This is a genomic window from Aequoribacter fuscus (genome assembly GCF_009910365.1).
GTDB classification, from domain to species: domain Bacteria; phylum Pseudomonadota; class Gammaproteobacteria; order Pseudomonadales; family Halieaceae; genus Aequoribacter; species Aequoribacter fuscus.
Window position 1 is genome coordinate 2,014,181 of the sequence record NZ_CP036423.1, and the last position, 57,671, is coordinate 2,071,851.

Annotated in this window: 53 protein-coding genes and 1 tRNA gene (2 of these 54 running past the window's edge); 23 read left to right on the forward strand and 31 right to left on the reverse strand. The window is 52.2% G+C overall.

The features are described from left to right. The 4 genes in view from EYZ66_RS09040 to EYZ66_RS09055 are tightly spaced (at most 13 nt apart) and all read right to left on the reverse strand, a layout consistent with a single transcriptional unit that may run on beyond the window. A protein-coding gene (locus EYZ66_RS09040) for a DUF4381 domain-containing protein (protein ID WP_160195652.1) crosses the window boundary here: on the reverse strand, window positions 1-188 show its start. 298 nt of this gene lie to the left of the window's left edge; 188 of the gene's 486 nt are visible here — the first part of the coding sequence; it begins with the start codon at window positions 186-188; its stop codon lies beyond the left edge, outside the window. Window position 189: 1 nt separating this feature from the next. Further along, window positions 190-1,140, reverse strand: coding sequence for a DUF58 domain-containing protein (locus EYZ66_RS09045; protein ID WP_040815899.1), 951 nt, complete (start codon window positions 1,138-1,140; stop codon window positions 190-192). Beyond that, window positions 1,124-2,107: an AAA family ATPase gene (locus EYZ66_RS09050; protein ID WP_235714621.1), complete on the reverse strand. Its 984-nt coding sequence runs from the start codon at window positions 2,105-2,107 to the stop codon at window positions 1,124-1,126. The genes EYZ66_RS09045 and EYZ66_RS09050 overlap by 17 nt, the downstream gene beginning before the upstream one ends. Before the next feature lie 13 nt (window positions 2,108-2,120). Further along, window positions 2,121-3,662 carry an arylsulfatase gene (locus EYZ66_RS09055; RefSeq protein ID WP_009574643.1) on the reverse strand — a complete coding sequence of 514 codons (1,542 nt, stop codon included), beginning with the start codon at window positions 3,660-3,662 and terminating at the stop codon, window positions 2,121-2,123. Between the two features lie 166 nt (window positions 3,663-3,828). On the opposite strand from EYZ66_RS09055, the gene yghU reads away from it, so the two are divergent. Further along, window positions 3,829-4,668, forward strand: coding sequence for a glutathione-dependent disulfide-bond oxidoreductase (yghU, locus tag EYZ66_RS09060; RefSeq protein ID WP_009574642.1), 840 nt, complete (start codon window positions 3,829-3,831; stop codon window positions 4,666-4,668). 9 nt (window positions 4,669-4,677) lie between these two features. On the opposite strand, the gene dinB is transcribed toward yghU, so the two are convergent. Beyond that, window positions 4,678-5,811 (reverse strand): DNA polymerase IV, encoded by a 1,134-nt coding sequence (dinB, locus tag EYZ66_RS09065; RefSeq protein WP_040815894.1) that lies wholly within the window; start codon window positions 5,809-5,811, stop codon window positions 4,678-4,680. 193 nt (window positions 5,812-6,004) lie between these two features. Between dinB and edd the strand changes: the two genes are divergently transcribed. From edd to pgl, 5 genes are read left to right on the forward strand one after another with little or no spacing between them, the layout of a single operon-like run. After that, a complete protein-coding gene (edd, locus tag EYZ66_RS09070) occupies window positions 6,005-7,849 on the forward strand; it encodes a phosphogluconate dehydratase (RefSeq protein WP_160195653.1) in 1,845 nt (614 codons plus the stop codon). Window positions 7,850-7,857: 8 nt separating this feature from the next. Then, complete coding sequence (gene glk, locus EYZ66_RS09075) at window positions 7,858-8,841, forward strand: glucokinase (RefSeq protein WP_009574639.1); 984 nt, start codon at window positions 7,858-7,860, stop codon at window positions 8,839-8,841. After that, window positions 8,838-9,482, forward strand: coding sequence for a bifunctional 4-hydroxy-2-oxoglutarate aldolase/2-dehydro-3-deoxy-phosphogluconate aldolase (locus EYZ66_RS09080; protein WP_009574638.1), 645 nt, complete (start codon window positions 8,838-8,840; stop codon window positions 9,480-9,482). Before glk ends, EYZ66_RS09080 begins: the two co-directional genes overlap by 4 nt. 19 nt (window positions 9,483-9,501) lie before the next feature. Further along, on the forward strand, window positions 9,502-10,950 hold the full coding sequence (gene zwf, locus EYZ66_RS09085) for a glucose-6-phosphate dehydrogenase (protein WP_009574637.1): 1,449 nt from the start codon (window positions 9,502-9,504) through the stop codon (window positions 10,948-10,950). Further along, window positions 10,943-11,641 carry a 6-phosphogluconolactonase gene (gene pgl, locus EYZ66_RS09090; RefSeq protein ID WP_009574636.1) on the forward strand — a complete coding sequence of 233 codons (699 nt, stop codon included), beginning with the start codon at window positions 10,943-10,945 and terminating at the stop codon, window positions 11,639-11,641. The genes zwf and pgl overlap by 8 nt, the downstream gene beginning before the upstream one ends. Window positions 11,642-12,102: 461 nt before the next feature. Here pgl and gap read toward each other — a convergent pair whose 3' ends face one another. Beyond that, on the reverse strand, window positions 12,103-13,140 hold the full coding sequence (gene gap / locus EYZ66_RS09095; RefSeq protein WP_009576228.1) for a type I glyceraldehyde-3-phosphate dehydrogenase: 1,038 nt from the start codon (window positions 13,138-13,140) through the stop codon (window positions 12,103-12,105). Between the two features lie 223 nt (window positions 13,141-13,363). Here gap and hexR point away from each other — a divergent pair, with 223 nt between their 5' ends. The 5 genes from hexR (at window position 13,364) to EYZ66_RS09120 (ending at window position 19,660) form a co-directional block, all read left to right on the forward strand. Further along, on the forward strand, window positions 13,364-14,212 hold the full coding sequence (hexR, locus tag EYZ66_RS09100) for a transcriptional regulator HexR (protein ID WP_009576229.1): 849 nt from the start codon (window positions 13,364-13,366) through the stop codon (window positions 14,210-14,212). Between the two features lie 16 nt (window positions 14,213-14,228). Continuing rightward, a complete protein-coding gene (gene ppc / locus EYZ66_RS09105; protein ID WP_009576230.1) occupies window positions 14,229-16,850 on the forward strand; it encodes a phosphoenolpyruvate carboxylase in 2,622 nt (873 codons plus the stop codon). Then, a complete protein-coding gene (gene udk, locus EYZ66_RS09110) occupies window positions 16,850-17,470 on the forward strand; it encodes a uridine kinase (RefSeq protein WP_009576231.1) in 621 nt (206 codons plus the stop codon). Before ppc ends, udk begins: the two co-directional genes overlap by 1 nt. Window positions 17,471-17,646: 176 nt before the next feature. Beyond that, complete coding sequence (locus tag EYZ66_RS09115; protein ID WP_009576232.1) at window positions 17,647-18,417, forward strand: crotonase/enoyl-CoA hydratase family protein; 771 nt, start codon at window positions 17,647-17,649, stop codon at window positions 18,415-18,417. Between the two features lie 10 nt (window positions 18,418-18,427). Further along, window positions 18,428-19,660: an acetyl-CoA C-acetyltransferase gene (locus EYZ66_RS09120; protein ID WP_009576233.1), complete on the forward strand. Its 1,233-nt coding sequence runs from the start codon at window positions 18,428-18,430 to the stop codon at window positions 19,658-19,660. A gap of 74 nt (window positions 19,661-19,734) precedes the next feature. Here the strand turns inward: EYZ66_RS09120 and EYZ66_RS09125 are convergent, their stop codons facing one another. From EYZ66_RS09125 to EYZ66_RS09175, 11 genes are all read right to left on the reverse strand, one after another. Continuing rightward, window positions 19,735-20,721 (reverse strand): DUF2889 domain-containing protein, encoded by a 987-nt coding sequence (locus EYZ66_RS09125; RefSeq protein ID WP_040816834.1) that lies wholly within the window; start codon window positions 20,719-20,721, stop codon window positions 19,735-19,737. Next, on the reverse strand, window positions 20,718-21,182 hold the full coding sequence (locus EYZ66_RS09130; protein ID WP_158027009.1) for an acyl-CoA thioesterase: 465 nt from the start codon (window positions 21,180-21,182) through the stop codon (window positions 20,718-20,720). Before EYZ66_RS09130 ends, EYZ66_RS09125 begins: the two co-directional genes overlap by 4 nt. Window position 21,183: 1 nt before the next feature. Beyond that, on the reverse strand, window positions 21,184-21,630 hold the full coding sequence (locus tag EYZ66_RS09135) for a PaaI family thioesterase (protein WP_009576237.1): 447 nt from the start codon (window positions 21,628-21,630) through the stop codon (window positions 21,184-21,186). Window positions 21,631-21,707: 77 nt separating this feature from the next. Continuing rightward, window positions 21,708-23,237 carry an acetyl-CoA acetyltransferase gene (locus tag EYZ66_RS09140; protein WP_009576238.1) on the reverse strand — a complete coding sequence of 510 codons (1,530 nt, stop codon included), beginning with the start codon at window positions 23,235-23,237 and terminating at the stop codon, window positions 21,708-21,710. Window positions 23,238-23,538: 301 nt separating this feature from the next. Then, window positions 23,539-24,495: a 5-oxoprolinase subunit C family protein gene (locus EYZ66_RS09145; RefSeq protein WP_009576240.1), complete on the reverse strand. Its 957-nt coding sequence runs from the start codon at window positions 24,493-24,495 to the stop codon at window positions 23,539-23,541. A 412-nt stretch (window positions 24,496-24,907) separates the two neighbouring features. Further along, the gene (locus tag EYZ66_RS09150) at window positions 24,908-27,496 is read right to left on the reverse strand and encodes a TonB-dependent receptor (protein ID WP_009576241.1); all 2,589 of its coding nucleotides are present in this window, start codon (window positions 27,494-27,496) and stop codon (window positions 24,908-24,910) included. Between the two features lie 117 nt (window positions 27,497-27,613). Then, window positions 27,614-28,267 (reverse strand): 5-oxoprolinase subunit B family protein, encoded by a 654-nt coding sequence (locus tag EYZ66_RS09155; RefSeq protein ID WP_009576242.1) that lies wholly within the window; start codon window positions 28,265-28,267, stop codon window positions 27,614-27,616. Further along, the gene (locus EYZ66_RS09160; RefSeq protein ID WP_083814385.1) at window positions 28,255-29,589 is read right to left on the reverse strand and encodes an ATP-binding protein; all 1,335 of its coding nucleotides are present in this window, start codon (window positions 29,587-29,589) and stop codon (window positions 28,255-28,257) included. The genes EYZ66_RS09155 and EYZ66_RS09160 overlap by 13 nt, the downstream gene beginning before the upstream one ends. Further along, the gene (locus tag EYZ66_RS09165) at window positions 29,586-30,272 is read right to left on the reverse strand and encodes a response regulator transcription factor (protein WP_009576244.1); all 687 of its coding nucleotides are present in this window, start codon (window positions 30,270-30,272) and stop codon (window positions 29,586-29,588) included. Before EYZ66_RS09165 ends, EYZ66_RS09160 begins: the two co-directional genes overlap by 4 nt. Before the next feature lie 3 nt (window positions 30,273-30,275). Next, on the reverse strand, window positions 30,276-30,590 hold the full coding sequence (locus EYZ66_RS09170) for a hypothetical protein (protein ID WP_009576245.1): 315 nt from the start codon (window positions 30,588-30,590) through the stop codon (window positions 30,276-30,278). 34 nt (window positions 30,591-30,624) lie between these two features. Beyond that, window positions 30,625-31,182, reverse strand: coding sequence for a glycine zipper 2TM domain-containing protein (locus tag EYZ66_RS09175; protein WP_009576246.1), 558 nt, complete (start codon window positions 31,180-31,182; stop codon window positions 30,625-30,627). Window positions 31,183-31,337: 155 nt separating this feature from the next. Here EYZ66_RS09175 and EYZ66_RS09180 point away from each other — a divergent pair, with 155 nt between their 5' ends. The 3 genes from EYZ66_RS09180 to EYZ66_RS09190 all read left to right on the forward strand — a co-directional run bounded on the left by EYZ66_RS09180 (window position 31,338) and on the right by EYZ66_RS09190 (window position 34,416). Further along, window positions 31,338-32,114 (forward strand): S1/P1 nuclease, encoded by a 777-nt coding sequence (locus EYZ66_RS09180; protein ID WP_009576247.1) that lies wholly within the window; start codon window positions 31,338-31,340, stop codon window positions 32,112-32,114. Between the two features lie 2 nt (window positions 32,115-32,116). Continuing rightward, window positions 32,117-32,797, forward strand: coding sequence for a M48 family metallopeptidase (locus EYZ66_RS09185; RefSeq protein WP_009576248.1), 681 nt, complete (start codon window positions 32,117-32,119; stop codon window positions 32,795-32,797). A 95-nt stretch (window positions 32,798-32,892) separates the two neighbouring features. Then, window positions 32,893-34,416, forward strand: a complete 1,524-nt coding sequence (locus EYZ66_RS09190; protein WP_009576249.1) for a class I adenylate-forming enzyme family protein — start codon at window positions 32,893-32,895, stop codon at window positions 34,414-34,416. Window positions 34,417-34,849: 433 nt separating this feature from the next. Here EYZ66_RS09190 and EYZ66_RS09195 read toward each other — a convergent pair. Beyond that, a tRNA-Arg gene (locus EYZ66_RS09195) sits at window positions 34,850-34,926 on the reverse strand. Between the two features lie 322 nt (window positions 34,927-35,248). Here EYZ66_RS09195 and speA point away from each other — a divergent pair. The 3 genes from speA to nspC are packed head-to-tail and all read left to right on the forward strand — an operon-like array spanning window position 35,249 to window position 39,579. Further along, on the forward strand, window positions 35,249-37,195 hold the full coding sequence (speA, locus tag EYZ66_RS09200; RefSeq protein WP_040816674.1) for a biosynthetic arginine decarboxylase: 1,947 nt from the start codon (window positions 35,249-35,251) through the stop codon (window positions 37,193-37,195). Between the two features lie 12 nt (window positions 37,196-37,207). Next, window positions 37,208-38,407 carry a saccharopine dehydrogenase family protein gene (locus tag EYZ66_RS09205; protein WP_009575849.1) on the forward strand — a complete coding sequence of 400 codons (1,200 nt, stop codon included), beginning with the start codon at window positions 37,208-37,210 and terminating at the stop codon, window positions 38,405-38,407. Window positions 38,408-38,415: 8 nt separating this feature from the next. After that, window positions 38,416-39,579, forward strand: a complete 1,164-nt coding sequence (gene nspC, locus EYZ66_RS09210) for a carboxynorspermidine decarboxylase (protein ID WP_009575848.1) — start codon at window positions 38,416-38,418, stop codon at window positions 39,577-39,579. A gap of 44 nt (window positions 39,580-39,623) precedes the next feature. Here nspC and EYZ66_RS09215 read toward each other — a convergent pair whose 3' ends face one another. Genes EYZ66_RS09215 through EYZ66_RS09255 form a run of 9 tightly spaced genes read right to left on the reverse strand, consistent with a single transcriptional unit; the run spans window position 39,624 to window position 46,611 of the window. Further along, window positions 39,624-40,031 carry an HIT domain-containing protein gene (locus EYZ66_RS09215; protein WP_009575847.1) on the reverse strand — a complete coding sequence of 136 codons (408 nt, stop codon included), beginning with the start codon at window positions 40,029-40,031 and terminating at the stop codon, window positions 39,624-39,626. Between the two features lie 10 nt (window positions 40,032-40,041). Continuing rightward, window positions 40,042-40,458 carry a SufE family protein gene (locus tag EYZ66_RS09220; protein WP_009575846.1) on the reverse strand — a complete coding sequence of 139 codons (417 nt, stop codon included), beginning with the start codon at window positions 40,456-40,458 and terminating at the stop codon, window positions 40,042-40,044. Window positions 40,459-40,466: 8 nt separating this feature from the next. Further along, the gene (sufT, locus tag EYZ66_RS09225) at window positions 40,467-41,009 is read right to left on the reverse strand and encodes a putative Fe-S cluster assembly protein SufT (RefSeq protein WP_083814373.1); all 543 of its coding nucleotides are present in this window, start codon (window positions 41,007-41,009) and stop codon (window positions 40,467-40,469) included. Then, window positions 41,006-41,377, reverse strand: a complete 372-nt coding sequence (locus EYZ66_RS09230; protein ID WP_009575844.1) for a HesB/IscA family protein — start codon at window positions 41,375-41,377, stop codon at window positions 41,006-41,008. Before EYZ66_RS09230 ends, sufT begins: the two co-directional genes overlap by 4 nt. 8 nt (window positions 41,378-41,385) lie before the next feature. Continuing rightward, entirely contained in the window at window positions 41,386-42,621 is a 1,236-nt protein-coding gene (locus EYZ66_RS09235; RefSeq protein ID WP_040816664.1) for an aminotransferase class V-fold PLP-dependent enzyme, read from the reverse strand. Continuing rightward, window positions 42,608-43,888 carry a Fe-S cluster assembly protein SufD gene (gene sufD, locus EYZ66_RS09240; RefSeq protein WP_009575842.1) on the reverse strand — a complete coding sequence of 427 codons (1,281 nt, stop codon included), beginning with the start codon at window positions 43,886-43,888 and terminating at the stop codon, window positions 42,608-42,610. Before sufD ends, EYZ66_RS09235 begins: the two co-directional genes overlap by 14 nt. After that, window positions 43,885-44,631: a Fe-S cluster assembly ATPase SufC gene (gene sufC / locus EYZ66_RS09245; protein WP_009575841.1), complete on the reverse strand. Its 747-nt coding sequence runs from the start codon at window positions 44,629-44,631 to the stop codon at window positions 43,885-43,887. The genes sufD and sufC overlap by 4 nt, the downstream gene beginning before the upstream one ends. A 38-nt stretch (window positions 44,632-44,669) precedes the next feature. After that, window positions 44,670-46,109: a Fe-S cluster assembly protein SufB gene (gene sufB / locus EYZ66_RS09250; protein WP_009575840.1), complete on the reverse strand. Its 1,440-nt coding sequence runs from the start codon at window positions 46,107-46,109 to the stop codon at window positions 44,670-44,672. Between the two features lie 22 nt (window positions 46,110-46,131). Continuing rightward, window positions 46,132-46,611: a Fe-S cluster assembly transcription factor gene (locus EYZ66_RS09255; RefSeq protein ID WP_040816662.1), complete on the reverse strand. Its 480-nt coding sequence runs from the start codon at window positions 46,609-46,611 to the stop codon at window positions 46,132-46,134. Between the two features lie 182 nt (window positions 46,612-46,793). Between EYZ66_RS09255 and EYZ66_RS09260 the strand changes: the two genes are divergently transcribed. The 4 genes from EYZ66_RS09260 to EYZ66_RS09275 are packed head-to-tail and all read left to right on the forward strand — an operon-like array spanning window position 46,794 to window position 52,398. Next, entirely contained in the window at window positions 46,794-48,362 is a 1,569-nt protein-coding gene (locus EYZ66_RS09260; RefSeq protein WP_009575838.1) for a long-chain-fatty-acid--CoA ligase, read from the forward strand. A 13-nt stretch (window positions 48,363-48,375) separates the two neighbouring features. Further along, window positions 48,376-50,208 (forward strand): DUF885 domain-containing protein, encoded by a 1,833-nt coding sequence (locus EYZ66_RS09265; RefSeq protein WP_009575837.1) that lies wholly within the window; start codon window positions 48,376-48,378, stop codon window positions 50,206-50,208. Between the two features lie 4 nt (window positions 50,209-50,212). Further along, on the forward strand, window positions 50,213-51,571 hold the full coding sequence (locus tag EYZ66_RS09270) for a GGDEF domain-containing protein (RefSeq protein ID WP_009575836.1): 1,359 nt from the start codon (window positions 50,213-50,215) through the stop codon (window positions 51,569-51,571). Window positions 51,572-51,576: 5 nt separating this feature from the next. Then, window positions 51,577-52,398, forward strand: coding sequence for an HAD-IIB family hydrolase (locus EYZ66_RS09275; protein WP_009575835.1), 822 nt, complete (start codon window positions 51,577-51,579; stop codon window positions 52,396-52,398). Between the two features lie 9 nt (window positions 52,399-52,407). Here EYZ66_RS09275 and EYZ66_RS09280 read toward each other — a convergent pair whose 3' ends face one another. The 4 genes from EYZ66_RS09280 to EYZ66_RS09295 form a co-directional block, all read right to left on the reverse strand. Then, window positions 52,408-53,028: a hypothetical protein gene (locus EYZ66_RS09280; RefSeq protein ID WP_040816660.1), complete on the reverse strand. Its 621-nt coding sequence runs from the start codon at window positions 53,026-53,028 to the stop codon at window positions 52,408-52,410. A 7-nt stretch (window positions 53,029-53,035) separates the two neighbouring features. Next, on the reverse strand, window positions 53,036-53,467 hold the full coding sequence (locus tag EYZ66_RS09285; protein ID WP_158027004.1) for a bactofilin family protein: 432 nt from the start codon (window positions 53,465-53,467) through the stop codon (window positions 53,036-53,038). A gap of 135 nt (window positions 53,468-53,602) precedes the next feature. After that, a complete protein-coding gene (locus EYZ66_RS09290) occupies window positions 53,603-55,696 on the reverse strand; it encodes a penicillin acylase family protein (protein ID WP_009575832.1) in 2,094 nt (697 codons plus the stop codon). 28 nt (window positions 55,697-55,724) lie between these two features. Continuing rightward, a complete protein-coding gene (locus EYZ66_RS09295) occupies window positions 55,725-56,618 on the reverse strand; it encodes a hydrogen peroxide-inducible genes activator (RefSeq protein WP_009575831.1) in 894 nt (297 codons plus the stop codon). A 201-nt stretch (window positions 56,619-56,819) separates the two neighbouring features. On the opposite strand from EYZ66_RS09295, the gene ahpC reads away from it, so the two are divergent. Beyond that, window positions 56,820-57,383, forward strand: coding sequence for an alkyl hydroperoxide reductase subunit C (ahpC, locus tag EYZ66_RS09300; RefSeq protein WP_009575829.1), 564 nt, complete (start codon window positions 56,820-56,822; stop codon window positions 57,381-57,383). A gap of 48 nt (window positions 57,384-57,431) precedes the next feature. Next, window positions 57,432-57,671, forward strand: partial view of an alkyl hydroperoxide reductase subunit F gene (ahpF, locus tag EYZ66_RS09305; protein WP_009575828.1) — the 5' portion only. Its footprint extends 1,347 nt past the window's final position; only the first 240 of its 1,587 coding nucleotides appear in the window; its start codon is at window positions 57,432-57,434; its stop codon lies off the right edge, out of view.

Below are 57,671 nucleotides of genomic sequence, written 5' to 3' on the forward strand. Positions count from 1 at the left end.
CGTCGCAACGCCTCACGTCGATATCGATTACGCCACCAACGTTTTAGGTGGGTTCGAAGTTTGGCCAAACTCCAAATCACCGCGGCAGCTAACAGACCATACCAGCCCCAACTTTGCGGCCAGTGACTAATGGTGAGAATGATCTCTGGTTCATTAAATGGCGCCAACGCGCTGTTAGGCTGGAACATGCTAGGCCTCGAAGCGCCCGAAGCCGCGATGCGAGTGATACTGAAGCCGAATATCGTGGCAGTTATCTGCTTGATACACCACGACACCCATACTCTTAATCTCTCTGATCAGAGCTTGTATATCACTCATTAAGCGCTGGCCTGCAACAGCTAAATCAGCGTGAGTCCGCAGACTTGTCTGTAAACAGTGCCCAGCGCGTCCGAGCATATCAAGTCCTTTCATACGACCGATGTCGGTATCCAAAGGATCGTCAACGAGTACCAAGTTAACGTCGTGCAGACGCCCCAGCATTGCGAGCGCTTTTGCCGAGGATGAATACCATTGAGTTGATGAGCTAAACCAATAAATGTCCTGCCTTTGAGTCTGACGAGCTAACTCATCAATCACCACTTTCTCGTCATCTCTGGGCGAACCCTGCCCAAAGGCCCGAAGCGCTTGGTTATGATCTGCAAGAACACGAAAACAGGCGCTCAGTTCTGCGGTATTGGTGGCGATTCCCGCTAACTCTAAGCCCTGCTCCGTCTGTAACAACAAACGAATGGTATATCCCAGGGCAAGGTGATCCCAACAACACACAGCCGCCAATTCCGCCGCCACCAATGCCTTGGTGAATACCCTTGAGCCAAACAGTAAGTTACTCGTCTGATCAACAATGCAGGTCAGGATCTTGTGCTGATCAGACTCAAACACTCGCACCCAAGGCGTACCCGTTCGCGCTGTGGCTCGCCAATCGATGTGACGGGTATCATCACCAGGTTGATAAGCCTTGAGCTCGGCAAATTCAACACCTCGCCCCAAGCTCTGACTCCGGCTTATACCCGCTTGCGGTCTAGCAGATTGAACGGCCCTGCACCCCGCGGCATGCAAACCTGCGGTGTGCAGATTGATTAAGCGACGGTAAGAGGTATAGACGCGGGGCTCAATTAGGTCTGAATCAGCGTGCGACAACATGCTCGCTCAAGGCCTCGATCAGGTCTCGGGTGGTCACAGAGTTCGCCAAGGCTTCGTAGCTTAAACTTAGACGATGGGATAAACACGGTGCCAGATATTCTTTGACGTCTTCGGGCACCACGTAGTCACGCCCCTTTAACCAAGCGCTGGCTCTAGCCACACGATGCAAAGAGAGTATCGCTCGAGCACCGACACCATGCCTTAACCACGCGGCCAACTGCTCAGAATATTGCTCGGGATGCCGAGTCGCCTGAACCACATCAACGATGTATTGCTCGATCGCATCTGACACTCTGACTTGGCTGATTTGCTCACGCGCCTTGGTCACTTGATCCAGGTCAACCAGAGCTTCGCGGGATAGTCCGCGTTGCTCTTCGGCCTGTTGTAGCTTCAAGATGCTCAAGTCTGCTTCCCGCGAGGGGTAATCCACCGTTAGCTTCATTAAAAATCTATCAAGTTGTGCCTCAGGCAGAGGATAAGTCCCCTCTTGATCCAAGCTATTTTGTGTTGCCATCACCAAAAATGGTTGCGGCAGGGCGTAGGTGTGCGTCCCAACCGTGACCTGTTTTTCTTCCATTGCCTCGAGCAGAGCAGATTGAACGCGCGCAGGCGCGCGATTGATTTCATCCGCTAGGATCAAATGGTTAAATAAGGGGCCTTGCTGAAACACGAGTTCGCGATTTGCAGTGTAGACATCCGACCCCGTAAGGTCCGCGGGTAGCAGATCTGGGGTGAACTGTATACGCCCAAAGCCAGCTGCTAGATGTCGCGCCATGGTTTTTACTGCGCGCGTTTTACCGGTTCCCGGCGGCCCTTCAACTAATACATGTCCGTCGCACAACAACGCCAACACGAGTCCGCGTATAACCTCACTCTGCCCTACGACCTCCGTCGAAAGTCGCTCGATAAGATCGCAAAAGGCGGATGCAATATCCGCCTGTGCTGTTGCTGCCATCGGATCCGTCATAGTCAGCCCGTGTTTACTGTCGAGTTTCGCTAAACAGCTTTTCGAGTATCTGATCCACCGTGAATGACGCTGGTCGCTGACGCTGAGGAAACTCTTGGAAGGTCATCAGGAACTTCGTTAGCTCCACCCTCGCGATAGACAATTGCGGCCCTGCGCGGCGGTTCCACCAATCGTTGTAGTTGTTACTATCGACGTCGGCGCGCTCAAAAGGATCGCGTCTCAAGTGATACAACTTTGGAATGCGCAGATGCACAAAGGGTTCGCGCCAAACATCGAACTGTGCGGCGCGCTGCTCGGCGAACAAAGCTTTCCAGTCGCCCACGCGCATGGCCATCAAGTCACCATCGTCGCTCCAGTAGAAGAAGGTTTTGCGCGCCCCTCTCTCACTTTTACCGGTGAGGTGATCGGTGAAATCAAAACCATCGAGATGCACCTTGTAGGGTTTGCCCGTGACACGATTACCCTGACGCAGTTCTTGGACAACATCGGGACGACCCGCTGCATTAGCCAATGTTGGAAACCAATCCAAGTGGGACATCACTTCATTGCTGATGGTGCCGGGTTGAATTTTACCGGGCCAGCGAATCATCGCAGGAACACGAAAACCACCCTCCCAGTTAGTGTTTTTCTCGCCACGGAAAGGCGTGATCGCGGCGTCTGGCCACATGTTATAGTGCGGACCGTTATCCGTGGTGTAGATCACGATCGTATTATCGGCGATACCAAGCTCGTCCAGCTTGTTCAAAAGCTGCCCGACCAACATGTCGTGACCCACCATGGCGTCGTTGTAGAAGCCCTGCCCCGACAACCCCAGCTCTTTTTCGGCGGTGTGGGTGTAGTAATGCATGCGCGTGGAGTTAAACCAGACAAAGAAAGGCTTCTCTTGCTCATGCGCGCGATCAATGAAATTTAGAGACGCATCCAAGAATTCCTCGTCAACAGTCTCCATCCGCTTTTTGGTCAGCGGTCCAGAATCTTCTACTCGGCCATCGGCAAAGCTACGAATTACGCCGCGTGGCGCAAAACGCTTTTGGAACTCTGGATCTTGCGGGTAATCTGGATTTTCGGGCTCTTCCTCTGCATTGAGGTGATACAGGTTTCCAAAAAACTCATCAAAGCCATGATTGGTAGGTAAGAATTTATCTTTGTCGCCTAAATGGTTTTTTCCAAAGTGCGCCGTGACGTAGCCTTGGTCTTGCATAATCGCGCCAAGGGTCACGTCTTCATCCTGAATACCCAGATCGGCACCGGGAATACCCACCTTGGTCAAACCCGTTCGTATCGGACTCTGCCCAGTGATAAAAGCCGAACGCCCTGCGGTGCAGCTCTGCTCGCCGTAGTAGTCGGTAAATTTCATCCCTTCGTTGGCGATACGATCAATATTGGGCGTTCGATAGCCCATCATCCCCATGTTGTAGGTGCTCAGGTTCCAAATCCCCACGTCGTCACCCCAGATCACCAGGATATTGGGCTGTTTGGTTTGAGCCATGGCGCTTGCGCACACACTCATCAGCAGCGCTAAACTTAACGCAAGTCGCCGATTCAATCCTCGCATAATGTGTCCCTTGTCAGCTGTTATCGTTGTCGTGTGGTGTGTCTCGCAAGCAAACACTGGCGCGGACTACGCCACCCATGTAATGTAACAGCTGTTAACATGCCTGTTCGAGTTTTTTTTGAGCTGATTGAACCGAAATACGATTCCACCACACAACGAGGAACCTATGAGTCAAGACATCTACGTCCCGCCTAAAGTTTGGACTTGGGACCAAGGCAATGGCGGCCGCTTTGCCCAAATCAACCGTCCGGTGGCAGGCGCAACGCACGACAAAGCGCTGCCTCGTGGCGAGCATCCGTTTCAGCTACATTCAGTCGGCACGCCCAACGGTCAAAAAGTGACCATTATGCTAGAAGAGCTGCTGGCACTGGGCGTCACAGAGGCAGAATACGATGCGTGGATGATCAACATCCTCGAAGGCGACCAATTCTCGAGTGGCTTTGTTGATATCAACCCCAACTCGAAGATTCCCGCCCTTCTAGATACCAGCACCACCCCACCTACCCGCGTCTTTGAGTCAGGCTCGATCATCCTGTATCTTGCCGAAAAGTTTGGTCACTTTTTGCCGACCGAACCTAGCGCTCGAGCCGAAACGCTCTCGTGGCTATTCTGGCAGATGGCCAGCACCGCATTTCTGGGCGGAGGTTTTGGTCATTTCTATGCCTACGCGCCTGAAAAATACGAGTATCCAATCAATCGTTACGCCATGGAAGTCAAACGGCAACTCGATGTCCTGGACCAAAACCTAGCCACACGAACCTACTTGGCCGGCGACGACTACACCATTGCGGACATCGCGACCTTCCCATGGTATGGCATGCTAGTCATCGGCAACCTGTACTCTGCACAGGAGTTTTTGGATGTGGCAAGTTACAAGAACGTTGAGCGCTGGGCGCGCTTAATCGATTCTCGCCCAGCAGTGCAACGCGGCAAGCGCGTCAATACCATCTGGGGCGACGAAGATCAGCGCTGCTACGAACGCCACAGTGCGGCGGACCTCGACTAGACCTCGATGCTAAAAACCCAGTGGATACTGTGTCGGGTGAGCAACCAAAGCATCCGATACAGCATCTGCACCACTTGCAGCAACCTGCCGAGCTTGGTGCACCAATCCAGACAGCTGTGCGCCCACCAATCGGACTGGCCGACGTAGGGGCCACTCTTTTTGCAGTAAGCCAAGTAGCACCTCGCGTAGCTCTGCCTCCGACCCAAACAAGTGATCTAAACTCATCGCTCGCGTAATTTGCTGAAAATCATTGAACTTTATTTTCAGGGTCGCAGTTTTACCCTGGCAGCCGTTCTTTTGACTGCGCACCCAAACTTCTTCAGCAATCGAAACCACGGCCTCTCGAAGACTCTCGAGCTGACTCAAATCTTCTGGGTAGGTTCGCTCCGCCCCCACCGATTTCCGGATGCGGTTCGGACGCACGGGTCGATGATCGACTCCGCGTGAGGCTTTGTACAAATAGTCAGCAGAACTACCGAAATTTTCGGCTAGAAAAGCCAAGCTGCAAGCGCGAATGTCAGCACCTGTTTGAAGATTAAGACGAGCCATCTTCTCAGCGGTTTTCGGACCAACCCCATAAAAGCGACGTACGGGCAACTGCCCAACAAAAGCCTCGCCCTCATCGGGCAACACCACACACTGACCATTGGGCTTATTCTGGTCTGACGCGATTTTCGCAATAAACTTGTTGTAACTGATACCGGCGCTCGCAGTGAGGTTCAACTCCTCGTATATGGATTTTCGAATCATGTGAGCAATTTTCACTGCGGAGCCGACGCCTCGTTTATCTTGAGTCACGTCAAGGTAAGCCTCATCCAAAGAAAGGGGCTCGATGACATCTGTATAGCGCGAAAATATCTCGCGAATCTGAGCCGAGACACTTCGGTACACATCAAATCGTGCTTTGACAAATATCAAATCAGGACACAAACGCTGCGCGGTAACCGAGGGCATTGCCGATTTAACGCCAAACTTGCGCGCCTCATAACTCGCCGCCGCTACGACACCGCGCAACCGCGCACCGCCCACGGCAATAGGTTTGCCCCGGAGCTCTGGATTATCGCGCTGTTCGACACTCGCATAAAACGCGTCCATGTCGACGTGAATAATCTTGCGCGGCCTATGGTTCGATACGTCAGACAAACTTACACATCACATTGAAAACAATCTATAGGATAAACCCTTGTGGACCTTGGTTCAGCTGAATTTTCAACCGCCGACCATAGAGAACCCAGGGCCGAATTTGTAAAAAAACTACATTAATTACGTAATTCCACTGGAAAACAACCCGTATTTTGTGCTTTTATTACAACAGTACTGAAGGGAAATTAGAGCTATGCATCCTGTCCTTGAACAAGTTACCGCCCAAATACGCGAACGCAGCAAAGCTCTGCGCCAAAATTATTTGGATCGTTTGGACCGCGACGCCAACGAGGCGCCGGATCGTGCGCGCCTCAGCTGTGGCAATCTCGCTCACGGTTTTGCGGCCTGCCAGGAGTCTGACAAACAAACCCTCAAACTCATGGACTCGGTTAACGTAGGCATAGTCACCGCTTACAACGATATGCTGAGCGCCCACCAGCCCTACCAAGGGTATCCCGACATCATTAAAGAGGCCTTGCGTGAGCTCGGGTCAACCGGTCAAGTTGCAGGCGCGACACCTGCGATGTGCGATGGTGTCACGCAGGGACAGGCGGGCATGGAGCTGAGTCTGCTCAGCCGAGATCATATTGCCCAATCCACTGCTGTGGCTTTGTCACATCAAATGTTTGACGCCGCGTTGCTATTGGGAATCTGCGATAAGATCGTGCCGGGACTGCTCATCGGCGCACTACGATTCGGCCACTTACCGGCAATGTTTGTACCTGCAGGCCCAATGCCCACAGGTCTTGCCAACAAAGAGAAACTGCGAATCCGACAACTCTACGCCCAAGGTGAGGTCGGTCGCGACGCATTGTTAGAAGCAGAATCAGCATCCTATCACTCGGCGGGCACCTGCACCTTCTACGGCACGGCGAACAGCAATCAAATGGTACTTGAAGCAATGGGGCTACAATTACCCGGAAGCTCTTTTGTGAACCCAGGCACGGAGTTAAGAGACGCCCTGACACGCTACACAGCTCAGCACATCACCAAAATCTCTGGCAAATCCAAGAACTTCCGTCCTCTGGGTCGAGTTGTCGATGAGCGTGCCGTCGTTAATGGCATTGTTGCTCTGCTCGCGTCCGGTGGGTCAACTAACCACACGATACACCTCATCGCTATGGCGAGAGCCGCTGGCATTATCATCAGCTGGGAAGACATGGACAAACTGTCTCGCGTCACACCGCTTTTAGCCAAGGTTTACCCAAACGGATCGGCTGATATCAATCATTTTCACGCTGCTGGCGGCACTGGCGCTCTGTTCACTGAACTGTTATCGAATGGGTTGATGCATGGCGACGCCCTGACTACCTGGGGCGAGAACTTTGCCGACTTCTGTGTCGAGCCAAAATTAGAGCACGGCCAAATACAGTGGTCACCTGCCCCCAAAACAAGTCTGGATGATTCGGTCATAGGCGCTGTTGCAAAACCGTTTGACCCCGAGGGCGGACTGCGTCAGCTCGATGGCAACATCGGTCGAGCAGTCATCAAAATCTCTGCTGTCGCTCCAGAACACCGCATCGTCAAGGCGCCCGCTGTGGTATTTGACAGTCAACATGCTCTCGAGGCTCGATTTAAAGCAGGTGAACTGAACAAAGATTGTGTGGTCGTGGTTCGCTACCAGGGCCCAAAGGCCAATGGCATGCCTGAACTACACAAACTCACACCCTTTTTGGGGGTTTTACAAGACAAAGGCTTTGCGGTTGCCCTGGTCACGGATGGACGCATGTCGGGAGCTTCAGGCAAAGTCCCCGCCGCCATACACGTTTCGCCGGAAGCTGCGAGCGGAGGCTGGATCGGTCGAATCCAAGACGGCGATCTGATCGAGGTCGACGCGACCAAGGGTACGTTGCAAGTTCATATTGATGAGCTAGAATTCAGCCAACGAATTCAAGCGTCGGCGCCCATCGAAGACGACAACTGCGGCCGTGATTTATTCGCCGCGACCCGCGCCTTGTTGAGCAGTGCGGAAACGGGCGCTACGTTTTTATTTGACGAAGCCACGGCACTCAACGCATTACAGAGCGCTACCGAATAGGGCCTATCATGATGAAAGACTGGAATTTAGTCGCCGATATCGGAGGGACGAACGCCCGCTTCGGTGTGTTTTGTCGCCGGACTCAACAACTGGAAATCACCCACAGCTACGCGGTTGCCGACTACCCGAAATTTGAGGATGCACTGGCACAATTCTTGAACGAAATCGACAGTTTAAAACAACATGAAAAACTGCCGCGGTTTGCATGCCTCGCAGTAGCCTGCGTACCCGACAATGAAATCATTCAGTTCACCAACAGCTCGTGGCGCTTCCAAAAATCGGATATCAGCCACCAACTCGGTGGCGCCGCGCTCGTTGTTATTAATGACTTCGCCGCAGTCGCCTACGCAATCCCAAGCTTGAAAAGCTCTGATTACATTGAAATCGGTGGCCACTCTGCCACTGTCGACAAACCCATTATCGTCTTGGGCCCGGGCACAGGCTTAGGGGTGGCCTCATTAATACCCAACCCTGATTCAGGCTACAGCGTTGTCGGTGGAGAAGGTGGACATGCCGACTTTGCGCCGGTCACACCGCTCGAAATCTCAATCTTGACGGAGCTGCAGAAACGTTATGAGCGCGTATCGATCGAACGATTATTGTCGGGCGCGGGAATCATCAACATTTACGAAGCCATTGCCAACATCAAAGGGCGAGAAGCAAAGTTCGACAGCGCTGCGGCGATAGCGCAAGCGGCAAATGATGGCAGCGACAGCTTGGCCTCGTCAGCCATGAACGCTTTCTTTGCTATCTTAGGATCAACCGCGGGTAATCTCGCCCTGACGCTTGGCGCTATGGGTGGAGTCTACATCGCTGGAGGCATCACGCCACGCTACCCAGAACTTTTGCGAAACAGCGAGTTCCGCGCTCGCTTTGAGGCCAAAGGCCGTTTCAAATCCTACTTACAACCTATTGTCCTGAGAGTCATCACTAAAGATCACCTGGGCTTGCTTGGCGCAGCCGAGCGCCTGAACATTCTGGAGAATTCATGAGCATTAATTACGACTTCATCACGGCGGCACCTGTCGTTCCGGTACTGGTTATCGACGATCTCGACACAGCCATCCCTATGGCCGAGGCACTTGTCGCCGGCGGTCTGCCCGCCTTGGAAATCACTCTGCGCACCGACTGTGCTCTAGACGCCATTGAACGCATTGCCAAAGCGGTACCTAACGCTATCGTCGGTGCGGGCACCGTATGCAACGGTGACCAACTGAGAGCATGCAGGGATCGGGGAGCACAATTCATCGTATCACCGGGCTCTAGCCAATCGATTTTCGATGCGGCAAAAGAAACCGCCCTACCACTGCTGCCGGGCGTCTCTAGCGCCTCAGAAATGATCGCGGCGATGGATGCAGGCTATGAAATTTTAAAGTTTTTCCCAGCTGAGGCCAACGGCGGCGCGAAGGCATTAAAAGCCTATTCGGGCCCCTTCCCCCATGTGAAATTTTGTCCAACAGGCGGAATCTCGCCCAACAATTTGAAAGACTACCTCAGCTTACCCGCCGTCATTGCGGTAGGCGGCTCATGGATCACACCAAAACATGCGATTCAATCCAGAAACTGGGACGCCATTCGACAATTGGCGGCCGAAGCCGTAGTCCTCGCCAGCGATATCGTCGCTGCCGCCTAGGCTAACAAGGAGATCGGCCATGCAACCGACAGATTTGATTATTTTTGGCGCCAGCGGCGACTTGTCCGCGCGTAAATTATTTCCAGCGTTATACCATTTGAGTGGCTGCGAGCTGCTACCCGAGTCGTTTCGTATTGCGGCAGTCGCGCGCGATGACGTCCAGACCGATGCGTTTTTATCAAGATTAAAAGAGCGCATGCAATCCGCCATCAATCATACACATTGGTCGGAAGAGCGATGGACGAAGTTCGCGAGCTACTTTACCTATATCAAAGCGGATTTCAGCGACGCAAAAAATCTAAATGCCTTATCAAAATGGCTGGACGATACGCGAGTCAGCTTGTTCTACTTGGCTACGCCACCGAGTCTATTCGCGCCCATATGCGATAATCTATCCAGTGCAGACTGCCTGACCGGCGATTGTCGCATCGTTTTAGAAAAGCCCATTGGTGAAGACCTAGCAAGTTCAGAGAAGGTAAACGAAACCGTTGGGCGCTACTTCCCAGAAGGCTCAATTTACCGCATTGATCATTATCTCGGTAAAGAAACGGTACAAAACCTGCTGGTATTGCGCTTTGCGAACCGTTTTATCAACGCCCAATGGGATCAAAGTTGCATTGACCACGTACAAATCACAGTCGCTGAAACCGTCGGTATTGAAGGCCGTTGGTCCTACTACGACAAGGTAGGTCAATTGCGAGACATGGTACAAAACCACTTGATGCAGCTCCTATGCTTGGTAGCAATGGAACCACCCAACTCTATGTCCGCTGAAAGTATCCGCGACGAAAAAGTGAAGATCGTAAAAGCGCTTCGTCCTATCGATGTGGATACGGTCGCCGATCACGTTGTTCGAGGGCAATACGGCCAGGGCTGGAGCCAAGGCCTGAGCGTACCGAGCTATACCGAAGAAGAAGGCTGCACCAATCCCGAATCAGATACCGAAACCTTCGTCGCGATCAAAGCACACATTGACAACTGGCGATGGGCCGGCGTGCCGTTCTATTTACGAACCGGAAAACGGCTGCCTGAAAAGATGACCGAAATTGTCATTACCTACAAAAAGCTACCGCACAACATTTTTTCAGGCGGCGACAACATCCCAAATTCATTGGTAATTCGTCTACAGCCCAACGAGGGCATCGAAATGAAAATGGTGGCGAAAAAACAGACGCTGAAAGACAAGCTCGGCCTCGTCACCCACGACCTAAACCTCGATTTCTTGGGGTCGTCCGAGATGAATCGCATTCCAGACGCTTACGAACGTCTCTTCTTAGACGCCATTAACGGCGACCAATCGTTGTTCGTTGGCCGCTCAGAGATCGAAGAAAGCTGGCGCTGGTGCGACACCCTCATTCGCGCTTGCCAATTACAAAACATCCAAGCAAAGCAGTATCACGCGGGCTCCTGGGGCCCAGCAAAAGCAGAGTTGCTGATTGAAAAAGACGGACGTAGCTGGCATGAATGAATGGAACCGATTTGACTCTCGTGCGACTTTAGACCAAGAACTGGCAAGATTCGCGGCACAAACACTGGCGGAGGCTATCGAGACTCGCGGTCATGGCTACTTAGTCGTGTCCGGCGGAAGCACACCCATGGGCTTTTTCCAAACCCTTAGTCAAAACCAGACCCTTGACTGGTCCAAAGTGACCGTCACACTTGCGGACGAGCGTTGGGTTGCACCAGATCACGCCGACAGCAACGAAGCCTTGGTTTATGAGAACTTATTACAGAACGCGGCCACAAGCGCGCAATTTGCATCGCTGTATTCAGGCGATGAGACGCCCGAGATAGGCGCTGCAACACTGGACGCAAAATTCAGTGCCCTGCCTACCTTCGACCTTGTCATTTTGGGAATGGGCGGCGATGCTCATACGGCCTCGCTTTTCCCAAACACGCCGGCCTTAACCCAGGGACTTGATCCGCAAAGCCCACACGCCCTGATTGCGGTGCACCCTGCTACCGCACCGCATGCACGCATCAGCATGACCCTTGCCCGCCTACTTCGAACTCAGAATTTAGTGCTTCACATTACCGGCGCTAACAAGTCCAAGGTATTTGAGCAGGCCATTACGCCAGAAAGTCACGCGACCGATATGCCCATCAGAGCGGTTGCGTTGCAGCAGCAGACACCTCTACAGATTTATTACGCCGACTAAGACCTCGAGGTTCCTTGAGCGGCGGCGTTTATAAGGAAATAGTGCGCCGCGCCATTTCGCTAATGGCGAGGAATCACGGTTATATGCCTTCAACCAGGCTTAATGGATACTGATCCGCTTCCGTCTCGTCATTTATTTTGCTCGCGCCCTCCCGCTAATGCCGACGGCTCAAAAACTCGCACTCGTCTATCGCCTCGTGCTCAGACACTTTTGCCGACAGCCCCGCCAACCGCGCTCGGTCAAAGCAGCGCACTGACTGTTCACAAAACAAATCACGAGTCTGTGCGCTAGCGGCGCACCAAGATTTGATAAGCCGATGGCGATTTGGCGATGTGCGATGTGCGATGTGCGATGTGCGATGTGCGATGTGCGATGTGCGATGAATATAAAAAAAGGGGAGCAGACGCTCCCCTACAAGGTACCAAGACAGACAGGACTCAACATGGGTACCTTAAAAAAACTTAAGCGGCTTGGCTGGTATGCTTACCGTTACTCGCAGAGGCGGCAAACACCAGTGCGTTATCCAGCATACGATTCGAAAAGCCCCACTCGTTGTCATACCATGCAAGCACTTTTACCAAACGGCCATCAACACGAGTGTGATTAGAATCGAAGTTGCTTGAGAAGTTGGTGTGGTTAAAGTCGATCGACACCAGAGGTTGTGCGTTGTAGCTAAGCACGCCGTAGGCGTCTGCATCGGCCGCCTGCTTCATAATCGAATTGATCTCTTCCGCGGTGGTATCACGCGTTGCGACGAAGGTTAAGTCAACCAGAGACACATTTAATGTTGGGACTCGAACCGCCATCCCGTCAAGACGACCGTTGAGTTCAGGAACGACTAAACCAATCGCAGCTGCGGCACCTGTTTTGGTTGGAATCATTGACAGCGCCGCAGCACGCGCGCGGAACGGATCTGAATGGTACGCATCGCTCAGCGATTGATCGTTAGTGTAGGCATGTACCGTGGTCATAAAGCCCTGCTCAATACCAACCGTTTGATGCAAAGGCGCTACTAAAGGTGCCAGACAATTGGTTGTGCAAGAAGCATTCGAGATGATTGTATCCGACGGTTTAATCGTATCGTGGTTGATGCCGTAGACGATCGTGGCATCAAGATCATCGCCCGGTGCAGACAGAATGACGCGCTTGGCTCCCGCATCAATGTGCTTTTGCAAATCAGCGCGGTGGCGAAAAATACCGGTGCATTCGAACACCACATCAACTTCAAGTGACTTCCAGGGTAACTGACTGGGATCACGCTCTGAGCATACCTTGATACGGTCACCGTCAATCACGAGGTGGGAATCGACCACTTGAACTGGGAAGCCAAATCGACCGTGTGCAGTGTCAAACCGCGTGAGATGCGCGTTCATTTCAGCATCGCCCAGATCGTTGATCGCAACGATTTCCATACTGTCACGGAGCTCTGGCCGCTCGTAATAAGCGCGCAAGATATTTCGTCCAATTCGACCGTATCCGTTGATCGCAATCTTAATCATGCTGCCTCCCAAAAACCGTTAAAATGTAGTTTTGTTACACAAATACTGCCCCCAACCCCGATCTCAGTCAATATTTTTTTCTTTTTATTACGAAAAAACGCGTAATTTTTGCAAAAAAACTGTTTTATAGTGTATAAGAAGGCTTAAAAATGTAACTTTGTAACGAGCAAATAATAGAAAAACCGATACCCGCAAGCGGCAGGGCCGATAGAGAGACACCTATATGGAAAATTTACTCGCGACAATATCAACCGCGTTACCGAATCTGAACAAGTCAGAGAAGAAGGTTGCGGCGGTGATTCTTGATGACCCGGAGGCCTCCACTCAGTCGTCAATCGCGACGCTGGCGACCAAGGCAAAGGTCAGCGAACCCAGCGTCAACAGATTCTGCAAGCGTTTTGGCGCTAGCGGATTCCCCGACTTCAAATTAAAGCTCGCCAAGTCCTTAGTGTCAGGCGTTCGCTACGTATCCTCCGCCGTAGAGCTCGAAGACTCATCGGACGAATTCACACCGAAAATTTTTAACAATTCGATTCATGCCCTGAGTTTAGTGCGCGACAGCATCAATCCCGCCTTAGTCGCCAGAGTGGTCGATCAGTTAGTTCAAGCACGTCGCATTTACTTCTTTGGGTTGGGGACCTCAGCAGCAGTGGCAACCGACGCTGAATACAAGTTCTTTCGGTTCAACACTCCGGTATCGTCTCACCATGACCCGCTCATGCAGCGCATGCTGGCATCTGCCGGCGGTGTCGGAGACTTGTTTTTCTGTATCTCACACACCGGCCGCACAAAAACCTTAATCGAAACGGCACAATTGGCTCGTGAAAATGGTGCGACTGTCGTGGGTCTTACAGCACCCAATTCCGCTCTCTCGCAGGCCTGCCAATGGGCCCTGGAGCTGGACGTGCCCGAGGACACCGATGAGTATCTGCCCATGACCTCTCGAATTGTGCACTTAGTAGTGCTAGACGTACTCGCGACCGGTGTCACCCTTCGTAAAGGTGAAGAATTTTTACCGCACCTTGCCCGCATCAAAAATAGTCTTAAACCCACTCGTCTTAGCCAGGATTAACCACAAAGGTCAGTTTATGTCGCCAGCAAACACCTCATCAAATACCGAATCACTTCGTAAACATGTAAAATTGCTGGGGCGTTTGCTGGGAGAAATTATCTCCGAGGCGGAAGGAGAGGCCTTTTACGAAACGGTCGAAGCCATTCGGCGCTTATCAAAATCCGCGCGCGCAAAAAACGACTTTGAAGATCTTCAGCATCTCTTGTCGCCCATTTCTAACGAAAAAGCCTTGGGCGTTGCACGTGCGTTTGGTCAATTTCTGACTCTCGCGAATATCGCCGACCAACACCACTCAACCAGCCATGACTTCGGCCAAAATCCTGCGGCGATACTGCGCGAAGCGGCGAGCAAATTGCAAAATATCGATGCCAGGCAGCAAGTGCTAGAGGACGCTCTCGACAATCTGAAGATCGATTTGGTCTTGACTGCTCACCCTACCGAAATTATTCGGCGCACGATGATTAATAAGTACGCTGAAATCGATCAGTGCTTGGGCATGCTAGAGCATGAAGACACTCCGAGTAAGCAAGTCAAAATTGTCGCCCGTTTGCGCTCGTTAATCACTCAAATTTGGTACAGCCGTGATTTCCGCGTGAATCGCCCCTCGCCAATCGACGAGGCTAAAGGGGGTTATGCAGTCGTTGAACGCAGTCTGTGGCAAGCCGTTCCAGACTTCTTACGAGAGCTCGACCTGATGCGTGAACAGCTCAATTTACCTGAAGCCAAGCTTGATTGGACGCCGGTAAAGTTTTCCAGCTGGATGGGCGGCGACCGTGACGGCAACCCCAATGTCACGGCAGCCATCACGCAAGAAACACTGCTTTTAAGTCAGTGGCAAGCCGCCGATTTACTCAGCCACGACTTAAATACCTTAATCGAGGAACTCTCAGTTACCGAGTGTAATCAAAGTGTGCGCGATCACGTGGGCGACGCACACGAGCCATATCGCAGCCTATTGCGGCCTTTGCGCGATCTGTTGGAAAAACAGAGAACTGCCTTGATGCACGCGATCAAAGATGACAAAGCGGCACCAATCCCCCTCACTAAAGCACAGGTCTTGGCACCGCTCGAACTCACTTACACTTCGCTGCACGAGTGCGGCATGAGCATCATCGCAAAAGGCTTGCTGCTGGATGTCATTCGACGAGTTCACGCGTTCGGCCCGCACTTGGTCACGTTAGACATTCGGCAAGAATCGGGGCGTCATAGCCAAGCCATAGCCGAAATTGTGGCGGCGCTCGGCCTGGGAGACTATCACCAATGGACCGAATCTGAACGCTGCGAATTCCTGCTAAAGGAGCTAAACAATCCGCGTCCTTTACTTCCTCGCTCATTCACTGGAAGCAATGAAGTCAACGAAGTGTTGCAGACGACGCGAGTCATCGCGAGTCACCCGCGCGAGGCCTTCGGCGCCTATGTGATCTCGATGGCCTCCTCCGCGTCTGACGTGTTAAGCGTATACCTGCTGATGAAAGAGGCTGGGTGCCAAAGTATGCTACCCGTCGCGCCTTTATTCGAAACGCTCAGCGATCTCCAAAACGCCCAGAGCGTTGTGCAACAACTCTTCGAGCTCGAAGGGTTTTGTGATTACATCAAACATTACATGATGGTTATGATCGGATATTCCGACTCGGCAAAAGATGCTGGCGTTCTCGCTGCCTCTTGGGCTCAGTATCAGGCGCAAGAAGCGCTCATTAAAACCTGTCAAGCCAAAGGGGTAGCACTAACCTTATTCCATGGCCGAGGTGGCACAATAGGGCGAGGTGGAGCTCCCGCCCAAGCCGCTCTTTTGTCGCAACCACCCGGTTCATTAGCACAGGGACTGCGCGTCACCGAGCAAGGTGAGATGATCCGAACCAAACTAGGCCTACCTGCGCTTGCAGGTAACACCCTTGCTCTTTACAGCAGTGCAATTTTGCAGGCAAACGTTTCACCACCACCAAAACCCAAGCAAGAATGGCGAGAGCTGATGCACGGGCTTGCGGACGCATCTTGCCAGCACTACCGTGACTACGTGCGCCACAACCCAGACTTCTTGGTGTACTTTCGAGAAGCCACCCCAGAACAAGAGCTGGCAAATTTGCCGCTGGGATCGCGGCCAGCGCGACGCCGTTCGGGCGGTGGCATAGAAACTCTGCGCGCTATTCCCTGGATTTTTGCTTGGTCACAAAACCGTTTGTTGCTGCCCGCCTGGCTCGGCGCCGGTCAGGCGCTTGCTGAGGCAATTAAGGACTCTAACCATCAATCTGTCATTCAACAAATGATCGCCGACTGGCCTTTCTTTAGAACGCGCATCTCGATGCTTGAAATGGTATTTGCCAAAGCTGACCTGCTGATCGCCGAATACTACGACGACACCTTGGTCAGTGCGGACTATTTGCCGCTAGGTATTGCGTTGAGGCAACAACTTCAGCAAGATGCGACCACTGTGCTGGACTTGCTCAATCAAGACCAGCTGCTCCAACACGATGAGTGGGGTAAAGAATCGATTCGCTTGCGTAACATATACACGGCTCCGCTCAATTTACTTCAAGCAGAGCTTCTGCGTCGCGAGCGAAATCAGAACGACACCTTAGTAGAGCAAGCCATCATGGTCAGCATTGCGGGTGTCGCGGCGGGAATGAGGAACACAGGCTAGTGGCATTTGTAGTAGGGATTGCGGGCGGCTCATGCAGCGGAAAGACGACACTCGCTCGAGCGCTGACGGAGTACTACCAGGCTAAGCAGGGTGTCAATGCAACACTGCTGATGCAGGATTCTTACTACGCAGATCTCACGGGCATGACAAAAGCAGAGCGTGATAGAGTCAACTTTGATCACCCGTCGGCCCTTGATTTCGATTTGATGCGCGATCAGCTAGCACTGCTCAGAGCTGGCGATACCATCCAGTGCCCGGTTTATGACTTCGCTCAACACCAACGCTGTGTGCAAACCGAACCGATTCACTCGGCAGATATCGTCATTGTTGAGGGCACTCTAGTGCTCGAGCAATCAATATTGCACCCTCTGCTGGATCTCCGTGTATTCGTGCACGCCGACGAAGCACTGCGCCTCGCGCGGCGTATAGAGCGTGATGTGGAGCATCGAGGCCGCACCCAAGCGTTTGCTCACGCACAATTTAACGAAACTGTTGCCCCTATGCACAACGCATTTGTGGAACCCTCCCGCGCACACGCCAACATCCTAATCGACGGCAGTAAACCCACTGAGCAGGCCCTAGAAGAAGTCTTACAGCACATCCCCCCGCCTCTGCAATAAACACGCTACCAGCAGTCATTCAGTTCGTGCTCGCAGTCCTTTCGTAATTGTATGAACGAAGTTGCGAGTTGATTCAATCAGAATTGACTTGATTGCTCGGCCAAAATGAGTGAGCCTTAAACGTTGTTGTTAACACCGTATACATAACGCAAGCTTAAAAATAAGGAGAGTAGTTTATGTCTGAAGAAAGTCCCGTATTGGTGGATGTTGCCGATGGCATCATGGTCATCACCCTCAACCGACCCGCCGCAAAAAATGCGGTTAACAAAGCCCTAGCGGAAGGTGTCGCGGCAGCGATCGATCAACTCGAAAGCTCACCCGATATCCACGTTGCGATCTTAACAGGCGCCGGTGGCACATTCTGTTCAGGTATGGACCTAAAAGGTTTTGTTCGTGGTGAGACACCCATGATTGCAGGTCGCGGATTTGCAGGCCTGTGCGAGTATCGCTGCGCCAAACCTTTGATTGCAGCCGTTGAAGGCTATGCCTTGGCCGGTGGTTTCGAACTTGCTATCAGCTGCGACCTGATCGTTGCCTCAGATGCCTCTAAATTCGGTATTCCTGAAGTTAAGCGTGGCCTCGCAGCCGCCGCAGGTGGCTTAGTGAAATTGCCCAAGCAAATTCCTCAACGCATCGCCAAAGAGTGGGCGCTGACCGGTGATTTCGTGAGCGCCGGACGCGCGTACGAGCTGGGCCTCATTAACCAAGTCGTCGCAGCAGGAACGGCACTCGAGGGCGCCAAGGCCCTGGCTGCCAAGATCGCTGCCAATGGCCCGCTCGCGGTAGCCAAAAGTAAAGAAGTGGTCGACAACGCCCAAGACTGGACCAGCGACGTCATGTTCGCCAAGCAAAACGAAATCGTGCTGCCAGTCATGACCAGCGAAGATGCAATCGAAGGAGCCACTGCTTTCGCCGAAAAACGTGCACCCGTTTGGAAAGGTCGCTAAGGAGAATATCATGGCAGAAGCATGGATTATTGACGCCTGTCGCACTCCGCGCGGCATTGGTAAAAAAGGCAAAGGCGCTCTCGCGGACCAGCATCCTCAACATCTTGGTGCTACCGTATTGGCCGCTATTGCCGAACGCAATCAACTCAATACCGCAGAAGTTGACGACATCATTTTTGGCACCAGCTCACAGCGCGGTCAGCAAGGCGGCGATTTAGCCCGTATGGCAGCACTGGACGCCGGCTACGACACGCGCGCCTCTGGCGTAACGCTCGACCGCTTCTGTGGGTCTGGCATCACATCGGTCAACATGGCCGCGGCATCCATCATGAGTGGCTTTGAAGATTTAGTCATCGCTGGTGGTTGTGAGATGATGTCGACCTTCGGTTCAGATCCAACGCAATCGCCCTTTATCGACAGCGACAACCTGCGTTTGCGAGAGCGTCATCCCCAGCCCCATCAGGGAATTTGCGCGGACGTTATTGCCACCTTGGAAGGCATTGATCGTACCGCACTTGATGCGTTGGCAGTTGTCTCACAGCAGCGAGCAGATTACGCGATCAAGAATGGGCATTTCGCCAAAAGCTTGATCCCTGTCTATCGACCAGATGGTTCGCTAGCACTGGATCATGAAGAGTTCCCGCGTCCCAGCACAACGCTTGAATCGCTCTCTGCACTGCAACCGTCGTTTGCTCCAATGGCGGACTACCCGCTAAACGAGGCAGGCACGACCTATAAACAGTTGGTGCATCAGGCTTATCCTGGCTTAGATATCAAACACGTGCATCACGCAGGCAACTCTTCAGGCGTAGTCGACGGCGCTGCGGCTATTCTGATGGCCTCACCTGACTATGCGAAAGCTCACGGTATGAAACCTCGCGCCCGTATTGTTGCTATGGCGAATATGGGTGACTCACCCGAGCTTATGCTGAACGCCCCGGTTCCAGCCGCTAAAAAAGTACTGCAAAAGGCCGGCATGAAAATTTCGGATATCGATTTGTTTGAAATCAACGAAGCCTTCGCGATTGTTGCCGAGAAGTTTATTCGCGATTTAAATCTTGATCGCGACAAGGTAAACGTCAACGGTGGCGCCATGGCACTTGGCCACCCGATCGGTGCAACCGGTTCGATTCTAATCGGTACGATTCTGGATGAACTCGAGCGTCGCGACCTACAGTTTGGCTTGGTCACGATGTGTGCCGCCGGTGGTATGGCGCCCGCGATTATTATCGAACGCGTCTAAACCCTCGCGGGTAGGGCTCGTGAGAGCCTTACCCCATTCTTTCTTGCACTATTGAACACGACAATACTCGAGCGCTAACTCAGATAATTCGCCAAAACCGGCACTTCCGCCAGGCTTCTGACAGCGTCATTGAGATGGGTGCAGCCTTCGGTTCGCGCTAGGCGTTTTAGCACGGTTGTTCTTAGCTCCTTCACCGGGGTCCCAATCAGACGTTCAAGATTCGCGATCGCATTGGGGCACTCGGGGTAAGGCAGAATGTGCGGATCAGCGTCAAGACGCGCAAGAGTCCCGTTTGCCGCGTCGATATAGGCCTGCAAACAATACTCATGAACGGCCACGCGGGAGCCATCTGCCCGACTCGCTGTGTCCTGAAAATAGACTTCAGCTCGAGTGATGTTGCCCTCAGACCAGACGTCTATTCGACGCGCGCGCCGCATCGAGGTTTCACAGTATTCGGCCATTACAGGCCATCCATCAGGGTCTTCAGGGTTCACTAAAGACTTTACTACTGCACACCGTTCGCTGGTGGTACTGCCTAACTCACCCGATAATGAGGTCGAGCCCTCTGCAAAACCGAGACAAACGTTCATCATCGTTTGTCTTAAACTCGGATCTTCAACCACCTGAATATTAAAATCGTCCACATAGCCCGGACGTTGTGTAAACGCCCAACCCGCAATCAAACTGGCGCCAGACAAGTCATCGAGCAATAAATACAGTGGCGTACCCGCTTTGCGCTCGTCTGGAAAGCGCTCTTGCAAGACTGCACGCAAGTAAGCTCCGCCGGTGAATCCTGCGAGAGCACTTACATCGCAACGACGACAGCATGACTCAATAGACAATATCTTTCGATCCATGGTGACGCTCGCCGTGAAGTCGTCTTGCACCAGCACTTGTATCGGGTGGTCTTGCTCCGTGGTTAAAATGTCGCGCCCACAGCCTACAAACTGCATAGGGCGCTCTTCGCCATCCGGCCATGTCATATCAATGTGGGTGGTTCGCCTTACCGAATTGGGGCGGCGTAAAGGGCTGTGCCCATAAGGTGTGGGCAGCTGCTTCACTCTTGTACCTCAACACCCTCAAGATTCATTAAGAATTGACCAGCCGCCTGGCGCAATTCGTCGCTCATGGGCGAACTCTTGCCATTTTCACCATTGGCAATCGTCGATTGATTGACCGCTACGCAATCGCCCTGCTCATTAAACATCGCGCAACTCAGCGTATACGAACTTGACCCAATACGCATAACGCCGACGCCGATCGTGACATCCGATGGGTAATTCATTTCTGCTAAGTAGAATATGTGGGTCGCGACCAACATCAATCGATCTCGACGCTCAAAATGACTCAAGTTGTCTGATTTATGCAAGGCCAGATTAAAGCGTATTCTCGACTCTTCGAATAGCCGGGCAAAGGCGACATTGTTGATGTGCGCCAATACATCACAATCGCCATATCGGGTGCTGAGTTTTATAGTGAATGGATAGCGGACTAAATCGCATTGAAAGCTTTGATACCGCATATTACGCATCCCTTACCGACTCCTTACCTTTGCGGATTTCAGCCGATTTCATCACAGCGTCTGCATGCCCTACCACTTGCCCATCCACAACATAATCGCAAGTAGAAAACACCAGTTCGCGGCCCTCTTTTGTTACTTTAGCGCGTACTTCAAGCCACGCCCCTACTGGAACACTGGTATAAAAATTCATGTTAAAGCTAATATGAACGCTGAAGCGATTGATTCCTTTACGCATGCTGATCGCGTGCCCCGTAGCGATATCACCTAGGGTCATCAAAAAACCACCGTGTGCCATCGGCCCGCCGTTGCGATAGTCATCTAGCACCCAAGCACCAATATCAACACTATCGGCGTGTTCGCGGTAATACACCTCTAAATTATCGACGAATGGGACCGGCACCTCGAAAGCACAAGGGACAAAACCCTCGGGGACAAAACGTTTACTCATACACAAGAACTCACAACCAAAACGCTACTTTAGCAAGAGCGATCGTCAAACCCTACCGCATTACTTTGAACACACTGTCACACAATAGAGAATGTGTTGACCGGTTGACCCACGTTTACTGCGATCTGAGCGCCCAGAGCTAGTTCACCCATTCTTTGCATCACGTCAGGATCTGGTGATACGGCAATCGCCCGATGTCCTGTTGCCGCGCTTCGACCAATCGCAATGGCAACCTGGGGTTGATCGCCTCTGTAAATCACTGTGTAGGTTTCTAGGTTGTACTGACCAGCGGGTTCCAGATCCAGAGAAACAGATCCAATGGCATCAAGTTCAGTCTGTGCACGGCTGTTGCTGTTCTCAGGCCAACCGCAGGGCTCCGTCGAATAAATACCGACCGAGTGTTTTGACATGTACCCCCCATTAGCGCCCACTAGGGCAAAAGCTCCACGATCAGCACGAGCGCACGCTACCGCCTCAGCAATACCGTGCATCGAGTAGTTATTGCCGGGACCACCAAAATAGGGGAGCCCACCAGTAAGGGTATAAGGCACATCCCCATTAAGGGGCAATCCGAAATAATCCAGGGCGTTGAATACCGCGATTGGGAAGCAGCTATAACAATCGACGTAGCGCATGTCAGCAAAGGTCTTTCCAGCGGCAGCCAGTGCGACGTCGTAAGCACTGTGCATGGCAGGACTTACACCTAAATCGGGACGTTCCAACACAACCCTCTCAACGGTATCGGCGTAGCCATGGACATACACCCGCTTATCGTCAGCAATACCCAACGAATCGGCAAGCGCGCTTGACACTATAACCACCGCGGCACCCTGATTCACCCAGTCCCTTGCTACAACGCTTTTGGGATGCGGATCGCCCACCATACGATTGCGCTCGGTAATTGTGGCGATTTCGGTTGCGCTCAGGGTTTTTTGACTCATCGCATAAGGGTTGCTGGCCGCCACTTCTGTAAACGGCGCGAACAATGCTCCCATTTGCAAAGCGTAATCTTCGGAAGAAAGCCCCAGACTTAACCTTCGGGCTTGTTCGAGCAAGGGATAAACCGATACGGGCACAGCACCACCGTGGCGCTGTAGCTCGGTTTCAGTCATAAAATCGGTATTCATGCCGGGATCATTCACGGGGTAATCGCTGTGCTGAGTCCAATCCCAAGATTGCCCCTCCGCTTTTGCCTTGCGCATGGTGGCGATGGCCTCGGCACCACAAATGACCGCGGCGCGAATCTCGCCCGCAGCAATACGGGAACCAAAAATACCAACCCATTTCTGTGGTTCGTTACCACAGGCGCCCGAGTGGTTGACCTCAGCACCAGAAATGTTCAGTCGATCGGCAATACACCCCGCGAAATTATCGGGCCACCCAAAGGGTGCCAACACAGGCTGTACAGCCTTGGGAACAGAATCAGGAAAGGTGCGAATCACGGTCATAGCGTCAAGGTTGGAAACAATGTCGGCGCCCGCATTGGCTATGGCTAGCTCTACCGCTCTCGAAGCAAGTTCAACGGCTGTTAAGCCATCGTAATCTGTGGCATCCAAACGTTCCACAATTTGCCCAACACCCACAATAACTGGCGTACTGTTCCGCATGTCTATCCCTCAATGAATCGTCGTGCCCTAGTGTATCGAAATTAGCCACGTTGAGGAGGTCAGTAACGAACAGATGAAGCGTTTCAGCAAAAAAAACGCCGGTTAACAAACCGGCGCAAGTAATGTGTACTGGATGGAACACGGTGATAAAAGCAAACACCGTGCCACAATCCACAAAACGAGTGAAACCTCAGTCGAAGTCGACAATTTCCCGATAAAAGTAACTCGATACCCGCAATGACCCCGGTCAAGACGCACCAAGAACTGGCTTGACGCACCAAAATAGACAGCTCGCAGATTGCTAAATGGAATCAACGATCGCGTCTTGATATAACTTAGCAGCCCGAGCCTCCGCCAAACTGACGGGCACCAAACACACCGATTGACCAGGACGGCATTGCGCCAAAGTCGGCAAGTCGGCGTCGATAACCTTGGCAAATCGGGCGAAACCACCGGTCGACTGACGGTCCGCCATCAAAACGGTCGGGCGTCCGTGACGCGGAATTTGAATCATACCAAAAGTCGTAAACGATGAAATGATATCAGGCCCCAAGGCGCCATGAATCGGCCCGTCATAATGTTTGCAATCTAGTGTGATGCCCTGACGATTACTGTCTGAGCTTATCTGAAACTGAAGCTGATCCAGTGCGGCGACAAACCGTGAATGAAAATGGTCACTGTCTGGGCCTAGCAGCACACGCAGGGGAATGACCTCTTGGTCGCGGTGATACACCTCACGATATCGATTGGCAGACAGTTTTTTCATGGCCGGGGTCTCGTCACCCACGCCCGTATTGAACCGAAGAAAATCGCCTTTTTTTAATGCTCGTCCATCAAGTCCGCCAAATTCCGCGGCCAAGTCCGTACTTGCGCTTCCTAACACGGGTGTCACGGCCCAGCCACCCGAGACGGCCAAATAAGCACGCACACCCCAAGCCATGCCACCAATAGTCAGCGTGGCGCCAGGCTCAAGCCACAGTGTTTGCCACATGGATAGGCGTTGCCCATTAACGCGACACTCGGCGTCTGCGCCAGTCATCGCTACAATTGCCGGCCCACTAAACGTTACAGTATCGCCCAAGAGCGTGTATTCAATAACAGCACAGTCATCTGTGTTGCCAACAAGACGATTAGCGACGCGCGATGCAAAGGTATCCATGGCACCGCAGACTCTGACGCCTTGGTGCTGGTGCCCCACACGCCCTAAGTCTTGAAACGTCGATAAAGGACCGGATTTTTGTATTTCGACAACTGTCATTAATCGCTCACGGCACCTCAACGGGGAGATTCAAACCAATCTAGATAACACTTCGTTCTAAGCCCAAATAGTTTCAGGTGGTTTATATTAACAACCAACGCCGCGACATCGCACGTTTAAACCCCTTGCCATGTCAGTCAGCTCGCAGCGTCAATAACCCGAGCAGCTGACTTACGAGATTATGTCGAATAGATTGTGTGATTTAAAGACATGGCCGTCCAATCATGAGCAAGCGACTACCACCACCCTAGTCACCTACAAAAAAGGAGAGCAACCCAGTACACGGTGATTCGACCACCCCCGCCCTTACTCCTCTGTTCGCACAATTATCCCAAGTTGCGGAATTTAGCAGACGAAAGCACAACGAAAAAAGCCCTGCAGAGCAGGACTTTCGGAGCTATCTGTAGCGACTCTAGAACTGGTAACTCACTTGGATACCATAGGCTTCGCCTGGCGTCATGTATGTGCCTTGCGAGCCCTGTGCAAGTGGAATACTGAATCCACCCTGCGCGTACAGCTCATCGGTAATGTTACGCCCATATGCCATGATCATCCAGTTCTCAGCACGCAAACCAGTTCGGAAGTTAAGCAATCCGTAACCGCTTTGCACCTGCAATGGATCTAAATCACCGGTCAGGAAGTAATCGTCCGTAAAGTTGTAATCCAAGGACGAAAACCACGCCACATCGTTGGACAACGGCTGAATGTACTCTACCTGCACCGATCCATTATACTCGGTACCAATTTGACCGCCTTTTAGATCCTGGCTAGCACCAGACGGTGTCCCATCACCCAAAAACTTTTGCTGGCACCCGAACGCCGAGGTTTGAGGATCATCGGGTCCTTGGATGTTCAGCGCGTTCAGTGCATTTTGCTGGAACTGTGTACAACCTGCATCAGGGAAAGAGCCATACTCGCCGTCATTCAGAGCGAACGCCAAAGCGACACGTAATTTCTCTGTCACTTGGTAGTTGAGATCAACCTCTAAGCCCTGAATCTCGGCAGTTGCGGCATTTGCAACAACGAACCCCAAGCCAACAAAGGTCGACACCTGCAGATCTTCATACTCGGCGGAGTAAACGCTCCAGTTAAGCTGCATCGCACCATCCAGCAAAGTGTGCTTGCCGCCGATTTCTATCGATGATGCCGTTTCGTCGTCGTACTCAAAACCAACGCCAGGCTCATTTCTCAAGATTGTTCCATCGGCTTGAAAAACTGGATTTTGGTCGTCCACCGAGTTAAAGCCGCCGCTCTTGAACCCCTCTGCATAACTAACATAGTAGTTAGTACTGTCGTTGGGTTCGTATTGCAGTGTGATCGCGGGCGTCACTTGGCTGGTAGAGCGTGACTCATCGAACGCGTGTGCATACGTATCAAATACCACGCCCATTAAACCGTGAAATAAGGGGTTGGCCTCAGGAGCGATGGGGTTCCCCAGCCCGGTCGCGCCAGTACTTACATCGGTTCTTGCGATGACATCTTTATCTTCCTCAGTGTAGCGTATACCCGCGGTCAGACTGAGTTGATCGTTGAAGCGATAGGTTCCTTGGAAAAAAGCCGCCCACGATTGAGTGTCTTGTTCCCAATGCGACAGGCGACCCGTGGCACTGAACATAGACAGACCCTCGACACCCCGCGGTACCAATCCACCGGTAAAGAAATCTAACTGTGCTTGCGTATAATTTAAGAACGTGGGTAAACCCAGAGCTGGATTACCGCCGCCTGTAATCGCCCTCATGACGTCGGGGTATCCAAGCGAGCCATCGATCGCTACGATTCTATCAATCTTCTGGGTGCTGTCCACCACATTCACGCCGCCTACCCAATCAAAGGAGCCGCCTGCGCTACCTGCCAAGCGAAGCTCATGGCTTTCTTGGTCATACTCCGAATCGTCTGCGCGACCAATAAACTGCACCGGCAAGAAATCGGCGTCGATGCCATCCTCAAACTTGTAGTACGAATCACCGTAGACGTAGTTCAGTGTTAGACCGTTGCCAAACTCATGTTCGATATTTAATGACCACTCCTCGTTCTGCGTATCGGTGCCCTCATCACGCTCGAGCGGTCCACCATACGCCGTGCCTCCGGATAAAATGTCGCCGCCTAAAGTTTTTGCATCGCGAAACATGTCGGTCTGGCTGCCGCTAAAAGTAGGGAATACTATCCCCATCATCGTGTACATCGCCAAGTCTGCATCTGGCGTGCCGGCAGGATCAAGCATCCCAAATACTTTAACCGCTGCAGGACCGCCAATCCGCACGTAATCAGATTCGGTGTATTTTAAATCAACCTCCGTGCTCTCTGCCGGCTGCCACTTAGCGCTTAGGCGCCAAATTTGCTCATCTGTAGTGGGCCCATCCGGGGTGGACCCGTTGTCTGCAGAGGCCAGACTGTTATCCAAGTAACCATCAAGCTGTCGGTCTTTTACAGCAAAACGAAGCGCGAAGTTATCGGTAATACTGGTTTGTACCCAACCCTCGTAAATACGCCCATCAAAACTCTCGGAGCTTATGGCGATACGGCCTTCAAGGTCACCGCCAAGAACGGGAGAGGCACTGGTAACGTTAATCGCACCAGCCAGTGTGTTCTTCCCAAATAGAATTCCTTGGGGACCACGCAACACCTCCACTCGCTCTAGATCAAATAATCCCAAGCGGGTTTGACGGCTTTTTCCGAGGTGAACGCCGTCTACAAACACACCTACAGACTGCTCAAAGGACTGCTGTGCACCAACACCAATACCGCGCATACTGATAATCGTGTTAACAGCATTTTCGCTGATACTGAGGTTTGGCACATATGCGCCTAGCTCTCTAAAGCTTGCAATCCCAGCGTCTTCAATCAACTCGCCGCTGATCGCTGACATAGAGATTGGAACGTCACTCAAGGTCTGCTCACGCTTCTGAGCAGTTACAACAACCTCCTCGAGCTTTTGGGCGACAGCCATTTGGCTAGTCGCGGCTAATGCGAGAATACTTGTGGCAATAAGGGTTTTTTTCACGATGTGACTCCTTCGTTATAATTATGTGGGGCAGACCAACATTAACCAGCTTTTTGTCCGCTGACAATACCAAATTTTTGCGAAAGGGCAGTTTTTTACACTTTCATTGCAAGTGCGTTACTCAACTTTAAGCAATCGAACTCGATCACCGATTTGAAACAAACCGTGCGGCTCCCGCTCAAGGTCAAAAATCGAGGGCTTAGTGACACCCAGACGCCACCAGCCGGTCAGTGTTTGGTTAGGCAAGAATCCCGCCTGCTGACCACCAATCGCGAAGGTACCGGGCACTGCAGTGGCTAAGTTTTGACGACGAGAGAGGCGCAGCTGCTCTGACAAACCCGCCAAGTAGGGCATCCCCGGCAAAAAGCCAATCATGGCAACTGTAAACTCCGTGGCTAAGAGCTTTGCAATGGTGGCATCGATCGACAGTCCTATCTGCTGCGAGTAAGACTGCAGGTCGAAGGCGTCATCGTCTAAGTGCGCAAATCGCACAGGCATTTCTATGAGTCGACCGGGGGCTAGTTGTCCCTCCTGAGTCGACGAAGATATCAACATTCGCCACTCCTCGCCCCTCCAAAGCAGCGCATCGCCTCTAGGACGAATAGCAAGATCTGTGTAGGTTGGGATGCACTCGCAGACGAAATCCAGGGCCTGCATACTGACATACGCCTGTCGCACGCGCTCGGTGGTCTCATCGCAAATAGCATGGCCAAAGCGCAATAAAACCCAATCTTCGCCCAAACGTTTAAACTCAAGCTTTAAGTCAGCCACAAAGCCACCTGCGCACCGCCCAACTCAGACTCCGTAATCTCCACTCGACCCCCGTAGCTCGACACAATATCGACGGTTAGAGCTAACCCCAACCCTTGCCCTGGTTGGCGACGGTCCGCCCGCTCGCCCCGTTCCAATAACAAGGACCGCAAATCAGGAGAAATACCGTCGCCGTCGTCGCTGACTAGGATCACCTTGTTAACACCCTCAGTCGTCATACTTACGACCACTCGGGAGCGACAGTACTTACAGGCGTTATCCATGACATTGCCCAGCAGTTCCAACAAGTCACGCTCATCCATACGAACTGCGACATCGCCCACCTGCACATCAATACTTAAATCCCTATCACTGTAGACTCTTAGCAGAGTCGCACGCAAGCGCTCCACCACTGCGACTAATGCCGTCTTAGATAGGACATTCCGAGCGCCACCGACTGCACGCTGAAGCTGCCACTGCACCATTTCATCCATACGACTGACTTGCTCGTGCAGCTCCGAGGCAAGCGTTTGGTCTTGTGTTTGCAAACTCTTTAATACCGCGAGAGGGGTTTTTAAAGAATGCGCCAAATCACCCAACGTTTTACGAATACGATCGCGACGATCTTGCTCGCCTCGCAACAAAATATTCAAATTTTCACTCAGTGGTCCAAGTTCTGTCGGCCACTCACCACTAAGCTCGGCTCGAATACCCTGTTCAATCTCCTGAACTTGCTTTCCGAGTTGTTTCAGTGGCCGAGTACTCCACAGAATAACCATCGATTGGACGCTGAGAACAACGATGAAGAGTAAGCCAGCAATAACCCTTACCTGTTCGCGCATTTGTTGTAACCCTGCAATCAGGTCTTGAGTAGATTCGGCTACAAAAAATCGCGTTTGACGCGTTGCACCGGATGGGGTGTCCCAAAGCACTCGGTAATGAGCGACATGCAGGGCTACATCGGGATTAATGGCAAAACTAAACTCACCGGGCTCTCGATCTAATTGTTTCACACTGCCAAGCATTGATGCCGACAATGGGCTGGGTGTCGACACAGACATCCACGCCGTATCGCCAGCTTCGTCTAGCGCCCAAGCCATCAAGCCGGATCCCTGCTCCTCATAACGCGCATCCAATAAATTTATCGGCATCGATAACGTCGAACCAAACTCTGCCTGCGCCAACAAGTTGTAGAGATGAAGCTTCAAACGTTCAGCCTGCTCGGCGTAGGCTCGATGCTCGGCTTGACGCTCAAATAGGTAGACTCCGCCAAGCAAAATCAGTATCAACAGGGCTGAACTGCTCGCCAGCGCTCGCGCTAACATCGATTTCGGCCATCTCATTGGCCTTTGCTCTCAAGCGCAAAACGGTAGCCCGATCCACGAACTGTTTCGATAACCACGTCAGGCATTGCCGACGCGAATTTTTTGCGTAACCTACCAACCAAGACCTCTAGTACATTACTTTCGCGGTCTTCATCTGCATCGTACAAATGCTCAGCCAAGTCAGCTTTTGACCGAACCGCACCCGGCGACTGGGCCAGTAGGGCGAGAAGATTAAACTCGAACGAGGTGAGCGAGAGTTCTTGCTTACCGACCCACACCCGCCTGGCATCGAAATTAATCGTGACCCCACCCACAAAATCCGAACGTTCCGTGGCGCGACCTCCCACTCGCCGCAATGCTACTTTGATGCGAGCCACAACCTCCTCTACTCGGAAAGGCTTGGTCACGTAGTCGTCGGCGCCCGCTTCCAGCCCGGACACTTTATCCTGCCAATCGGCTCGAGCAGTCAAAATAATTATCGGCAGATCTAGCCCTTGGTCGCGCCAGCGGCGTACCAATGCTAACCCCTCACCGTCTGGCAAACCCAAGTCTAAGAGGATAAGGTCGCATGGATAATTGTCGACACTGTACTGCGCCTCTGTAGCGCTACCAGCCTCCACACAGGCGAAACTTGATTGATGCAAAGACTTAACTAAACCCTCGCGTAAACGCGGCTCGTCTTCTACGACTAAGACCCGCACAAGTCAAAGCTCAACAAAAACAGTTTTAAGGCGACCTTCAGGCAGCAGCAATCGAACCTTGTAACCGCCTTCAACCGCGGCAACCCCCAACGCTTTGCCACCGTGCTGTTCGACAGCTTTCGCAACAGCGGCCTTTTCTTTATTGGCGATTTTAGGAGCAATCAAACTGCGCTGAGGAGTCGGCACCAAGACTCTCGCACCCGATGGAACGGAGCTTTGCTCTGCTTGGTAACGAGACCACGCGAGGCATTGGGGCGCAACGGTCGTGAGCAGAAAGGAGGCAAACAGAACACCCATAAGGCAACGACTGGCTGACATTACTTACCTCCTGATCAAACTCGCAATAACAGTTCTAGTGCAAAGGTGTCACGGATACCTCAATCGGCATTGTAGCACCAGGATGCGAGTCTGTGATGGTTTCGTACACGCTACCGTTGTACTCGTAGCGAACTCGATAACCCGTGACTTGCTGATATTCACGAATTCGATAATCCGTATCACACACCTCTCGGGTTCGATATTTTGGGCTCGAATGATGATTTGAGCTACGATATATATCGCGACCAATGGAACCACCCAATAGCGCACTCGCGCCAATAATGAGCGATTTACGCTTACTATTACGCCCAATCTCGCTACCAATTGCGCCACCAATCAAACCACCGGTTAGCACCGGTGTCATGCTATCTGACCAGCTAGAACTTGGGACTACGACACGCTGCACGTGGCAACTCTCAAAGGGAATGCGCTCCTCTACCCGCTCTACGATCTTAGTGACGTCGGTAATAGGTGCCTCAATAATCTGAGACCCAGCGACTGCGATATTTGCGCAAACCGATACCATTGCGGCGGACGCCATCCAACGTGAGTACCGCAACATACGAGAATTAATTGGGTTGTTTAGGTTCATAGTCACGCCCTCCTGTGGCTGTGTAGTCTCAGATTATCGTGACCAAGCTGAACGGGTGCTGAACGTGAAATATTTGTGACCGAGTCGCCAAAAGACTTAACATGTTGACCTAATCTGGGTTTAATCTCGACTCTCTACTTTCAAAGGCCGTCTCCATGAGAATTGTACTCTTTTTATTGTTGCTGACCCCCTCCCTAGCACTCGCTTGGGGGCAAAATGGTCACCGCATAACCGGCGCCATCGCAAGCTCCTTACTGAGTAGCGAGGCGCAAGCAAAAATTGAAGATATTATCGGTAATGAATCCCTCGCTGAAGCATCAACATGGCCAGACTTTATGCGTTCTAGCAACGACCCGTTCTGGCGTAAATCCTCCCCACTGCATTACGTTACCGTCCCGCCCCACAAGCACTACCACGAAGTCGGAGCGCCGCCCCAGGGTGATGCCATGACAGGCTTGCAGCAATTCACTGCCCAACTGCAGTCGAAGACTGCGTCTCGCGAGGAGAAAGCCACAGCGCTTCGATTTGTGGTTCACATTATTGGCGACTTACATCAACCACTGCACGCGGGAAACGGCACCGACCGAGGCGGTAACGACTTTAAAGTAAGCTATTTTAGTGAGCCCTCAAACCTGCACAGAGTTTGGGACACGCAAATGATCGAATCACAAAATTTATCGTATACCGAATACACGCAATTTCTCAGCCGAAAAATCGACAATACGCTCATTCAAGAATATACGACGACCAATCCGGAAATATGGATAGACGAAAGCACTGCAATCCGAGACACCATTTACCCTGAAAACGATAAGCTTTACTACGAATATCCCTACCAACACATCGGCACTGTGAACGAACGGCTGATACAGGCGGGTATACGAATTGCCGCGTACCTTAATCAGGTATTACGCGAGCAAGATGTTAACTGACCATGACCAAGGCGATAACAAGTGCGCTGAGCAATGTGGATATTACGTTTAAACCAATAAAGCATTTGTATCTGCGCATAGAACGCGACAGCGGCCGAGTAAAAATCTCGGCGCCCAAAGGCACCAAAATGCGCGCCATCGAAACTTTTTTACGGGAAAAGTCGCATTGGATTTTACAAAAACAGCGTGCGGCGCGAAAACGACGAGCAAGTAACCAGCCCCCACCCGGCAGCATCAAGCTATGGGGCGAGCAAGTGCGGCTGCAAATAGAGCGAGGAAAAAAGCGCGCAGTCACGCAAGATCCACCCGACGTTCTCCGCATTACGCTCTTACCTGGGGATGACGAAATACAACAAGAGCAAGTGCTCGACCAATACTATCGAGATGAACTCTCGCAAAAAATCAAACAACTAGCCCCCCACTGGGAACACACATTAAAGGTCTCAGCCAACGAATACCGCGTAAAAAAAATGCGTACACGGTGGGGGAGCTGCAATATTCCCAAGCAACGTATCTGGCTGAACCTTTGGCTTGCAGAGAAACCCATCGAACAGCTCGAATTGGTTTTGGTTCATGAGCTTGTACACCTCATCGAGCCGGGCCACGGCGGCCGTTTTCAAGCCATAATGACCCAACATATGCCAGACTGGAGAGATCGAGACAAAGCTCTAAACTTGAGGTAACAGCGCCTCCACCATGTGACGCTTCAATTTTGGGCACTCACGAATAAGCGTGGCACAATACCCAGACTTTTCTGATAATAACAAGGCTCTACCGAATGAATCACGATGCGTTTTATATCGACTGGGTAGAGACCCAAGCTCGAATGCAGCCTAACAAGACGGCATTTATCGAGTATCACTCGCGGCGAAAATTTACGTGGTTGAAGTTTCACGAACGCGTATCGCAACTGGCGGCAGCACTGAACCAACGCGGTATCGAGCGCGGTGACCGCGTAGCGTATTTAGGGTTAAACAGTGCAGATACCATCGAAATACTGTGCGCCACGCAGCGCATTGGCGCCGTGTACGTACCTTTGAACTTTCGTTTAACGCCCGACGAGCTGAGTTATATTATCGGCGACGCTGAACCCAAACTGTTGATCTGCGACCATGCCTTTGCACCCGTCGCTTTGGCAGTGCAAGAGCAGCTACCTTGGTTGGCTACAATTACCACGCAGTGTGACGGTACTGCTTCTGGGTACGAGTCACTGTTTTCTGACAAGCGCTTGAATCAAACGGTGGGCCTTGATGGCGACACCTACGCAATGATCATGTATTCATCGGGCACAACAGGCCGCCCAAAAGGGGTGATTTACACTCACAGAATGATGCAAGCCGGCGCCTTGAATATTCAGCAAACCAGCCACATCGATGCACATTCGACCTTCTACAACGTCATGCCGCTGTTCCACATCGGTGGCATGCAATCAGTATTGCTGTGTTTGTACACGGGCCGCCCCATGGTGCTTGCACGGGCGTTTGAACCTGGAGAGATGCTCGCTTGTATCAACGACGACGCATTAGCAATAACGCACCTCGGTGCCGTGCCTGCTATCTGGAACGCGCTGGCAGCTCACCCTGACTGCGATGCAACCAACTTTACGCGCATCGCATCGGCCTCTACCGGAGCTGAATCAGTGCCACCTGCTCTACTAGATACTTGGATGCAAAAAGGCATTGTCCTACGCGAAGTGTATGGTCTTACCGAAACGTCGGGGATTATTTGCATTACCCGTGCGGAAGATCTACCCGAAAAACTCGGCTACACCAGCCCACCCTTAAAATATTGTGACTTTAAGGTGATGCGCTCAGAACAGAAAGAAGCGGACAACGGAGAGCTTGGCGAGATTTGGATGCGCGGAGCAATGGTCACTCCCGGCTATTGGCGGCGAGATGATGCCACCGAAGACGCCTTTTACGATGGTTGGTTTCGATCCGGTGATATCGGTCGCTTGGACCCGGATGGTTGTCTAGCGATCGAAGACCGAATAAAAGATATGTACATTTCTAGCGGCGAGAACGTCTATCCCGCTGAGGTGGAAGCTGCCTTGTATGAGCTAGCCTGCATTGCAGAAGTTGCGGTTATTGGTGTACCTGATGACCGCTGGGGCGAAGTGGGCTGCGCTGTTGTTGTTCTTAAAGCGGGCGAGTCTTTAACGCTGGACACTTTACAAGAGCACTGTGCTCCGCGCCTAGCCAAGTACAAATGGCCCAAGCAACTTAAGTTTTGGGACGCATTGCCACGCAACAGTACCGGCAAGGTGCAGAAGTTTATCTTGCGTCAGGAACACCGGCGGTAAGGGCAGTCTTTCCGATATGCTGCTTTGGACCACACATTAAAGTCCCCATTTACGGCGAAATTTTGACAATTACCGATTGAGAGTACTCGCTCACTGCGGATGGGATGGTATGATCAGTCGAGCGATTTGAGTGCCATCCCCGTTAACGGTGTAGAGCCGATTTGTCGAACTGGACGTTCTCACGGCCAAGACACTGAAATTAAAAAAGCCCCGACCTTACGGACGGTGAACGCAACATTCTAGATCAACGGGTAAACTGGCACGATGGTTTCCAACGCGGTTGCCTCCCGCGTTAGAACCCCTTCGGGGCGCCGTCGCTGCGCTCCCGCGACCAAATCACTCCTGAGTCGTGATTTGTCGAACTGGACGTTCTCACGGCCAAGACACTGAAATTAAAAAAGCCCCGACCTTGCGGACGGGGCTTTTTTAATTTTGGCGCGCCTGGCACGATTCGAACGTGCGACCGCCTGATTCGTAGTCAGGTACTCTATCCAGCTGAGCTACAGGCGCGTGGGATGCGAATACTATGGATGGAGGGGGTAAAAGTCAAGGCAGAAAATGCGATGTTTTGAAATTTGTTGCAAAAACTGACCTCACACGGATAACAGCGCGCGACTCACATAGTCGCCAAATTTCTCGCTGTTCACTGGGCCTTAAAGCTTGCTCTAACCGTCAATAACAGGGTGCGTATCGGACCTCCGAATTAATGCTCTGAAATGTCACAAAGCTGAGTTAAAATGTGAATTATTGGCGCGCTATACACTTTGCATTTAATGCATTTTTTGCCCACACTTCGCGTCTTTTTATTGGGATTGAACAGGATCAACTGCCGATGACGCTTCCCGCCGAAACAATGGACACGCTCGCGCCGCAAGATGAGCAAATCTGGGACTTCAACGACAGCGCCAATTTGTACGGCGTTCGTGATTGGGGCGCCGATTATTTCGACATCAACTCGGCCGGCGAAGCCATTATTCGCGTCCCGAACGGCTCTGGCACGATCGAAGTACCCATTATTGAAGTCGTGGAGGCCATGCGTTTACGCGGCCTCGAAATGCCTGCGGTTTTGCGCGTCGAAAACCTGTTAGACCATCGCATCAGCGCCATTAACGAGGCCTTCGCCAACGCCATTGCGAGTGCGGGCTATAACAACGAATATCGCGGCGTTTTCCCAATCAAAGTCAATCAGCAATGCCACGTGGTAGAAGAAATCGCCGACTACGGCGCGCGCTACCACCATGGTTTAGAAGCTGGCAGTAAAGCCGAACTTATTATTGCGTTAACCCAACTGAAAGACCGTCACTCGTTAATTATCTGTAATGGCTACAAAGATCAGGAGTTCATCGAGCTCGGACTGTATGCTCGCAAAATGGGTATCAATTGTTTCTTTGTGCTCGAAACTCTGGGCGAACTGGACATTATCATCGAACGCAGCGAAGCCTTGGGTATCGAACCTGCAATTGGGGCACGCATACGCTTATCGTCAATGGTCGAAGGTCACTGGAACGAAGACAGTGGCGACCGCTCGATCTTTGGCTTATCTACCGACTCCCTACTCTGCGTTGTCGACAAACTTCGCGCACACAATATGTTGCACTGCATGCAGATGCTGCACTGCCACTTGGGCTCACAAATCCCCAATATTCGAAACATTCGCTCGGGTGTACTAGAGGCCTGCCGTTACTACACGGGACTGGTCGCCGAGGGCGCTGCCATGGGTTACATCGACTTGGGCGGTGGCCTCGCGGTGGACTACGAAGGTCGCCGCACCAACGAAACCCACAGTATGAACTACGGCCTCAACGAATATTGCGCCAATATTATCGAAACGCTTCAAGAGAGTTTGGATTCAGAGGATGTGCCCCACCCCGTGGTCATCACCGAATCTGGCCGCGCCCTGGTGGCGTATTCGTCTATGTTGTTATTCAACATACTCGATGTCCGTGACCACAAGCCCGGGAAACTGCCTGAGACAATTCCTGACGAAGGCCACGACCTTATTCACAACCTGCGTGCGGTTCTAGACGCCGTGGAACTCAAAAACCTGCAAGAATGTTACAACGACGCGCTGTATTACCGCGACGAGGTGCGTGAGCAATTTCACCGAGGACAAGCTTCGCTTCGAGAGCGCGCAACAGCAGAAAACTTAGGGTTGGCGATTTTTGAAAAGATCTCGGCTCTCTTACCTGCAGCGAAGCGGGTCTCAGCCGAACTCGATGATTTGCCTGCACTGCTTGCGGATATCTACTACGGGAACTTCAGCTTGTTTCAGTCGTTGCCCGATATCTGGGCCATTGACCAAATTTTCCCGGTCATGCCCATTCATCGCTTAAATGAAGAGCCAACACGACAAGCCGTGCTTGCCGACATTACCTGCGACTGCGACGGTAAGATCGATCACTTCTGCTACGAAGGGGATATTCACCGAACCCTGCCCCTGCATCCTCTAAATGACGAGGGAGAATATTACTTAGGGGTATTTTTGGTCGGCGCCTACCAAGAAACTCTTGGCGATTTGCACAATTTGTTTGGCGACACGAATGTCGTCAGTGTCCACGTGAATGAAGATGGCAGCTTCGATTTTCGTCGCGAATTCCACGGCGACAGCATCGCTGACGTTTTATCCTACGTAGAATACGAACCCAAAAACATGCTGGAACAGTTCCGTCGTAATGCCGAACAAGCGGTACGCGATGGCCGTATCAGCGTCGCCATGCGTCAAGAAATGCTGCAGGCATTTCGTGCTAGCCTCTACGGCTATACTTTCTTTGAACGATAAGGAGAACTCACTATGTCAAAAGTACTTATCATTGGCGCTGGCGGTGTCGGCGCGGTCGTTGTTCACAAATGTGCGTCTCTACCTGAAACGTTCTCAGAGATTACCCTCGCCTCTCGTACAAAATCCAAGTGCGACGCGATTGCGGCACAACTTTCACGCCCCATAAAAACGGCTGCTGTCGATGCCGACAATGTCGCCGAACTCGTTGCTCTGATCGAAGCAGAGAAACCCGCTTTGGTCATTAACGTGGCGTTGCCTTATCAGGACCTGACCATCATGGATGCCTGTTTAGCCACGGGGGTCAACTACCTCGATACGGCCAACTACGAGCCACTGGACACAGCGAAGTTCGAGTACAGCTGGCAGTGGGCATACCAAGACCGTTTTAAAGAAGCGGGCCTCATGGCCTTGCTGGGAAGTGGCTTCGACCCAGGCGCCACCAACGTGTTTACGGCATACATCGCCAAACATTACTTCGACGAGATTCACGAGCTCGATATTATTGACGTGAATGGCGGGGACCACGGCTATCCTTTCGCCACCAACTTCAATCCAGAAATTAATATCCGCGAAGTCACTGCGGAATGCCGACATTTCGAGAATGGCGATTTTGTCACCACGCCTGCAATGTCTCGCAAAGCCTCTTTTACCTGCCCGGAAGGCGTCGGCACGTACAACATCTACCGTATGTACCACGAGGAACTGGAATCGCTGGTGGTCAACTTTCCGACACTCAAGCGCGCTCAGTTTTGGATGAGCTTTGGCGACAGCTACTTAAAGCACTTGGAAGTGTTGGGTAACGTGGGGATGACCGGTATTGAGCCCGTTGAGTTCCAGGGTCAAGAAATCGTGCCCATTCAATTTCTGAAAGCGCTCTTGCCAGACCCAAGCACGCTTGGCCCTCGCACCAAAGGCAAAACCTGCATTGGCTGTGTCGTAAAAGGGATCAAAGACGGCAAAGAAAAAATCGTTTACTGCTACAACATTAAAGACCACCAAGACTGCTACCAAGAGGTACAATCTCAGGCCATCTCCTACACCACCGGCGTACCTGCCATGATCGGCGCCAAACTGATGCTAGAGGGTACGTGGCAAGGTCAAGGTGTCTTCAATATCGAACAGATGGATCCAGATCCCTTTATGGAAGGCTTAAACGCCTACGGCCTGCCTTGGACGGTGATTGAACTGGACAGCTTTGAGTTGAGCGACTAATGAACCCGATGCTCACCGACTTCGGCCGACTCGATTTATACCAGCTGCCCTCGCCTTGCTGGGTGGTCGACGAGGTCGCTGTGCAGCGCAATTTAGATATCCTGCACGAAGTGGGTGCAAAAAGTGGTGCAAAGGTGTTAGCCGCTCTCAAAGCATTTTCGATGTTCGAGCTCGCGCCGCTGTACAAAAATCGCGTATGGGGTACGTGCTCGAGTGGGTTACACGAAGCCCTGCTGGCTAAAGAATTTTACCCAGGCGAAGTCCACGTGTTCTCTGCGGCCTATTCGCAAGCCGATTTAGAGAAAATACTCGAGATTGCCGATCACGTGGTGTTTAACTCGGTGCAACAGTGGCGCCGCTTCAAACCGTTATGCCAGGCCGCACAAGCTCGGCGCACACACTTGAGCTTTGGTCTTCGTGTAAATCCAGAGCATTCCGAGGGCGATGTACCACTGTACGACCCCTGCGCTCCCGGTTCGCGCTTGGGGATACCGCGCAGTCAGCTGCAGATCGAGGATTTCGAGGGCATTTCAGGATTACATTTTCATACCTTGTGCGAACACCCTTTTGAACCTTTGGCGCGCACGGTGGCTGCGCTCGAAGAACGATTTGGTGACATCTTGTCTGGACTTAACTGGGTAAACTTTGGTGGAGGACACCACATCACGGCAGAGGGGTATGACCGCGACGGACTCATCGCCTTAATTCAAAGTTTCAGCGCCAAATACCAGGTGCAAGTGTATTTAGAACCCGGTGAAGCAGTGGCCATTGGCACTGGCGTATTAGTCAGCGAGGTGTTGGACGTAACCTACACTGACCGTCCACAAGCTATACTTGACACTTCTGCTACTTGCCACATGCCGGACACCCTAGAAATGCCCTATCGCGCCCTTATCAGCGGCGCAGGCGAAGCCAACGAGTTGAGTTACACATACCGCCTCGGCGGATTAACGTGCTTAGCAGGCGACGTCATGGGTGACTACAGCTTTGCCGCGCCGCTAGACGTCGGGCAGCGCTTAATGTTTGAGGATATGTCGCACTACACCATGGTAAAAACCAGTACCTTTAATGGCACCAAATTGCCCGCCATAGCTGTGTGGAATTCAGACACAAACGCTGTGCGCATCGTAAGAAGGTTTGAATATCACGATTTTCGCGACCGCTTGTCTTGAGTTTGAGCACCGTCGATAAAACGATCTCGCTACACGTTAAAAACTTACCTTAGGGCTTGCTGCAGCGCCGACACGAACGCGTTAGCCTCAGCGTCAGAATACGCCTCGCGTGCACCTTGTCCCCAAACAGGACCGGGCCATGCAACATCCGTCTCGAAACGCGCGATGATGTGCAAATGAAATTGCCTCACCATATTTCCCAAGTTCGCAACGTTGAGCTTGTGTGCACCTGTCAACTCTTGCAACACGGCCATCACGCGCAGTTGTTCTTGCAGTAAGACCTGTTGATCATCGCTACTAAAATCTAGCCATTCCGCGCAGTTCGGCCGGCGAGGAACGAGAATGACCCAGGGGAAGCGCGCATCGTTCATGAGTAATACACGGCTGAGCGACAGATCAGTCACCGAGTAAGTATCGGCATCTAAAAGAGCATCAAGCGCAAACGCTGTCATTGGCAGACCTTCAACTCAGAGCCGAAACAGCAATATCGCGAATTTTAGAGACCATGGCCCGCAGTCCATTGCCTCGCGTTGGCGACAAATGCGTGATCAGTTCTAAACGATTGAAATACCCGTCGACATCAAACTCTAGCGCCGCCTTAGGCGTTAAACCCTGGTAAGCCGCTAGCACAACAGCGAGTAAACCTTTCACAATGAAGGCATCGCTATCAACGCTTAGGTTTAAGGTACCTGATCCCACGTCGGCATCGATCCAAACCTGGCTTTGACAACCTCGAACCAAGTGCTCGTCGTCGCGCTTGCTTGAGTCAAACTCTGGTAAGGTCTTACCCAAATCAATGATGTATCGATACTTGTCTTCCCACGCATCAAAAAAACTGAGGTCATCTTCGATCGCTTGTGCACGTTCTGTAATCAACATACTCAACCTTAATAAAACATTCCCGTCGCTAACTGAGCTTCTTCTGACATCATCTCACGGCTCCAGGGTGGACTGAAGACCAAGTTTACTGCCACCGTTTTCACGTTGGGTACGCAGGCTACTCGAGCTCGCACATCACCCACCAACACATCGCCCATGCCACACCCGGGCGCCGTTAGCGTCATCGTAATGGCTACAGAGCCTTGCGCTTGATCGATCACGACATCGTAAACCAAACCTAGGTTAACCAAATCCACCGGTACCTCGGGGTCAAAAACCGTTCCCAATGCCTCCCACACGTAGGCCTCGACGACAGAACCATCCTGCGGATCTTCAAATTTAAGATCCAAAGGTTCTAACCCTAAAGCATCGGCATCGGTACCATCGATTCGGACCATATTGCCAGCGTGAACAATGGTGTAGTTGCCACCCAAGGCTTGCGTCAGCGTCACAAAACTGTGAGCCGGCACGGTCACCGGAGTGCCAACAGGTACCAATCGACCCAGCACTTCACGCTGAGTAGTTAACAAGGTTCTTTCTTGGCTGCTCACGAGTATGAAACACCCTCTTCAACGCTAAAGCTCTCGCCACAGCCGCAGGCAGCCGTGACATTCGGGTTATTGAATTTTAGCACTCGATTCAACCCTTCGAATACAAAATCGAGCTGGGTGCCACGAATAATCGACAGACTTTCTGGATCTAGCCAGAGAGTCAGCGCATCCTCTTGCAGGGTGATATCCTCTGCCTGTCCGACGTCAACTTCATCGAGCACGTACATAAACCCGGTGCAACCGCTCTCTTTTACCGACAAACGAATGCCCTTTTTACCCGACAAGGCAAGCTGTTTGAGTAAGTGGCGAACCGCAGCGGGGGTCACAGATATTGGCGCCGCATTCACATCAAAAACTTCTACACTCATACCGACTCCTAAACTAACAGCCGACAGGCTTTATCCAATGCCTGTACAAACGCATCAACATCATTTCTGGTGTTATAAAAACTTAGCGAGGCTCTGGCGGTACCGGGAGCATTTAAGTACTGCATCAGAGGCTGGGTGCAGTGGTGCCCCGTTCTGATGGCTACGCCCTGTTGATCTAACAGCATACCTATATCGCTAGGGTGTGTGCCCGGCACCAAAAAGCTGAAGATACCCACAGACCGCTGAGGACTTCCAACACGCTGGACGTGAGTCATCTCCGCAACAGCGTCAAGCAGATAGTGCATCAGCGACTCTTCATGCGCGACGGCGTTATCGATACCCACGCCCTCAAGATACTCGATAGCCGCGGCCAAACCGATAGCGCCAGCAATGTTGGGAGTTCCTGCTTCAAATTTGAAGGGCACTTGGTTGTACGTTGTGCCGTCGAAACTCACAGTCTCGATCATCTCACCACCCCCTTGGTAGGGCGGCATGGCGTCTAACAAGTCTTTTTTACCCCACAACACGCCAATACCAGTCGGACCGTAGAGCTTGTGCCCCGAAAACACGTAAAAATCTGCACCGAGCGCTTGGACGTCAACGGAACTGTGCGCTACCCCCTGAGCCCCGTCGATCAAGACTGCAGCCCCCGCCGCTTTTGCTCTGGCGATCATGTCGGCAACAGGGTTGATTGTACCCAGAGCATTTGAGACCTGATTCACTGCCACAATCTTCACCGAGTGCTGTGCCAGCAGAGCATCGAAGGCCTCTAAATCAATGTCGCAGGTTGGCGTCAAAGGTATTGAGATGACTCTGGCGCCTCTTGCTTGCGCTACCATCTGCCAGGGCACGATGTTGGCATGGTGCTCGGATACCGGCACTAAAACCACATCCCCCTCGTTCAGGACCATTCGACCGAAGGTTTGCGCGACTAGGTTAATACTCTCAGTAGTACCTCGGGTCCAAATGACCTCTTCCACTTGCTCGGCATTGATAAATCTCGCAACACGGGACCTAGCCGCCTCAAACGCGCGTGTCGCTCGGTCGGCTACCGCATGCGCGCCGCGATGCACATTGGAATTATCCATCTGATAATAGTGCGCTAAAGCTTGAATCACTGCGCGCGGCTTTTGCGTCGTTGCGGCATTATCCAAGTACACTAGCGGCTGGCCGTTTACCTCTTGCGCCAGCAAAGGAAAATCAGCGCGCGCCAAGTCTACGTCAAAATACTTACTCACTTGCATCACCTGCGACTAAGGTGAGGCAGCGCTGCCTAGCTTGATCACTCAACCAGTCGCGCAAAGGTGTGTAAGCAATACGCTCAAACAAAGACACCACGAACCCAATACCAATCAGCTGTGCCGCGACGGACTCAGTAATGCCGCGCGTACGGCAATAGTGGATAGCTTCGTCATTGATTTGCGCCACGGTCGCGCCATGGGCGCACTGCACGTCGTTGGCATAAATTTCCAGCTCAGGCTTGGTATTGACCTGCGCCTGGTCGGAGGTCAGCAAGTTTTTATTCGACAATTGCGCGACAGTTTTTTGGGCGTCGGGGTGTATATGAATACGCCCATTAAAAATGGCATTGGCCCTGTCACCGATAATGCCTCTGAACGTTTCCTCACTGGTGCAATGGGCTGCCGCGTGCTCCAAGGTCGTGTGAAAATCGACCACTTCGCGCCCTGCCGGCAAGTAAATACCGTTCAACTCTGCGTGAGCACCCGCTCCCGCAAATAGTAGCCCCCACTCATTACGACAGAGCTTTGCGCCGGCAGCATAGGCAAAGGCAGTAAGGGTAGCGTCGCGGCTTAACTTAGCGAATACCCCGCCAAAAAACGTTTGGTTACTGCCGTGCGTGTTGGATCGGCAATAATCTAGGTTGGCCCCGGCGGCCAAAAATAACTCAGTGACGCCGTTCTGTTGAGAATTTGCTAACGAGCCTGCGCCAAAATGTTCGATGATGCTCGCGCGACAATTGCGGCCCGCGGTCACGAGCAAGCGTGCTGACAACCACGTGCTATCTTGTTGCCAAATCAGCTGTAGAGGGGTGCTGATATCCGCATCGTCGGCGATGTCAATCCAGAGGCCCAAACCCAGCGTCGCATCACTCAAGGTGCTAATAATGCCACTACGATCTTTCGCAGCGGACCCCATTAAATCCAGCACGCGAGCAGCACCTAACTCATCGAGATCGGAAAAATCTCGAACTTTGACACCCGGTGGCAACTGACCCGATGGGGATCCGTTAACCTGAATACCCTCGCGTGTCACCTCAATTCGACAAGCGCCGAGATCGGGTGCCGCTGCCGCGTCTAAATGGCCATTATGTGCCTCGAGCTCGGGGAGGACCAGACCTGTTAAAGGCGCGTACTTCCAATGCTCGCTCTTGCGATTCGGAATCGGCGTTGCTGCTAGCGCCATTGCGGCCACATCGATTTTTGGGCGCAACCAACCAGGCGCATCGGCTCGCGCCGCGGCAATTGCAGACTCGAACACCTGCCCAATCATGCGGCACCATCCAACCAAGCATAGCCTTTACTCTCGAGCTCTAAGGCTAATTCTTTGCCACCCGAGCGAACGATTCTGCCACCGGCCAGCACATGCACAAAATCGGGCTCAATGTAATCCAGCAGCCGCTGGTAGTGTGTTACGACAATGAACGATCGATCGGCTGAACGCATCGCATTCACACCCGCCGCGACGACTTGTAAGGCGTCGATATCCAGGCCGCTGTCCGTCTCGTCTAGAATGCAAAGCTTGGGCTCAAGCAGCATCATTTGCATCAGCTCGTTGCGTTTTTTCTCGCCCCCCGAAAAACCTTCGTTAACCCCACGCTTCAGAAAATCCACGCTCAAATTAACCGCTTTACACGCCTCTCGAGCACGTTTCATAAAACTGACGCTGTCCAAAGCTTCGAGGCTCTTCGCCTCTCGCACCGCGTCTACACTGGCCTTTAAAAATTCCATGTTGCTGACACCGGGAATTTCTACTGGATACTGGAAAGCCAAGAACAGGCCGGCTTGAGCACGTTCCTCAGTTTCCATTGCGAATAAATCTCGACCATCAAAGTCCACCGAACCCGACACGACCTCGTAACCCGGACGGCCCGACAACACATGACCCAGCGTGCTTTTCCCCGCGCCATTGGGGCCCATGATGGCATGTACTTCGCCGGGCCCGACGTCTAGAGACAAACCTTGCAGGATGTCTTTGTCTTCAACGGATGCTCGCAATTCTTTAATAGATAACATAATTTCCTCAAATCACGTCGATGACTACGGCTTCTGCCCTAGCCCACCGAACCTTCTAGACTGACTTCTAATAATTTGCCTGCTTCCATCGCAAACTCCATGGGCAGCTCCTTAAAGACTTCTTTGCAGAAGCCGTTTACGATCATGGACACCGCTTTTTCGGGGTCTATGCCGCGCTGCTGGCAGAGGTACAGCTGATCGTCACTGACCTTGGATGTTGTTGCCTCGTGCTCGATTACAGCGCTAGGCTGTTTGCTTTCGATGTAGGGAAAGGTATGAGCCGCACAGCGATCACCAATTAATAGCGAGTCACACTGCGTGTAGTTCCGCGCCCCCACAGCCCGAGGACTCATGCGCACCAAACCTCGATAGGCGTTCGAGCTTTGCCCAGCAGAAATGCCTTTCGAAATAATCGTCGACTTAGTATTGCGCCCCAAGTGGATCATCTTCGTACCGGTATCCGCTTGCTGGTGATTATGCGTTAAAGCGACTGAGTAAAACTCACCCACACTATCGTCACCTTTCAGGACACAGGATGGGTATTTCCAAGTGATTGCTGAGCCGGTTTCAACCTGCGTCCAGGATATCTTCGCGCGATTGTGAGCCACACCGCGTTTGGTCACAAAATTGTAGATACCACCTTTGCCCTCGGCATCACCGGGGTACCAGTTTTGAACCGTCGAGTATTTGATCTCTGCATCATCTAAAGCTACCAACTCAACTACCGCAGCGTGCAATTGATTTTCATCGCGCATCGGAGCCGTACAGCCCTCTAGGTAACTTACGTGACTGCCCTCAGCAGCAACGATGAGCGTTCTCTCAAACTGCCCCGTATTACTTTCGTTGATGCGGAAGTAAGTTGACAGCTCCATCGGGCAACGCACGCCCTTTGGGATGTAAACAAAGGAGCCGTCGCTATACACCGCGCTATTGAGTGCAGCGTAGTAGTTATCGGTCTTAGGAACAACCGATCCCAGATACTGGCGCACCAAATCTGGGTATTCCCGAGCCGCTTCTGAAATCGAGCAAAAAATCACGCCCGCTTCGGCCAAATTCTCGCGAAAGGTGGTTGCTACCGAAACCGAATCAAACACAGCATCGACAGCCACTCCCGCCAACATAGCCTGCTCGTGCAAAGGAATTCCCAACTTCTCGTAGGTCGCCAGCAGTTCTGGATCGACTTCGTCCAAACTCTTGGGCTTGTCCGCCATCGATTTTGGCATCGAGAAATACGATATTGAGTTGTGATCAATCGGCGGATACTGCACTTGCGCCCACTCCGGCGGTGTCATCTCGAGCCAGCGTCGGTAAGCATCAAGGCGCCATTCCAGCAGCCACTCGGGCTCTTCTTTGCGCGCCGATATCGTGCGTATTACCGATTCATCAAGCCCCGGCGGCAAAGTATCTGATTCAATATTCGTGGTAAAACCGGGCGTATATTCTCGCTCGATTACTTCGTTAATGTGTTCGTTCGCCATGCTAACCTCTGATGATTGGCGCCTAGTCGTGTAACAAGCTGGTCACACGTTCAATAGTTGTTTGAACTCTTTGATCTTGAATGGACGCGATTTCACGAATCTCTTCGCGGACCACCAAATCGGCCAAACTTATGTTACGCAGAAAGTCGCGTATTTGATCGCTTAAACCGGACCAAAGATGGTGTGTCAAACAGGTCGCACCTTTTTGACAAGATCCCCTTCCCCGGCAACGCGTGGCATCCGTGTCCTCGTTGACCGCCTCGATAACATCAGCAACGCTGATCACTTCGAGCGATTTGCCTAAGTAATATCCGCCACCTGGACCTCGAACACTTTTTACGAGGCCATGTTTACGCAGCTGAGCAAACAGCTGCTCTAAATACGAAAGCGAAATATCCTGCCTCGCTGATATACCCGCCAGTGGTATGGGGCCGTGCTCGCGATGCAAAGCCAGATCAAGCATAGACGTCACGGCGTAACGTCCTTTCGTAGTCAAACGCATGCTGGATAACCCGTTTAATCTATTTCCCGAGTATTTTACTCAGGTTTTACCCAAAGAACAATTCACGCCAAGGCAAAACCGTAAAAACCCGTCGAGATCTTCGTCAAAAGACTGCGCCAATCACTAGCACCACTGCGTAAAGTTGGGTAGTCTCACTGCACGATATAACAAGGATCCTCGAAGTGTTAATCCATCAAGCTATTGACTATCACGCCCGGCGGCGTCCAAACCAGTTGGCCTTAATCACCGACAGCACTCAATACGATTACCACAGCCTTCAGCAGCGAAGCCTGAACTTAGCACAAGCGCTGCTCGCGCAGGGAGTAAACTCTGGAGAGCGTATCGGCTTATTGGGTCAGAACAGCATCGACCACATGGTCGCCTTCACCGCTTGCAGTCGGATTGGCGCGGTCTCGGTACCGCTCAATTATCGGCTCGCTCCACCCGAAACTGCCTACGTTTGTGATGATGCGAACATTCGGCTGATTTTGATATTGGAGCCTTCAGTCGAAGCATTAGCGTACGCCATAGCCGACGCCCGCGACGGCGAGTCGGTGTTTATGTCGGATTTAAACGAGTCTCATCTGCCTCTTACTGCCGCAATGCTTGAGACCCAAAGCCCCCCAATCAGCTCGCCTGACGACTTAAGCGAACAGCATGCCACCCTGCAGCTTTACACGAGTGGCACCACCGGAAAGCCTAAGGGTGTAGCGCTGAGTCATCGCAATTTGAGTGCGCTGATGAACAATTTGTCGAACGCTAACCCAGGCGTACTGGGCGTCGATGGCATGGATCTGGTGTGTGCTCCCATGTTCCACATTGGCGGTGCCGGTTCCACCATCGTGCCGCTGCTGTGCGGCGGCGCTGTGGTTATGCATGAAGCGTTCAACCCAAAAGCCGTTCTTGAGGCCATCCAAAAGCATCGCATTCGCGAAATGTTCATGGTTCCCGCCATGATTTTGTCTTTGCTGCGTGATGTGCCTAATTTTGACCAGTACGATCTAAGCTCATTGGATGTGATAGGCTACGGCGCAGCACCTATCTCACCTACGCTGCTAAAAGAAGCGGTCGAACGATTCAAGTGTGGTTTTAACCAGTACTACGGCATGACCGAGACCTGCGGCACTGTTGTTGCCCTGTCACCTGAAGTTCACCAACGCGCACTGCAGGGTGAGCCTGAACTGCTGCAAGCTGCAGGTCAAACCTGTCTTGGCGTGGAGGCCAAGGTGTGCGATAGCACCGGCGTGGAAGTTCCCATGGGTGAAACGGGCGAAATCTGGCTGCGATCAGCCAATAATATGCTGCACTACTTCAATTTACCCGAGGCTACTGCCAAAACGCTGGTTGGTGGCTGGGTGCTTACGGGTGACGCGGGCTACATAAATGAAGAGGGCTTCATCTTTTTGCGCGACAGGATCAAAGACATGGTGCTTAGCGGCGGTGAAAATATTTATCCCGTTGAGGTCGAAAACGTACTCGCGCAACTCCCCGGCGTTCGAGAAACCGCTGTTATCGGTGTACCGGATGAAAAATACGGTGAAGCGTTGTTAGCTTTCATTGCAATGAATGAGGGTTTTACGCCACCATCCACGCAAGAGATGATCGATTTTTGCCGCGACAAGCTCGCCGGCTATAAAATTCCACGAAAACTTGAAATCATCGATGCACTGCCACGCAACCCGACGGGGAAGATCCAGAAGATGGTTCTGCGAGAACCCTTTTGGAAGAACACGAACCGCCGGATCGGTTAAGAGGAGCACCACAATGACGACACGAAGTTTATTAAGCGCAGCCGTTCTAGGAGCCACATTAGCAATCGTAGGCTGCCAACCAGGAACCGAGACAGCCAGCACTCAGGTTGAGCAGGTCGCGCTAAGCGAATCTGAGAAGGCCAATGCGCTTTTCGAGGAAATGTTCATGGAAAGCGTCATGAGCTCTCCAATGTCACAAACCTACTTAGGCATTAAACAAGATTACGACAAGCTCGACGACTATACCGAGGCAGCGTCAGCCAAAGAGTTGGAGCGCGCCAAAGCAAATCTAGCGAAGCTTCAAACCATTGACGTAGCGGCACTCGATGACCAGACAGCCCTGAGCTGGAACTTAATGAAAGACCAGCTCGATCAAGAGATCGCGAGCTATCGCTGGCGCTATCACAACTACCCCGTCAACCAGATGTTTGGCATGCATTCGGGCTTACCCTCGTTCATGATCAACCAACACCTCGTGCGCTCAGAAGACGATGCACTTGCCTACATCAGCCGCTTACGAGAGTTCAAACGCGTCCTGGGTGAGTTAGAGACCAACCTCTACAAGCGGGCAGAGCTCGGCATTTTGGCACCAAAGTTTGTCTACCCCTATGTGCTCAGCGATATCAACAATGTGGTGAGCGGCGCGCCCTTTACCGATGGCGATGATTCAACCCTACTGGCGGACTTCAAAGGAAAGCTCGAGCAACTTGAGCTCGACGAGACAAAAAAAAGCGAGCTCCTGGGGCAGGCTGAAAAAGCCCTGCTCGAATCGGTGGGCCCCGGCTTTGCCAGCTTAAGTAGCACGGTAAAAGCGATTGAAGCGCAAGCCGATACCCGCGACGGCGCCTGGAAGCTTCCCGATGGGTCCGAGTTTTACAACTTCGCGCTTGCACGCACGACGACCACGGACATGGATGCGCAGACCATTCACGACATTGGCCTCGCCGAAGTCGAACGTATACATAACGAAATGCGCGCGATCATGAAGCAGGTAGGTTTTGCCGGCGACTTGCAAGACTTCTTTGAGTTCACGCGAACCGATCCTCAGTTTTACTACCCCGAAACCCCTGAGGGCAAGCAGGCCTACCTAGAGGAGGCCACTGCCCTAATCGACGATATGAAAACGCGTTTGGATAGTTTATTCAAGGTCAAGCCCAAAGCGGACTTAGTCGTAAAGGCGGTCGAGCCTTTCCGCGAGAAGTCGGCCGGCAAAGCCTTTTATCAGCGCCCTGCCCCTGATGGCTCGCGTCCAGGAACCTACTACGCCAATCTGTACACCATGAAAGCAATGCCAATTTATCAAATGGCGGCCTTGGCCTATCATGAGGGGATTCCCGGGCACCATATGCAAATCGCGATCGCACAAGAGCTAGAGGGTATACCCAAATTCCGCAAGTTCGGCGGGTACACCGCCTACACCGAGGGTTGGGGCTTATACGCAGAGTTATTGCCCAAAGAAATCGGTCTGTACGAAGACCCTTACAGCGATTTTGGGCGCCTCGCTATGGAGTTATGGCGCGCTTGCCGCTTGGTCACCGACACGGGATTGCACGCCAAACGCTGGACTCGTGAGCAAGCCATTGATTATTTGCTACAAAACACACCCAACGCCGAATCCGACATTGTTAAAGCGATAGAACGCTATATTGTCATGCCTTCACAGGCAACGGCTTATAAAGTGGGCATGTTAAAAATCCTAGAGTTGCGCGACAAAGCCAAATCTAGCCTGGGCGAGGCGTTCGATATTCGTGAATTCCACGATGTGGTCCTAAAGCAGGGGGCGCTCCCATTGGCAACCTTGGAGTCAATTGTAGACCGCTGGATAAACTCGAAACGGGAAAGCTAATCGTATGCAAAACCCATCCTTTCACCGAGCCGTTTTGGACGCATCCCGATCGGTGACTTTGGTCATCGGTATCGATGGCTCGGTGATGTTTGCCAGCCGTGGCGTACAAGATATGCTCGGCTATCCCTCAACTTGGGCCGAGGGTCGAAACATTCTCGACTACATCCACCCCGAAGATGTCTCTCGTGTTGTTGAATCCCTCGCGCTCGCCGACGACAACCGCGAGATTCGATACATTCCCATGACCTTACGGATCCGCGACAATGAGGAAAACTGGGTAGAGATCGATATCGTCAGCAGCAACCGATTGAGCGACCCGGAAATCTCTGGGATCATTGTGAACATTCAGACCGCGGAATGCCGGCCGGCCTACAGCGATCCTATTACTGCGATGGCGAAAAACGAGTCGCACGCGAGGGTGATGCAACTCATCGCTCAGGGCGTTGGTCGCGGGGGGCACGTAAGACGTCCGTCATTCTTTGTTCCAACAGACGCAGCCGCCGACGCAGAGCTGATTTGCTCGATGCCAGATCACCCCATCTCAGAACACTTTAAACCCGAAATTTTCAAGCTATTTGTGGCTGAACCTATCGATAAAGCAGATGTATCTGAGGCTGGCGAACTTCTCTCGGTTAACCGTTCAGAGTTACCCGTGAGCACCTTAAAACTCATGGACCGCTGGGATATTGCGGGCATTCGCTTTGGTGCCATAGCGCCAAACGACACGCCACACGAGGTCACACATTATCTCGTATCGCTTGACTATGCTCTACCAGAAACACTGTGGATGGATGGCATCTGGAGCCCCACAGGGGTACAGCAATGGCAGGAGCTCATGCAATATGCAGGCATTGCCTTGTCGCACGAGCGCAACCGCATAAAACTGCAGCGCGCGGCCTCGCGCGACACCTTAACAGACCTTTTTAATCGCTCTGAATTTGTTAAAGAACTCACCCGACAAAATTTAGGCGCCAAAGGCAGTGGTATTTTATTTATCGACCTTGATGACTTCAAAGCCATCAACGACCAGTACGGGCACAACGTCGGCGATATCGCACTTGTGACTATCGCTCAAAATATTCAAGAGGCACTGCCAGAGCACGGGGTTGCCTGCCGTATGGGCGGAGACGAATTTGTGATCGTTACACCAAGCAGCATTGACGCCAAGGCTCTAGCTCAATCGCTGATCGCCTCCTGTGCCCAGCCTTTCACAACCGACCCCGAGCCCTTGACTGTCTCCGCATCGATCGGCGTAGCGCAGATCCGAGAAAATGAAACCCTCGAGCAGGCCATTCAACGCGCCGATATTGCCTTACTGCAAGCAAAGCAAGAAGGCAAACATCGACTGGTAAGCTGCGACTGACGATTATGGATTTAGTAGTATTTGATTTAGACGGCACACTATTGAACGCCCAGTCCCAGATCTCGGACTACACTAACCGCGTGCTAACCAAAATGGCCGAGGCGGGTATCGCCTACACAGTAGCGACCGGCCGAACCTTACATGGCGCCCATGCAGTCGTTAGCGGTAGTGGCTTTCACCTCCCCCACATTATCAAAAATGGGGTGTTGATCTGGAATCCAGCATCGGGCGATTACAGCCGCCAATGCTTACTGACTCAAGAGGAAATTTCTAAGGTACTGCTGGCCTTTACCGACGCAGGTGTCAGCCCATTTATACACACCTTTGAACCCAACGAGCACCACGGCGTCTATCATGCCCCCGTAATGAAAGATTACGAACACAAGCTAGCCGCTTTTATTGAGCGCGAACGCGGAAGCGCACTGAAGCCCTTAAGCGCGATGCCGCCGAGGGCGTCTATCGCCAACTTCAGTGGACTAGGCAGTCAAGAAGCCATAGACGCTATCGTGGCTCAGATTGCTCAAGAGGAACACCTTATCGCCTACGGAGGCCCCGCATTTGAGGGGCAAAACCTGTACTGGCTGGATGTGCATCACTGCGACGGCAACAAAGGCGCGGCCGTCCTTGAACTTAAACGTGACATGGGTGCGGAGCGCATTATCTGTTTCGGGGATAGCGACAATGATTTAACGATGTTCGAGATTGCCGATGAATGCTATGCGCCAGATAATGCCAAGCCCGAAGTTAAAGCTGTAGCAACAGAAGTCATTGGTCATCACGACGATGATGGCATCGCGCGTTTTTTAGAGGCTAGATTTGATCTCTAATTGCGGTATTTACCCACGCCGAATCACAAATTCCAAACGCCCGTCCTTCATTAAGACGCTTTTATCAATTTGGAAATCGGGCAATCCGCGGGACAATGCACCCCGCAAGTGCCGATAAGGGAGCTCAGCGGAGGCAGACTCAGCTTCTAACTGATTGGGCCCAGCGATACCCCAACGCTTCGCCACCAAACCGCGAGTAGCGTTATGACACACAAATCCGTGCGCCACACCGTCGTAAGTCAGCATTGCATCCAACCAATCGTTCAACCAATTCAAATTGGAATCACTCAAATACAAGGCGAAGTCCCATATAAGCACCAAATCGTATGCTTGGCCAATGCAGGGCTCAAAGCTGTCTTCTAGGACTGCTGCTCTTTGTTCGGAGGCCTCGTCGTCGCTCAGCAGAGCATTTATTTTCGACGCTTGACTGATCAAATCGAGAACGGTTAGACGCCCCCAAAAAGTCCTGTGCAAGTGGGCAATCGTAGACGCATGCGCCGCTCCGAAATCAAGGATCTTCCGAGGCCTCGTTGACTCGCAATCAGGCAGTACGCCCGCGATCAAGGTACTTTTAAAAAATTCCCTATTCACAGCGCTCTGCCGCATCGCTGCGGCATGATTAAGGCTCACTTAGACCTTACTCTCCAGCGCTGTCGCCGCTCGCTGCGACTTTGGTGTTGCTTACGACACCGAAGCTTTTGGTGGGTGCGGCTTCGTTCATATCGATGCTGCCCTTAAATTTGCTACCATCCTCTAGGATGACACGCGGCGCTTGGATGTTTCCTCGCATGGAGCCGTTCGCAGTGATCAGTACACGCTCACTCGCTTCGACATCTCCATGTAATTCGCCATCCACTTTCACCGCTTTAGCCATCACATCGGCGTGTACACGGCCAGAGGGGCCAACAAACAGCTCATTGCTTTTGAGTACAACAGTCCCTTCGATTTGTCCTTCAACTGTCAAATCTTCTTCACTGTGTACTTCACCTTTGATTTTAACCGTTGCCCCAATCACGGCGCTTCCTCCTTTGGATGATGGAATCGATGCGACCTCTGCCACCTTTGACACTGGCTGTACCGGCTCCTCAACTGCAGGGGCTGGTGTATTCTTCTGTGATCGCTTGTCAAAAAACATGGTGTCTGCTCACTTCAATCGAACTCACATATTAGCACGAACATTCCATATTCCTAGCCCCAAGGGATTTCACGGTCGATAAGATCGCACATTTCCTGCTGCTGCGCGTTCCTGAGCGTCAAATAGCGGTGCATGCAGACGTTCGGCGGCAAAATCCTCTGCTTGATCTGCGTAGTGAGCCGAATCCTCGAGCATAGTGGCTGAGCCGTAATGATGCACACCCTGCACCGAGAGCTTTTGCTCGGCGTTCCAAGCGACCAAATAGTAAAGCCCATCGCCCGCGATATTCGTCAAGTATCCATTTTCCTCATACCCTGTGCCGTAGATTGCGCGCAGCGTATCGGGACCTCCTCCGATCGGCACATTTACCGGGCCACGGGTGTGTCTATTGATCTCCCCCCACAAGGGGTCAATTCGCCCAGACACCTCCAGCAATTCATCAGCGCAGGCCTGCAACACGCCTCCCGCCTCAGGCGGCGCCACAGCATCTTGCTCTGCGCGCCATTCGGCGCGAATGACACACACACCTAAAGCCGCTTCTCGGCTTTGAATGTCCGCCACCAAGTCCCACTGAGCCAACAGAGCTTGTGCCTGCAAATGATGAGGTAAAGCGTCGGTGAGTTCGGCGGCAATTGCGGCGCGAATGTAGTGACCAGCGCGGCTCGAAACAGCGTAGGCTTTGTCGTGCTTTATGGTCCAAAAATCCTCTGCCGAAATGGGTCTTAAAGCCGCGAAGAGTTCTAAGGCTCGATCAGCACGATTGGTCATTCGCGCTTGATACCCATCGGTCGGACTAAATGCCGATGGGTCTGGGTTATCGTCCGCAACAGCAACCTGAAAGGGTGTTTGATTCGTGCTTGCCAAGTAGCCGTATTTGGGACGCACCACTTGAGGCAACTGCTGAAAAGGCAAATAACTATCCCAGATAAGATCGGACCGATCACCGGGCAAATACTGGCTCCAGTCATACCCGGGTTTGCGGCGCGGGGTCAGGCTATTGTGAACGAAGGCGATCGTCCCCTCTTTATCAGCGAAGACGAAATTAAACGACGCAAACCGATGTTGTGCCATCGCTGCATACCACTCATCGAAGGTTCGTGCTCGATTCAGGGCGTACCACTGATCCACCTGACGGATCTCATTCTGGCCACCAAACCGGAACGCGTAGGTACCATGATCCGTTTTCATGACAGGTCCATGCTTGGAACGATATATCTCGCGCTTCACCGTCCAGTAAAGAGGCCCCCACAGTTTTACGCGCAGGCTAGCTTCGCTGACCTCTAGGTCTAACCACTGGCCATCTAAGCGATACTGGTCTTCGTTGTCAGGATTGATTTCGAGGACAAAAATATCGACCAAGTCAGGCTTATTAACCGTCACGCCCCAGGCGATATCGTGGTTAAACCCGAGGCTGATCAGCGGACTTCCAGGAAAAGTGCCACCCATAATATCGAGCCCTTCATCACTGCTGATATGCGCCTCGTACCACGCCACTGGACCATCGGTAGGCTGGTGCGAATTAATCATCAGACGAGTCGCTCCATCGTCTGTTGCCGCTGGTGACACCGCGATAGCATTAGACCCGATAGGGGTATCGCTCAACCCCAGATCAGCGACTAAACGAGAGACCTCTCGCGCGCGCTCGGGGCCCATCACCTCTTTCACCGATCCATCAAATCCGTAAAACAATAAATGCCGAACCACAAACCCAGTGATAATGTCGGTGGTTGTCACCGGCAAAATATCCCGCGTCACTCGATGAGGATGTTTCGCCGCAAAGTGGTTTAATCCATCGGTATAGGCCTGCACTAGTGCGCGCGCCTCTGGACTAATCTGGTTTTCGTAACCCGCGTTCACCCAATCCCGAACCCCGAGCCATTGGATCATATAGTCAGCTGGCGCTGCGTCTTTACCGTTATAACGGGCAGACTCGCCGCGATAAAACGGTAGCGTTTCTTCAATCAGCTCCCAACCGTCTTCAGCTTGAGCATAGGCAAATCCAAAAGCGGTGTCCGCATCAGTTTTCCCGTGAATATGAGGGATACCCCAGCGATCACGTTCAATTTGAACATCATACTTCGTCGCATCCACCGAAATATCGGGCACACGGCCAGCGCACGCAGTTAAGCCAGCAACAAAGCAGAGTAAAATAAGTGTACGCATTATTATTCCTTGTATTGAAGCTCAGCGATCAACGATTTCCCAGAGCTTGAGTAAACACGTCTTGAAGCGCTTGTATGCTATCCAACTTTGGATAGGTCGCGCGCATGATAAATGCAATTTTTCGATGCGGTCCTGGCTCATCGAGGCGAGCATACTGAAGTCTCTTGTCGTTGCACACGAGTTGATCCAGTGCCATTTCAGGCACCAGCGTAGAACCCAGTCCAGCGACCACCAATTGAATGAGCGTGTTCAGACTGGTTGCACTCATCGAATGTGCCACCGCATTGGAGAACTTACAAGCCGCCAGAGCGTGATCTTTTAAACAATGGCCTTCAGATAACAACATTAAATTCTCTCGTGACAGCTCTTCGGAGGTAATACGTTCCCGAACCTCCTGGTCGCCATCACTTGGCGCAACCCAATAAAAGTCTTCGTCCCAAAACGGAAAACTCAGCAAATTATCGCAGTCATAGGGTAGCGCCAAGACCGCCGTATCGAGCTCTCCATCACGCACTCGCTCGACCAACTCCTTCGACTGTGCCTCGACGATTTTTAGCTTCGCCGCAGGGTACCTTGCTGCTACTGCGGGCAACACAATCGGCAGTAGATAAGGCGCAATTGTCGGTATCATTCCAATCGTTAAGGGCGTGCTCAGCGGAGCCTTGTCGGTTTGCCTAAGACGCAATATGTCGTCAATTTGGACGCTCACGGATCGGGCTTTTTCCAAGAAAATACGCCCCATCGGAGTAACGAGCACTTTTTTATTATCACGTTCAAAGACCTGAAACCCGAGCTGCACCTCTAGCTCGTTCAAGGCGGTACTCAAGGCCGACTGGGATACCGCACAGTTGTCGGCGGCCTTCCTAAAATGCAGGGTCTTTTCGACTGCGAGTGCATAGCGAATTTGTTTTATTGAAATCATAACAACCGAGCCGTTGATGAGTGCTATTAGAGCAACTTTGTTTTGTCTTCAAGTCTAATCAATTTCGTCAAAAAATCCATCATCACCGCGCTCAAACAATTTAAAAAAACGATCAAAACAATCAATATATTCAAATTTAACAATCAAAAAGGCGCGGCTATAGTGCACGGGTCTTCAACAAACCACAGCAAGGAGAGACAAATGACCTCAATTAATTCAAGCATCAAACCCTTTAACGCCATGGCTTTCAAGAACGGCGAATTCATTACGATCAACGAGCAAGATGTTCTGGGCAAATGGGCGGTATTTTTCTTCTATCCCGCAGATTTCACCTTCGTTTGCCCAACGGAACTGGGTGATCTTGCGGATCATTACAGCGAGCTGCAAGCCCGAGGCGTCGAGGTGTACTCGGTCTCAACCGATACCCACTTCACGCACAAAGCGTGGCACGAATCATCGGACACTATTGGCAAGATTCAGTATCCGATGATCGGCGACCCGAGCGGCGCAATAACGCGTCAATTTGGCGTCATGCGAGAAGACCAAGGCCTAGCGGACCGCGCGACATTTATTGTTGATCCAGATGGCATTGTGCAAGTCATCGAAGTTACCGCCGAGGGCATTGGCCGCAATGCGGAGGAATTGGTGCGCAAAATTAAAGCTGCCCAATATGTCCGCAACAATCCAGGTGAGGTATGCCCCGCCAAATGGCAAGAAGGCGAGCAAACCTTGGCCCCCTCGTTTGACTTAGTCGGCAAAATTTAAATCCAAGGCGGGGCAACCCGCCTTTTCGAGACGATTAGGAGAGTTAAAATGTTAAACCAAGAGCTACTCAATAATGTTAAGACCTACACCGACACCATCTCACGCGCGGTAACCTTGGTTGTTGCCGCGGGAAATCACTCAAAGCGCGCTGAGCTGGTGTCATTTTTACGGCAAATTTCGGACTTGTCGGACAAGATCCAATTTGAAGAGCGCGAGACTACAGCCTTGCGAAGCCCTCTGTCTTTCCGCTTAGAAATCGATGGCGATGATAGCGGCGTACAGTTTTCA

What these genes read in the sequence shown, in the direction of transcription:
- EYZ66_RS09115 (WP_009576232.1), top strand. Translation starts at nt 17,647, where the DNA reads ATGTCTGAAGAAAGTCCCGTATTGGTGGATGTTGCCGATGGCATCATG.
- EYZ66_RS09135 (WP_009576237.1), bottom strand. Translation starts at nt 21,630, where the DNA reads ATGAGTAAACGTTTTGTCCCCGAGGGTTTTGTCCCTTGTGCTTTCGAG.
- sufB (WP_009575840.1), bottom strand. Translation starts at nt 46,109, where the DNA reads ATGGCGAACGAACACATTAACGAAGTAATCGAGCGAGAATATACGCCC.
- EYZ66_RS09145 (WP_009576240.1), bottom strand. Translation starts at nt 24,495, where the DNA reads ATGACAGTTGTCGAAATACAAAAATCCGGTCCTTTATCGACGTTTCAA.
- ppc (WP_009576230.1), top strand. Translation starts at nt 14,229, where the DNA reads ATGTCGCCAGCAAACACCTCATCAAATACCGAATCACTTCGTAAACAT.
- EYZ66_RS09215 (WP_009575847.1), bottom strand. Translation starts at nt 40,031, where the DNA reads ATGACAGCGTTTGCGCTTGATGCTCTTTTAGATGCCGATACTTACTCG.
- yghU (WP_009574642.1), top strand. Translation starts at nt 3,829, where the DNA reads ATGAGTCAAGACATCTACGTCCCGCCTAAAGTTTGGACTTGGGACCAA.
- EYZ66_RS09290 (WP_009575832.1), bottom strand. Translation starts at nt 55,696, where the DNA reads ATGCGTACACTTATTTTACTCTGCTTTGTTGCTGGCTTAACTGCGTGC.
- glk (WP_009574639.1), top strand. Translation starts at nt 7,858, where the DNA reads ATGATGAAAGACTGGAATTTAGTCGCCGATATCGGAGGGACGAACGCC.
- sufC (WP_009575841.1), bottom strand. Translation starts at nt 44,631, where the DNA reads ATGTTATCTATTAAAGAATTGCGAGCATCCGTTGAAGACAAAGACATC.
- EYZ66_RS09295 (WP_009575831.1), bottom strand. Translation starts at nt 56,618, where the DNA reads ATGATTTCAATAAAACAAATTCGCTATGCACTCGCAGTCGAAAAGACC.
- EYZ66_RS09265 (WP_009575837.1), top strand. Translation starts at nt 48,376, where the DNA reads ATGACGACACGAAGTTTATTAAGCGCAGCCGTTCTAGGAGCCACATTA.
- hexR (WP_009576229.1), top strand. Translation starts at nt 13,364, where the DNA reads ATGGAAAATTTACTCGCGACAATATCAACCGCGTTACCGAATCTGAAC.
- EYZ66_RS09270 (WP_009575836.1), top strand. Translation starts at nt 50,213, where the DNA reads ATGCAAAACCCATCCTTTCACCGAGCCGTTTTGGACGCATCCCGATCG.
- EYZ66_RS09170 (WP_009576245.1), bottom strand. Translation starts at nt 30,590, where the DNA reads ATGTCAGCCAGTCGTTGCCTTATGGGTGTTCTGTTTGCCTCCTTTCTG.
- EYZ66_RS09180 (WP_009576247.1), top strand. Translation starts at nt 31,338, where the DNA reads ATGAGAATTGTACTCTTTTTATTGTTGCTGACCCCCTCCCTAGCACTC.
- sufD (WP_009575842.1), bottom strand. Translation starts at nt 43,888, where the DNA reads ATGATTGGGCAGGTGTTCGAGTCTGCAATTGCCGCGGCGCGAGCCGAT.
- nspC (WP_009575848.1), top strand. Translation starts at nt 38,416, where the DNA reads ATGCTCACCGACTTCGGCCGACTCGATTTATACCAGCTGCCCTCGCCT.
- zwf (WP_009574637.1), top strand. Translation starts at nt 9,502, where the DNA reads ATGCAACCGACAGATTTGATTATTTTTGGCGCCAGCGGCGACTTGTCC.
- EYZ66_RS09130 (WP_158027009.1), bottom strand. Translation starts at nt 21,182, where the DNA reads ATGCGGTATCAAAGCTTTCAATGCGATTTAGTCCGCTATCCATTCACT.
- EYZ66_RS09185 (WP_009576248.1), top strand. Translation starts at nt 32,117, where the DNA reads ATGACCAAGGCGATAACAAGTGCGCTGAGCAATGTGGATATTACGTTT.
- gap (WP_009576228.1), bottom strand. Translation starts at nt 13,140, where the DNA reads ATGATTAAGATTGCGATCAACGGATACGGTCGAATTGGACGAAATATC.
- EYZ66_RS09175 (WP_009576246.1), bottom strand. Translation starts at nt 31,182, where the DNA reads ATGAACCTAAACAACCCAATTAATTCTCGTATGTTGCGGTACTCACGT.
- EYZ66_RS09050 (WP_235714621.1), bottom strand. Translation starts at nt 2,107, where the DNA reads ATGACGGATCCGATGGCAGCAACAGCACAGGCGGATATTGCATCCGCC.
- EYZ66_RS09120 (WP_009576233.1), top strand. Translation starts at nt 18,428, where the DNA reads ATGGCAGAAGCATGGATTATTGACGCCTGTCGCACTCCGCGCGGCATT.
- EYZ66_RS09255 (WP_040816662.1), bottom strand. Translation starts at nt 46,611, where the DNA reads ATGCGTTTGACTACGAAAGGACGTTACGCCGTGACGTCTATGCTTGAT.
- EYZ66_RS09235 (WP_040816664.1), bottom strand. Translation starts at nt 42,621, where the DNA reads ATGCAAGTGAGTAAGTATTTTGACGTAGACTTGGCGCGCGCTGATTTT.
- EYZ66_RS09055 (WP_009574643.1), bottom strand. Translation starts at nt 3,662, where the DNA reads ATGCGAGGATTGAATCGGCGACTTGCGTTAAGTTTAGCGCTGCTGATG.
- pgl (WP_009574636.1), top strand. Translation starts at nt 10,943, where the DNA reads ATGAATGAATGGAACCGATTTGACTCTCGTGCGACTTTAGACCAAGAA.
- EYZ66_RS09275 (WP_009575835.1), top strand. Translation starts at nt 51,577, where the DNA reads ATGGATTTAGTAGTATTTGATTTAGACGGCACACTATTGAACGCCCAG.
- EYZ66_RS09140 (WP_009576238.1), bottom strand. Translation starts at nt 23,237, where the DNA reads ATGCGGAACAGTACGCCAGTTATTGTGGGTGTTGGGCAAATTGTGGAA.
- EYZ66_RS09230 (WP_009575844.1), bottom strand. Translation starts at nt 41,377, where the DNA reads ATGAGTGTAGAAGTTTTTGATGTGAATGCGGCGCCAATATCTGTGACC.
- EYZ66_RS09190 (WP_009576249.1), top strand. Translation starts at nt 32,893, where the DNA reads ATGAATCACGATGCGTTTTATATCGACTGGGTAGAGACCCAAGCTCGA.
- EYZ66_RS09160 (WP_083814385.1), bottom strand. Translation starts at nt 29,589, where the DNA reads ATGAGATGGCCGAAATCGATGTTAGCGCGAGCGCTGGCGAGCAGTTCA.
- edd (WP_160195653.1), top strand. Translation starts at nt 6,005, where the DNA reads ATGCATCCTGTCCTTGAACAAGTTACCGCCCAAATACGCGAACGCAGC.
- EYZ66_RS09045 (WP_040815899.1), bottom strand. Translation starts at nt 1,140, where the DNA reads ATGTTGTCGCACGCTGATTCAGACCTAATTGAGCCCCGCGTCTATACC.
- EYZ66_RS09220 (WP_009575846.1), bottom strand. Translation starts at nt 40,458, where the DNA reads ATGTTGATTACAGAACGTGCACAAGCGATCGAAGATGACCTCAGTTTT.
- EYZ66_RS09080 (WP_009574638.1), top strand. Translation starts at nt 8,838, where the DNA reads ATGAGCATTAATTACGACTTCATCACGGCGGCACCTGTCGTTCCGGTA.
- speA (WP_040816674.1), top strand. Translation starts at nt 35,249, where the DNA reads ATGACGCTTCCCGCCGAAACAATGGACACGCTCGCGCCGCAAGATGAG.
- ahpC (WP_009575829.1), top strand. Translation starts at nt 56,820, where the DNA reads ATGACCTCAATTAATTCAAGCATCAAACCCTTTAACGCCATGGCTTTC.
- EYZ66_RS09205 (WP_009575849.1), top strand. Translation starts at nt 37,208, where the DNA reads ATGTCAAAAGTACTTATCATTGGCGCTGGCGGTGTCGGCGCGGTCGTT.